This window comes from Burkholderia sp. AU45274 (genome assembly GCF_030482505.1).
Classification (GTDB): Bacteria; Pseudomonadota; Gammaproteobacteria; order Burkholderiales; family Burkholderiaceae; genus Burkholderia.
Genome location: NZ_JAUJQE010000004.1, coordinates 624640 through 682310 on the forward strand (window position 1 = coordinate 624640; position 57671 = coordinate 682310).

At 68.8% G+C, this 57671-nt stretch carries 49 protein-coding genes (1 of these 49 running past the window's edge); 30 read left to right on the forward strand and 19 right to left on the reverse strand.

Annotated features, from left to right (window positions below; translation table 11 throughout):
* Window positions 1–158 precede the first annotated feature (158 nt).
* Window positions 159–2783 (forward strand): alanine--tRNA ligase, encoded by a 2625-nt coding sequence (alaS, locus tag QZM35_RS18730; RefSeq protein WP_301776594.1) that lies wholly within the window; start codon window positions 159–161, stop codon window positions 2781–2783.
* A gap of 125 nt (window positions 2784–2908) precedes the next feature.
* Here alaS and QZM35_RS18735 read toward each other — a convergent pair whose 3' ends face one another.
* Window positions 2909–3823, reverse strand: a complete 915-nt coding sequence (locus QZM35_RS18735) for a LysR family transcriptional regulator (RefSeq protein WP_089430954.1) — start codon at window positions 3821–3823, stop codon at window positions 2909–2911.
* Between the two features lie 123 nt (window positions 3824–3946).
* Between QZM35_RS18735 and QZM35_RS18740 the strand changes: the two genes are divergently transcribed.
* The 8 genes from QZM35_RS18740 (at window position 3947) to QZM35_RS18775 (ending at window position 10987) form a co-directional block, all read left to right on the forward strand.
* Window positions 3947–5191, forward strand: a complete 1245-nt coding sequence (locus QZM35_RS18740) for a YbfB/YjiJ family MFS transporter (protein ID WP_174975606.1) — start codon at window positions 3947–3949, stop codon at window positions 5189–5191.
* A gap of 121 nt (window positions 5192–5312) precedes the next feature.
* Entirely contained in the window at window positions 5313–5849 is a 537-nt protein-coding gene (locus QZM35_RS18745; RefSeq protein WP_089425155.1) for an NUDIX domain-containing protein, read from the forward strand.
* A 139-nt stretch (window positions 5850–5988) separates the two neighbouring features.
* Window positions 5989–6426: a thioesterase family protein gene (locus QZM35_RS18750; protein WP_089425894.1), complete on the forward strand. Its 438-nt coding sequence runs from the start codon at window positions 5989–5991 to the stop codon at window positions 6424–6426.
* Window positions 6427–6433: 7 nt separating this feature from the next.
* Window positions 6434–7369 carry a branched-chain amino acid ABC transporter permease gene (locus QZM35_RS18755; protein ID WP_089425895.1) on the forward strand — a complete coding sequence of 312 codons (936 nt, stop codon included), beginning with the start codon at window positions 6434–6436 and terminating at the stop codon, window positions 7367–7369.
* The gene (locus tag QZM35_RS18760; protein WP_174975605.1) at window positions 7362–8591 is read left to right on the forward strand and encodes a branched-chain amino acid ABC transporter permease; all 1230 of its coding nucleotides are present in this window, start codon (window positions 7362–7364) and stop codon (window positions 8589–8591) included. Before QZM35_RS18755 ends, QZM35_RS18760 begins: the two co-directional genes overlap by 8 nt.
* On the forward strand, window positions 8588–9340 hold the full coding sequence (locus QZM35_RS18765; protein WP_301776595.1) for an ABC transporter ATP-binding protein: 753 nt from the start codon (window positions 8588–8590) through the stop codon (window positions 9338–9340). The genes QZM35_RS18760 and QZM35_RS18765 overlap by 4 nt, the downstream gene beginning before the upstream one ends.
* The gene (locus QZM35_RS18770; protein WP_089425158.1) at window positions 9337–10041 is read left to right on the forward strand and encodes an ABC transporter ATP-binding protein; all 705 of its coding nucleotides are present in this window, start codon (window positions 9337–9339) and stop codon (window positions 10039–10041) included. The genes QZM35_RS18765 and QZM35_RS18770 overlap by 4 nt, the downstream gene beginning before the upstream one ends.
* A gap of 199 nt (window positions 10042–10240) precedes the next feature.
* On the forward strand, window positions 10241–10987 hold the full coding sequence (locus QZM35_RS18775; protein ID WP_089425159.1) for an SDR family NAD(P)-dependent oxidoreductase: 747 nt from the start codon (window positions 10241–10243) through the stop codon (window positions 10985–10987).
* Between the two features lie 53 nt (window positions 10988–11040).
* Here the strand turns inward: QZM35_RS18775 and QZM35_RS18780 are convergent, their stop codons facing one another.
* From QZM35_RS18780 to iolC, 5 genes are all read right to left on the reverse strand, one after another.
* Complete coding sequence (locus tag QZM35_RS18780) at window positions 11041–11535, reverse strand: heme-degrading domain-containing protein (RefSeq protein WP_301776596.1); 495 nt, start codon at window positions 11533–11535, stop codon at window positions 11041–11043.
* Window positions 11536–11617: 82 nt separating this feature from the next.
* Entirely contained in the window at window positions 11618–12433 is an 816-nt protein-coding gene (iolB, locus tag QZM35_RS18785; RefSeq protein WP_301776597.1) for a 5-deoxy-glucuronate isomerase, read from the reverse strand.
* Between the two features lie 44 nt (window positions 12434–12477).
* Window positions 12478–13407: a myo-inosose-2 dehydratase gene (iolE, locus tag QZM35_RS18790; protein WP_301776598.1), complete on the reverse strand. Its 930-nt coding sequence runs from the start codon at window positions 13405–13407 to the stop codon at window positions 12478–12480.
* A 61-nt stretch (window positions 13408–13468) separates the two neighbouring features.
* On the reverse strand, window positions 13469–15352 hold the full coding sequence (gene iolD / locus QZM35_RS18795; RefSeq protein WP_301776599.1) for a 3D-(3,5/4)-trihydroxycyclohexane-1,2-dione acylhydrolase (decyclizing): 1884 nt from the start codon (window positions 15350–15352) through the stop codon (window positions 13469–13471).
* Window positions 15353–15392: 40 nt separating this feature from the next.
* Entirely contained in the window at window positions 15393–17351 is a 1959-nt protein-coding gene (gene iolC, locus QZM35_RS18800; RefSeq protein WP_301776600.1) for a 5-dehydro-2-deoxygluconokinase, read from the reverse strand.
* 317 nt (window positions 17352–17668) lie between these two features.
* Between iolC and QZM35_RS18805 the strand changes: the two genes are divergently transcribed.
* The 8 genes from QZM35_RS18805 to QZM35_RS18840 all read left to right on the forward strand — a co-directional run bounded on the left by QZM35_RS18805 (window position 17669) and on the right by QZM35_RS18840 (window position 26737).
* Window positions 17669–18595 carry a sugar ABC transporter substrate-binding protein gene (locus tag QZM35_RS18805; protein WP_089425165.1) on the forward strand — a complete coding sequence of 309 codons (927 nt, stop codon included), beginning with the start codon at window positions 17669–17671 and terminating at the stop codon, window positions 18593–18595.
* A gap of 68 nt (window positions 18596–18663) precedes the next feature.
* The gene (locus tag QZM35_RS18810) at window positions 18664–20247 is read left to right on the forward strand and encodes a sugar ABC transporter ATP-binding protein (protein ID WP_089430966.1); all 1584 of its coding nucleotides are present in this window, start codon (window positions 18664–18666) and stop codon (window positions 20245–20247) included.
* A 26-nt stretch (window positions 20248–20273) separates the two neighbouring features.
* Window positions 20274–21299 (forward strand): ABC transporter permease, encoded by a 1026-nt coding sequence (locus QZM35_RS18815; RefSeq protein WP_089425167.1) that lies wholly within the window; start codon window positions 20274–20276, stop codon window positions 21297–21299.
* A 76-nt stretch (window positions 21300–21375) separates the two neighbouring features.
* Window positions 21376–22287: a sugar phosphate isomerase/epimerase family protein gene (locus QZM35_RS18820; RefSeq protein ID WP_166894555.1), complete on the forward strand. Its 912-nt coding sequence runs from the start codon at window positions 21376–21378 to the stop codon at window positions 22285–22287.
* A 59-nt stretch (window positions 22288–22346) separates the two neighbouring features.
* A complete protein-coding gene (locus QZM35_RS18825) occupies window positions 22347–23360 on the forward strand; it encodes a Gfo/Idh/MocA family protein (RefSeq protein WP_301776601.1) in 1014 nt (337 codons plus the stop codon).
* A gap of 32 nt (window positions 23361–23392) precedes the next feature.
* Window positions 23393–24319: a TIM barrel protein gene (locus QZM35_RS18830; RefSeq protein WP_301776602.1), complete on the forward strand. Its 927-nt coding sequence runs from the start codon at window positions 23393–23395 to the stop codon at window positions 24317–24319.
* 53 nt (window positions 24320–24372) lie between these two features.
* Entirely contained in the window at window positions 24373–25545 is a 1173-nt protein-coding gene (locus QZM35_RS18835; protein ID WP_301776603.1) for a Gfo/Idh/MocA family protein, read from the forward strand.
* 307 nt (window positions 25546–25852) lie between these two features.
* On the forward strand, window positions 25853–26737 hold the full coding sequence (locus QZM35_RS18840) for a MurR/RpiR family transcriptional regulator (RefSeq protein WP_089425172.1): 885 nt from the start codon (window positions 25853–25855) through the stop codon (window positions 26735–26737).
* 68 nt (window positions 26738–26805) lie between these two features.
* Here the strand turns inward: QZM35_RS18840 and QZM35_RS18845 are convergent, their stop codons facing one another.
* On the reverse strand, window positions 26806–28326 hold the full coding sequence (locus QZM35_RS18845; RefSeq protein ID WP_089425173.1) for a CoA-acylating methylmalonate-semialdehyde dehydrogenase: 1521 nt from the start codon (window positions 28324–28326) through the stop codon (window positions 26806–26808).
* A gap of 114 nt (window positions 28327–28440) precedes the next feature.
* Here QZM35_RS18845 and QZM35_RS18850 point away from each other — a divergent pair, with 114 nt between their 5' ends.
* From QZM35_RS18850 to QZM35_RS18880, 7 genes are all read left to right on the forward strand, one after another.
* Entirely contained in the window at window positions 28441–29376 is a 936-nt protein-coding gene (locus tag QZM35_RS18850; RefSeq protein ID WP_301776604.1) for a LysR family transcriptional regulator, read from the forward strand.
* 117 nt (window positions 29377–29493) lie between these two features.
* Complete coding sequence (locus tag QZM35_RS18855) at window positions 29494–29721, forward strand: sulfurtransferase TusA family protein (RefSeq protein WP_006402122.1); 228 nt, start codon at window positions 29494–29496, stop codon at window positions 29719–29721.
* 195 nt (window positions 29722–29916) lie between these two features.
* Entirely contained in the window at window positions 29917–30339 is a 423-nt protein-coding gene (locus QZM35_RS18860) for a peptidase (RefSeq protein WP_089425175.1), read from the forward strand.
* Window positions 30340–30606: 267 nt separating this feature from the next.
* On the forward strand, window positions 30607–31311 hold the full coding sequence (locus QZM35_RS18865) for a response regulator transcription factor (RefSeq protein ID WP_006490421.1): 705 nt from the start codon (window positions 30607–30609) through the stop codon (window positions 31309–31311).
* Window positions 31308–32669 (forward strand): FecR domain-containing protein, encoded by a 1362-nt coding sequence (locus QZM35_RS18870; protein WP_301776605.1) that lies wholly within the window; start codon window positions 31308–31310, stop codon window positions 32667–32669. Before QZM35_RS18865 ends, QZM35_RS18870 begins: the two co-directional genes overlap by 4 nt.
* Before the next feature lie 10 nt (window positions 32670–32679).
* The gene (locus QZM35_RS18875) at window positions 32680–35067 is read left to right on the forward strand and encodes a CHASE2 domain-containing protein (RefSeq protein WP_301776606.1); all 2388 of its coding nucleotides are present in this window, start codon (window positions 32680–32682) and stop codon (window positions 35065–35067) included.
* A gap of 37 nt (window positions 35068–35104) precedes the next feature.
* Window positions 35105–35719, forward strand: coding sequence for a DUF4136 domain-containing protein (locus QZM35_RS18880; RefSeq protein WP_089425178.1), 615 nt, complete (start codon window positions 35105–35107; stop codon window positions 35717–35719).
* A 58-nt stretch (window positions 35720–35777) separates the two neighbouring features.
* Here QZM35_RS18880 and galU read toward each other — a convergent pair whose 3' ends face one another.
* Both galU and QZM35_RS18890 read right to left on the reverse strand, forming a co-directional pair.
* A complete protein-coding gene (gene galU, locus QZM35_RS18885) occupies window positions 35778–36662 on the reverse strand; it encodes a UTP--glucose-1-phosphate uridylyltransferase GalU (protein WP_089425179.1) in 885 nt (294 codons plus the stop codon).
* An 87-nt stretch (window positions 36663–36749) separates the two neighbouring features.
* Window positions 36750–39617 carry a valine--tRNA ligase gene (locus QZM35_RS18890; protein WP_301776607.1) on the reverse strand — a complete coding sequence of 956 codons (2868 nt, stop codon included), beginning with the start codon at window positions 39615–39617 and terminating at the stop codon, window positions 36750–36752.
* A 213-nt stretch (window positions 39618–39830) separates the two neighbouring features.
* Between QZM35_RS18890 and QZM35_RS18895 the strand changes: the two genes are divergently transcribed.
* Window positions 39831–42194 carry a UvrD-helicase domain-containing protein gene (locus tag QZM35_RS18895; protein WP_089425181.1) on the forward strand — a complete coding sequence of 788 codons (2364 nt, stop codon included), beginning with the start codon at window positions 39831–39833 and terminating at the stop codon, window positions 42192–42194.
* On the forward strand, window positions 42191–42988 hold the full coding sequence (locus tag QZM35_RS18900) for a 5'-methylthioadenosine/adenosylhomocysteine nucleosidase (RefSeq protein ID WP_301776608.1): 798 nt from the start codon (window positions 42191–42193) through the stop codon (window positions 42986–42988). Before QZM35_RS18895 ends, QZM35_RS18900 begins: the two co-directional genes overlap by 4 nt.
* Before the next feature lie 74 nt (window positions 42989–43062).
* Here QZM35_RS18900 and QZM35_RS18905 read toward each other — a convergent pair whose 3' ends face one another.
* Window positions 43063–44301 carry an MFS transporter gene (locus tag QZM35_RS18905; RefSeq protein WP_089425183.1) on the reverse strand — a complete coding sequence of 413 codons (1239 nt, stop codon included), beginning with the start codon at window positions 44299–44301 and terminating at the stop codon, window positions 43063–43065.
* Between the two features lie 408 nt (window positions 44302–44709).
* Between QZM35_RS18905 and QZM35_RS18910 the strand changes: the two genes are divergently transcribed.
* Window positions 44710–46383 carry a methyl-accepting chemotaxis protein gene (locus QZM35_RS18910; protein ID WP_301776609.1) on the forward strand — a complete coding sequence of 558 codons (1674 nt, stop codon included), beginning with the start codon at window positions 44710–44712 and terminating at the stop codon, window positions 46381–46383.
* Window positions 46384–46404: 21 nt separating this feature from the next.
* Here QZM35_RS18910 and QZM35_RS18915 read toward each other — a convergent pair whose 3' ends face one another.
* The 4 genes from QZM35_RS18915 to QZM35_RS18930 are packed head-to-tail and all read right to left on the reverse strand — an operon-like array spanning window position 46405 to window position 51316.
* The gene (locus QZM35_RS18915; RefSeq protein WP_301776610.1) at window positions 46405–47280 is read right to left on the reverse strand and encodes an HlyD family secretion protein; all 876 of its coding nucleotides are present in this window, start codon (window positions 47278–47280) and stop codon (window positions 46405–46407) included.
* Between the two features lie 12 nt (window positions 47281–47292).
* Window positions 47293–47496 (reverse strand): DUF1656 domain-containing protein, encoded by a 204-nt coding sequence (locus QZM35_RS18920; RefSeq protein ID WP_011351756.1) that lies wholly within the window; start codon window positions 47494–47496, stop codon window positions 47293–47295.
* Window positions 47493–49694, reverse strand: a complete 2202-nt coding sequence (locus QZM35_RS18925) for an FUSC family protein (protein ID WP_301776611.1) — start codon at window positions 49692–49694, stop codon at window positions 47493–47495. Before QZM35_RS18925 ends, QZM35_RS18920 begins: the two co-directional genes overlap by 4 nt.
* A 14-nt stretch (window positions 49695–49708) precedes the next feature.
* Window positions 49709–51316: an efflux transporter outer membrane subunit gene (locus tag QZM35_RS18930; protein WP_301776612.1), complete on the reverse strand. Its 1608-nt coding sequence runs from the start codon at window positions 51314–51316 to the stop codon at window positions 49709–49711.
* A gap of 157 nt (window positions 51317–51473) precedes the next feature.
* Between QZM35_RS18930 and QZM35_RS18935 the strand changes: the two genes are divergently transcribed.
* Window positions 51474–52415 (forward strand): LysR family transcriptional regulator, encoded by a 942-nt coding sequence (locus QZM35_RS18935; protein WP_089425187.1) that lies wholly within the window; start codon window positions 51474–51476, stop codon window positions 52413–52415.
* Between the two features lie 117 nt (window positions 52416–52532).
* The gene (locus tag QZM35_RS18940; protein ID WP_163008969.1) at window positions 52533–52685 is read left to right on the forward strand and encodes a hypothetical protein; all 153 of its coding nucleotides are present in this window, start codon (window positions 52533–52535) and stop codon (window positions 52683–52685) included.
* Between the two features lie 59 nt (window positions 52686–52744).
* On the opposite strand, the gene QZM35_RS18945 is transcribed toward QZM35_RS18940, so the two are convergent.
* The 4 genes from QZM35_RS18945 to wrbA are packed head-to-tail and all read right to left on the reverse strand — an operon-like array spanning window position 52745 to window position 56050.
* Window positions 52745–53575, reverse strand: coding sequence for a metallophosphoesterase (locus QZM35_RS18945; RefSeq protein ID WP_301776613.1), 831 nt, complete (start codon window positions 53573–53575; stop codon window positions 52745–52747).
* A gap of 25 nt (window positions 53576–53600) precedes the next feature.
* Window positions 53601–55022 carry an FAD-binding oxidoreductase gene (locus QZM35_RS18950; RefSeq protein WP_027787719.1) on the reverse strand — a complete coding sequence of 474 codons (1422 nt, stop codon included), beginning with the start codon at window positions 55020–55022 and terminating at the stop codon, window positions 53601–53603.
* A gap of 18 nt (window positions 55023–55040) precedes the next feature.
* Window positions 55041–55433 (reverse strand): DUF2069 domain-containing protein, encoded by a 393-nt coding sequence (locus QZM35_RS18955; RefSeq protein WP_089425190.1) that lies wholly within the window; start codon window positions 55431–55433, stop codon window positions 55041–55043.
* Complete coding sequence (wrbA, locus tag QZM35_RS18960) at window positions 55430–56050, reverse strand: NAD(P)H:quinone oxidoreductase (RefSeq protein WP_089425191.1); 621 nt, start codon at window positions 56048–56050, stop codon at window positions 55430–55432. The genes QZM35_RS18955 and wrbA overlap by 4 nt, the downstream gene beginning before the upstream one ends.
* 145 nt (window positions 56051–56195) lie before the next feature.
* On the opposite strand from wrbA, the gene QZM35_RS18965 reads away from it, so the two are divergent.
* The gene (locus tag QZM35_RS18965; RefSeq protein ID WP_089425192.1) at window positions 56196–57527 is read left to right on the forward strand and encodes a YihY family inner membrane protein; all 1332 of its coding nucleotides are present in this window, start codon (window positions 56196–56198) and stop codon (window positions 57525–57527) included.
* Between the two features lie 18 nt (window positions 57528–57545).
* On the opposite strand, the gene QZM35_RS18970 is transcribed toward QZM35_RS18965, so the two are convergent.
* Window positions 57546–57671: the 3' portion of an Mpo1-like protein gene (locus tag QZM35_RS18970; RefSeq protein WP_039347312.1), read on the reverse strand. Its footprint extends 192 nt past the window's final position; only the last 126 of its 318 coding nucleotides appear in the window; its start codon lies off the right edge, out of view — the gene reads right to left on this strand; the stop codon is at window positions 57546–57548.

Consider the following 57671-nt stretch of genomic DNA (forward strand, 5'->3'; position numbering starts at 1 on the left):
CCGGCGCGCTCGTCCGCGGAGGCGGGCCGCCCGTACGGCCGCGCCGGCTGGGGCGCCGGTCTGTATCGTATAATCGATCGTTTACGATAACTGCCGCCGTGCGTCCGCGAGGACGGCCGGCGTTTGAAGCCGTCTCAGCCAGACACTCCCCGCACGCCATGAAAGCTGCCGAAATCCGCGAGAAATTCCTCAAATTCTTCGAATCGAAGGGCCACACGATCGTCCGCTCGTCGAGCCTCGTGCCCGGTAACGACCCCACGCTGATGTTCACGAACTCGGGCATGGTCCAGTTCAAGGACGTGTTCCTCGGCACGGACCCGCGTCCGTACTCGCGCGCCACGACGGCGCAGCGCAGCGTGCGCGCGGGCGGCAAGCACAACGACCTCGAGAACGTCGGCTACACGGCGCGCCACCACACGTTCTTCGAGATGCTCGGCAACTTCTCGTTCGGCGACTACTTCAAGCACGACGCGATCAAGTTCGCGTGGGAACTGCTGACCACGGTCTACCAGCTGCCGAAGGAGAAGCTGTGGGTCACGGTCTACCAGGAAGACGACGAGGCGTACGACATCTGGGCGAAGGAAGTCGGCGTGCCGACCGAGCGCATCATCCGCATCGGCGACAACAAGGGCGCGCGCTACGCGTCGGACAACTTCTGGACGATGGGCGACACCGGCCCGTGCGGCCCGTGCACCGAAATCTTCTACGACCACGGCCCGGACGTGTGGGGCGGCCCGCCGGGGTCGCCTGAGGAAGACGGCGACCGCTACATCGAGATCTGGAACCTCGTGTTCATGCAGTTCAACCGCGACGCGCAGGGCAACATGACGCGCCTGCCGAAGCAGTCGGTCGACACCGGCATGGGCCTCGAGCGTCTCGCCGCGGTGCTGCAGCACGTGCACAGCAACTACGAGATCGACCTGTTCCAGAACCTGATCAAGGCCGCCGCGCGCGTGACCGACATCAGCGACCTCACGAACAACTCGCTGAAGGTGATCGCCGATCACATCCGCGCGTGCTCGTTCCTGATCGTCGACGGCGTGATTCCCGGCAACGAAGGCCGCGGCTACGTGCTGCGCCGGATCGTGCGCCGCGCGATCCGCCACGGCTACAAGCTCGGCCGCAAGGGCTCGTTCTTCCACAAGCTGGTGGCCGACCTCGTCGCCGAGATGGGCACGGCCTATCCGGAGCTGAAGGAAGCCGAACAGCGCGTGACCGACGTGCTGCGCCAGGAGGAAGAGCGCTTCTTCGAGACGATCGAGCACGGCATGTCGATCCTCGAAGCCGCGCTGGCCGACGTCGAGGCGAAGGGCGGCAAGGTGCTCGACGGCGAACTTGCGTTCAAGCTGCACGACACCTACGGCTTCCCGCTCGACCTCACGGCCGACGTGTGCCGCGAGCGCGGGATGACGGTCGACGAGCCGGCATTCGACGACGCGATGGCGCGCCAGCGCGAGCAGGCGCGTGCGGCCGGCAAGTTCAAGGCCGCGCAGGGCCTCGAATACACGGGCGCGAAGACCACCTTCCACGGCTATGAAGAAATCGCGTTCGACGACGCGAAGGTCGTCGCGCTGTACGTCGACGGTTCGTCGGTCAACGAAGTGAAGACGGGCCAGGACGCGGTCGTCGTGCTCGACCACACGCCGTTCTACGCGGAATCGGGCGGCCAGGTCGGCGACCAGGGCGTGCTCGCGAACGCCGCGACGCGCTTCGCGGTAGCCGACACGCTGAAGGTGCAGGCCGACGTGATCGGTCACCACGGCACGCTGGAGCAGGGCACGCTGAAGGTCGGCGACGTGCTGCGCGCGGAAATCGACGCGCATCGCCGCGCCCGCACGCAGCGCAACCACTCGGCCACCCACCTGATGCACAAGGCGCTGCGCGAAGTGCTCGGCGCGCACGTGCAGCAGAAGGGTTCGCTGGTCGACGCGGAAAAGACCCGCTTCGACTTCGCGCACAACGCGCCGATGACCGACGACGAAATCCGTCGCGTCGAGCAGATCGTCAACAACGAGATCCTCGCGAACGCGCCGGGCATCGTGCGCGTGATGCCGTACGACGAAGCGGTGAAGGGCGGCGCGATGGCGCTGTTCGGCGAGAAGTACGGCGATGAAGTGCGCGTGCTCGACCTCGGTTTCTCGCGCGAGCTGTGCGGCGGCACGCACGTGCATCGCACCGGCGACATCGGCTTCTTCAAGATCGTCGTCGAAGGCGGCGTCGCGGCCGGCATCCGCCGCGTCGAGGCGATCACCGGCGACAACGCGGTGCGCTACGTGCAGGAACTCGACGCGCGCGTGAACGAAGCCGCGGCCGCGCTGAAGGCGCAGCCGTCGGAGCTCACGCAGCGTATCGCGCAGATGCAGGACCAGGTGAAGTCGCTCGAGAAGGAGCTGGGTGCGCTGAAGTCGAAGCTGGCGTCGAGCCAGGGCGACGAGCTCGCGCAGCAGGCGGTTGAAATCGGCGGCGTGTTCGTGCTGGCCGCGACGCTCGACGGCGCCGACGCGAAGACGCTGCGCGAAACGGTCGACAAGCTGAAGGACAAGCTCAAGAGCGCGGCGATCGTGCTGGCCGCCGTCGAAGGCGGCAAGGTCAGCCTGATCGCGGGTGTCACGCCCGACGCGAGCAAGAAGGTCAAGGCCGGCGAGCTCGTGAACTTCGTCGCGCAGCAGGTCGGCGGCAAGGGCGGCGGCCGTCCGGACATGGCGCAGGCAGGCGGCACCGAGCCGGCGAACCTGCCGGGCGCGCTGGCCGGCGTGAAGGGCTGGGTCGAAGCGCGGCTCTGATCGTCACGACCGATGTGATGCCGTCTCGTGGCGGCATCGCTTGAAACAAGAAAGACCCGATCGGCATCTGCCGGTCGGGTCTTTTTGTTGGTACGCGGGCACAACGCGTGCCGGCCGCCCGGCGATCAGGCCGGTACGGTGACTGGCGGCTTCGTTGCATCGTCCGGTTGTCGCGCGGCTTCGGTGAGCGCCTCGCGCAACGCGGCCAACGCCGCCGATGCATAACCCTGCCGCCACGCGAGCAGCGTATCGATGCCTTCCAGTTCGGGGATCACGTGCGCGGTGATGTTGCCGGTCTCGGGCTGCAGGTCGAGCACCGAACGCGGCGCGACCGCGATGCCGGCCCCCGCCGCGACGCACGCGACGATCGCGTGATACGACCCGAGTTCGAGCACGCGCGCCGGCTTGACGCCGTGCCCCGCGTACCACTGCTCGACGTACTTGCGATACGTGCAGCCGCGCTCGAACGCGATCAGCGTCGGCAGGATCACGTCGCGCGGCGTGCGCACCGGCGGGTGGCCGCGCGGCGTGAGCAGCACCAGGTCCTCGCGGAAGATCGGCACCGTCTCGAACGTGTCGGGGAGCGTCTCCGGCGCGGGCGGGCGGGCGAACAGCGCGGCGTCGATCTCGAAGTCGCGCACGCGGTCGATCAGCCAGCCCGTCGTGCCCGTCAGCAGCTCCAGCGACACGTCGGGCCACGCATGGTGATAGCGCGCGAGCACGGTCGGCAGGCGGCTCGCGGCCGTGCTTTCCATCGTGCCGAGCCGCAGCCGCCCGCGCGGCGTGTCCTCGCGTATGGCGTCGCGTGCCTCGTCGGCGAGCGCGAGCAGGCGCTCCGCATACGGCAGCAGCGTGTGCCCGGCCGGCGTCAGCACGAGCCGGCGGCCGTCGCGCACGAACAGCGCCGCGCCGAGTTCCTCCTCGAGCTGCTTGATGCGCGTCGTGACGTTCGACTGCACGCGATTGAGCTTGGCCGCCGCGCGCGTCACGCCGTTCTCGCGCACCACGGCCCGGAAAATCGCCAGCGCCGCCAGGTCCATGATTCTCTCCGAGCGATGATTGGATTCTCAATTATTCATTTTTCGAGAACGTTTGGTCAAGCTAGGATGGAAGCATTCCGATTTCCGATCCGGCCGGCGCGTTGAAGGCCGGCCCTTGCCGCCATGTCCCGCTCCGATACCCCGACCGCCGCCGCCGGCGCGCCTTTCGTCGATGATGCCGACCGCCGCGCCCGCACGGCCGCGCTGGCCTGCATGGTCGGCCTCGCGGTCGTGCTCGGCGTCGGCCGCTTTGCGTTCACGCCCTTGTTGCCGCTGATGCTCGCGGACGGCTCGATCGGCCTGAAGGCCGGCGGCTGGCTCGCGTCGGCGAACTACGCGGGCTACTTCGTCGGCGCGGTCAGTTGCGCGGCGCTGCGGGTGGCGCCCGCGCGCATGGTGCGCGTCGGGCTCGTGGCCACCGTGCTGCTTACCGCCGCGATGGGCGTCGGCCACCTGCTGCCGGTGTGGCTCGCGGTGCGTTTCGTCGCGGGCATCGTCAGCGCGTGGACGTTCGTGTTCGTGTCGCAATGGGGGCTGCGGCGGTTGGCCGACCTGCATGCGCCGGAGTGGAGCGGGGTGATCTATGCGGGCCCCGGCGTCGGCATCGTGGTGACGGGGCTGATCGGCAGCGCACTGGCCGGCCAGCGCGCGGCGTCGGGCTGGCTCGGTTTCGCCGCGCTGTCCGCGGTGCTGTCGGTCGTGATCTGGCGCACGTTTGCGGCCACCCCGGCGCACGCCGTCCCGTCGGGCGGCGCCGCGCCGCAGGCGGCCGCCGCAACCGCGTCGCACCACGCGCACAAGCGCCGCCATCGCGCGGACGCCGCTTGCCTCGTCGTGCTGTACGGCATGCCGGGCTTCGGCTACATCATCACCGCGACGTTCCTGCCGGTGATCGCGCGCGCGGCGCTGCCGGCCGGCTCGCCGTGGCCCGACCTGTTCTGGCCGATGTTCGGCGCGGCGCTGATCGTCGGCGCGATCACCGCCGCGCGGCTGCCCGGGCACTGGGACAACCGGCTGCTGCTGGCGGCCGGCTGCGCGACGCAGGCGCTCGGCATTGCCGCCGGGATCGTGTGGCCGAACGCGGCCGGTTTCTCGGTCGGCAGCGCGCTGCTCGGCCTGCCGTTCACCGCGATCACGCTGTTCGCGATGCGCGAGGCGCGGCGTCTGCACGGCGAGCGGGCCGCCGGGCTGATGGGCTATGCGACCGCGTCGTACGGGGTCGGGCAGATTCTCGGCCCGCTCGTCGCCGCGCCGCTGGCCGCGCGCTTCGGGTCGTTTTCCCCCGCGCTGTGGGTCGCGGTGGCCGCGCTGCTGCTGGGCGCCGCCGGTTTCGCGGCGACCGCCGCACGCGGGCGGCGGCAACCCTGACGTCGGCGGGGCCGGATCGTCTGCGGCACGGGCAAACTCGCTAGAATGAAGCCTTTCCCGCGCCGAGCGGGTGCGCGGGCAGCCGGCAGGCGGCCGTCCGGCGCCTGCCAGATTCCCATCGATGACCACCGCCGATTACCGCTTTTGCCCGCGCTGCGCGAGCCCGCTCACCGAGCGCGCCGATCCCGACCATGAAGGCGGCCGCCTTCGCCAGGCGTGCCCCGACGACACCTGCGGCTATGTGCACTGGAACAACCCGCTGCCCGTCGTCGCGGCGATCGTCGAGCTCGACGGCAAGATCCTGCTCGCGCGCAACGCGGCCTGGCCCGAAGGCATGTTCGCGCTGATCACCGGCTTCCTCGAGAACGGCGAGACGCCCGAGGACGGCATCGCGCGCGAGGTGTTCGAGGAAACGGCGCTGAAGGCCGAGCACGTGTCGCTGGTCGGCGTCTACGAATTCATCCGCAAGAACGAGCTGATCATCGCGTACCACGTGCGGGCGTCGGGCACGGTCGCGCTGTCGCCGGAACTGCTCGAATACAAGCTCGTCGATCCGCCGCTGCTGCGACCGTGGCGCGCCGGCACGGGCGTCGCGCTCGCCGACTGGATGCGGGCGCGCGGCCTCGATTTCGAATTCGTCGACCGGCCGGGGCAGTGACGGGCCGGCCCGTCAGCCGCGTTGCATCCGCCGTGCCGCGAGCGATCGCGGCGCGGCGTTCCGCTTCTCGCCGGCGCGCCGTGTCATGCGGCCGCTGCGCTTCGCCCACCTCGCTTCCCTCGTCCTGACCGCCATCGCCATGTCCGACAAGCCGCAACCACGCCCGCGCGACGCCTATCGCCACTTCCTGCCGATCACGACCCGCTGGATGGACAACGACGTCTACGGGCACGTGAACAACGTCGTCTACTACAGCTACTTCGACACGGTCGTGAACGAATACCTGATCCGCGCCGGCGTGCTCGACGTCGAGCACGGGCAGACGATCGGCCTCGTGGTCGAGACGCAGTGCAACTACTTCGCGCCGCTCGTGTTCCCGCAGTCGGTCGACGCCGGCTTGCGGGTCGTGAAGCTCGGCACGTCGAGCGTGCGCTACGAGGTCGGGCTGTTCGCGCAGGGCGACGCCACGCCCGCCGCGCAGGGGCACTTCGTGCACGTGTACGTCGATCGCGGCACGCGCCGGCCGGTGCCGCTGCCCGATGCGCTGCGCGCCGCGCTCGAGCCGCTCGCGGCCTGACGGCGCGGTGCACGCGTTCGCGCTCCAGGCCTTCAACGGCCTCAGCTACGGCTTGCTGCTGTTCATGCTGTCGGCCGGCCTCACGCTGATCTTCAGCGTGCAGGGCGTGCTCAATTTCGCGCATGCGAGCTTCTACATGCTCGGCGCGTACGTCGGCTACAGCATCGCGGCCGGCGCGGGCTTCTGGCCCGCGCTGGTGCTCGCGCCGCTCGCGGTCGGGCTGCTCGGCGCCGGCTGCGAACGCATGCTGCTGCGCCGCGTGCAGGCGCGCGGCCATACGAGCGAACTGCTGCTGACCTTCGGCCTCGCATACCTGATCGGCGAGGGCGCGAAACTCGTGTGGGGCCTCGCGCCGCTGCCGGCGCCCGTGCCGGCGCTGTTCGACGGCGCGCCCGTGACCGTGTTCGGCCTCGCGCTGCCGCGCTACCGGCTGTTCATGATGGGGATGTCCACGGCGATGCTGGTCGCGCTCGGCGCGCTGCTGCGCGCGTCGCGCATCGGGCTCGTCGTGCGCGCGGCGCTCACGCACCGCGCGGCCGTCGAGGCGCTCGGCTACGACGTGCCGCGCGTGATGACGGCGCTGTTCGGCGCGGGCACCGCGCTCGCGGCGCTGGCCGGCGTGATCGGCGCGCCGCTCGCGGTGATCGAACCCGCGCTGGCCGAAACGGTCGGGTCGGTCGTGTTCGCGGTCGTCGTGATCGGCGGGCTCGGCTCGCTCGGCGGCGCGTTCGCGGCGTCGCTCGCGGTCGGCTTCGCGCAGACCTTCGCGGCCGCGAGCGACACGTCGCTGCGCGACCTCACGGAATGGGCGGGCATCGCGCTGCCCGACAGCATGGCCGCGGTGTCGATCGCGCAGCTGGCGCCGCTGGTGCCGTACCTGCTGCTCGTCGCGGTGCTGGTCGCGCGGCCGCGCGGGCTGTTCGGCGAGCGTGCCGATGCGTAACCGCATGCTCGCCGGCGTGATGCGCTGGTCTCTGTTCTCCGCCTGCGTCGTGCTGCCCGCGTGGCTGTGGCCGCATGGCGCGGTGCTCGGCTATCTCGCACAGACGGCCGCGCTCGTCGTGCTCGCCCTGTCGTACAACCTGCAGCTCGGCACGACCGGGCTGCTGTCGTTCGGGCACGCGGCGTTCGCGGGCCTCGGCGCGTTCGCGGCCGCGCACTGGTTCAACCACTTTGGCGGCCCGCTGCCGCTGTTGCCGCTCGTCGGCGGCGTGGCCGGCGCCGGTTTCGGCTTTGCCGCCGGGCTGCTCGCGACGCGCCGCTCGGGCACCGCGTTCGCGATGATCACGCTCGGGCTCGGCGAATGCGTCGCGGCCGCCGCGTGGAGCGTGCCGGCCTGGTTCGGCGGAATCGGCGGCGTGCCGATCGACCGCGCGAGCGGCACGCCGTGGGGCGGCTGGCATTTCGGCGCGCCCGGCCAGGCGTATGCGGTGATCGCCGCGTGGTGCCTCGCGTCGGCGTGGGCGATGCATGCGCTGACGCGCACGCCGCTCGCGCGACTCGCGAATGCGGTGCGCGACAACCCGGTGCGCGTGGCCGCGCTCGGGTCCGATCCGCGCCGCGTGCGGCTCGCGATGGTCACCTGCGCGTCGTTCTTCGCCGGCGTCGCCGGCACGCTGACGCTGATCGACGTCGAGATCGCGACGCCCGACAGCGTATCGATGGCGCGCTCGGCGACCGTGCTGATCGCCGCGGTGATCGGCGGCACCGGCGCGTTCTTCGGGCCGGCGGCCGGTGCGGCCGTGCTCACGGTGCTGAGCATCGTCGTCGCGGGCGTGTCGCGCGCGTGGGCGCTGTATCTCGGCGTGCTGTTCGTCGTGGTCGTCGTGGCCGCGCCGCGCGGGATCGCCGGGATCGTGCAAGCGCTCGCGCAGGCATTGCGGCGCGGCGCGCCGGCGGCCGAGCGGTGGCGCATGCTGTGCGCGGTCGGTGCGTGCGTGTTCTGGGGCGTCGCTGTCGTCTGCGCGGCCGAGCTCGGCTACGCGTGGCGCTTCGCGCAGGACGACGGCGCGGGCTTCGCGTTCGGCGCCTGGAGCGTCGACGCCGATACGCCGGCCGGTTGGGCCGTCGCGTGCTCCGCGTTCGGCATCGGCACGCTGCTGTGGGGCTGGCGCACGCGGCTCGCGCCGGGCGGGCAAGCCGGCAAGCGGGAGGACGGGCGATGAACGGCAACGCGATCGCGCTGCACGGCGTGGTGCAGCGCTTCGGCGCGCAGACGGTGCTCGACGGCGTCGAACTGAGCATCGCGGCCGGCGAGCGTCATGCGCTGATCGGGCCGAACGGCGCGGGCAAGTCGACGCTGTTCGGCGTGATCGCCGGTGCGGTGCGGCCCACGCGCGGGCGCGTCGTGCTGCATGGCGTCGAGCTGCGCGGGCGCGGGCCGGTCGTCGCGAGCCGGCTCGGCATCGGCCGCAGTTTCCAGCAGACGAGCGCGTTCGCGCGGCTGACCGTGTTCGACAACCTGCGCTGCGCGGCGCTGCATGCGCCGGCTGAGCGGCGGCGCTGGTGGAACCGGCTGCGCGAAGCGGCGTCGGTCGATCTCGCGGCCGCTCGCGTGCTGCACGACATCGGCCTCGATGCGCACCGCGACACGCTGGCCGGCGAACTGAGCTATGCGGAACAGCGCGCGCTCGATCTCGGGATCGCACTCGCGAGCGGCGCGCGCACGCTGCTGCTCGACGAGCCGACGGCCGGGATGAGCCGCGCGCAGGCGGCGCGGATGATCGCGCTGATTCGTGCGACGACGCAGGGGCGCACGGTCCTGCTGATCGAACACGACATGGATGCGGTGTTCGGTTTCGCCGAACGCATCACGGTGCTCGTGCGCGGCTCGGTGGTCGCGACCGGCGCGCCCGATGCGATCCGCGCCGATCCGGCCGTGCGCGCCGCCTATCTGGGCGAGGGCGGCCCATGAGCGCGCTGCTCGACATTCGCGACCTGCGCGCATGGTACGGGCTGCAACCCGTGCTCGACGGCGTCGATCTCGCGCTGGCGCCAGGCGAGACGCTCGCGCTGCTCGGCCGCAACGGCTCGGGGCGCTCGACGCTCGCGAAGGCCGTGATGGGGCTCGTGCGCACGGCCGGCTCGGTGCGCATCGGCGGCGCCGAATGCGTGGGGGCGCGCACGTTCGAGATCGCGCGGCGCGGCGTTGCTTACGTCGCCGAAAGCCGCGACGTGTTTCCGCTGCTGACGGTACGCGACAACCTGCGGCTCGGGCTGCGCGGCGTCAGCGGCGTGGCCGAACGCACGGCGCTCGAACGGCTGTTCGACCGCTTTCCGTTGCTGGCCGCGCGCGCGGACGTGAAAGCGGGGCGGCTGTCGGGCGGCGAGCAGCAGGTGCTCGCGCTGGTGCGGGCGCTGGCCGGCCGCCCGCGCGTGCTGATCGTCGACGAACCGGCCGAAGGGCTCGCGCCGCTCGCCGTCGACGAAGTCGGCGCGTGCCTCGCCGCGCTGCAGGCCGACGGGGTCGCGATCGTGCTGATCGAGCAGCGGCTGCAGTTCGCGCCGCGGCTCGCGCGGCGCGTCGCGGTCATGGGGCGCGGGCGGATCGTCTATGACGGCGCGCTCGACGGCCTGGGCGGCGAGGTCGCGAACGCGTGGCTGAGCGCCGGCTGACGGCGCGCGAGCGATTGTTCGGAAAACTCCGCCAGTCAATTCGCGTCGAGCCGCTTTATCGCCGCAGTACCGCACAGTAAATTGCCAGTCATACCGGTTGCATATCGACGCAACGATGCAACGACGCAACGACGCAACGACGCAACAGCGCGGCAGCCGGCACCCTCCATCGAAAGTCTTCTGACTGAGGAATGAAATCATGAGCAAGCTGGCAAACAAGGTCGCGATCGTCACGGGCGGATCGAAGGGCATCGGCGCGGCGATCGCGAAGGCACTGGCAGCGGAAGGCGCGTCGGTGGTCGTCAACTACGCGAGCAGCAAGGCAGGCGCCGATGCGGTCGTGAGCGCGATCGTCGAAGCCGGCGGCCGCGCGGTCGCGGTTGGCGGCGACGTGTCGAAGGCAGCCGACGCGCAGCGCATCGTCGATACGGCGATCGACACGTACGGACGTCTGGACGTGCTCGTCAACAATTCCGGCGTGTACGAATTCGCGCCGATCGAAGCGATCACCGAAGAGCACTACCGCCGGCAGTTCGACACGAACGTGTTCGGCGTGCTGCTGACCACGCAGGCCGCGGTCAAGCACCTCGGCGAAGGCGCGAGCATCATCAACATCAGCTCGGTGGTGACCAGCATCACGCCGCCCGCCAGCGCCGTGTACAGCGGCACCAAGGGCGCGGTCGACGCGATCACCGGCGTGCTCGCGCTCGAACTCGCGCCGCGCAAGATCCGCGTGAACGCGATCAACCCGGGGATGGTCGTGACAGAAGGCACGCACAGCGCGGGCATCATCGGTTCCGATCTCGAAGCGCAGGTGCTCGGCCAGACGCCGCTCGGCCGCCTCGGCGAGCCGGACGACATCGCGTCGGTGGCCGTGTTCCTCGCGTCGGACGATGCACGCTGGATGACCGGCGAGCATCTCGTCGTGAGCGGCGGGTTGAACTGAGCCGGCGAGGGCGGTGCAGCGGCGCGCGTGCGCCGATCGCGCCGCCCGTATCGTTACGCGTGCATCGCGAGCGCGTAACGGCCGACGTGCCACTGCAGGCTCTCGACGACGAGCGCGTGATTGTGCTCGGAGTCGAGTCCCGCGATCGTCATCGCGCCGACGATGCCGGCCCCGGCGATCCGCAACGGCACGCCGCCGCCGTCGAGCGCATAGTCGTCATCCGACAGCCCCTGTGACTGCAGTGACCAGCCGGCGCGGCGAAACCGCTCGCCGACCGCGAGCGAACTCAGGCCGAAGCGCAATACCGTGTTTTGCCGCCGGCGGATCGCGTCGCTGTTGCCGGCATCGCTGCCGTCGAGCGCGCAGTAGAACAGCGGCGCCTGCTCGCCGACGATGCTCACCGCGATCGGCAGCCCGCGGCGCGACGCAAGGTTGACAGCGATTTCACCCATCCGGCGGGCGACCGCTGCGTCGAAGCGCGGCAGCGCCGGGTTCGACGCGTCGTCGTCGAAGGGATGGGGTTCGAGGCGAAAGAGGGTCGTCACCATGGCGGCTCCGTGGCGTCGCCGGCGCTGGGTGCGCGTGCCGGGCGTCGCATCGTCACGGGCCGCGCGCGGGCCCGTCTTTCCATCAGCGCTTCGGGGCGTCGAGCATCCATTCGTGCGCGGGATCGTTCTTGAACGCCCACGCGCGGCTCGGGCCGGCCATCACGTTCAGGTAGTACAGGTTGTAGCCGTGCGGCGCGACCACCGGGTGGTAGCCGCGCGGCACCATCACGACGTCGTGGTCCTCGACCGCGCACGCTTCGTCGAGGCTGCGGTCGTCCGTGTACACGCGCTGGAACGCGAAACCCTGCGGCGGATCGATCCGGTGGTAATAGGTTTCCTCGAGCGACGTTTCGTCAGGCGCCGCGTCGCGGTCGTGCTTGTGCGGCGGATAGCTGCTCGAATGGCTGGCCGGCGTGACGACTTCGACCACGAGCAGCCGGTCGGCCGCCGGGTTGTCGCCCATCAGGATGTCGCACACGTAGCGCGTGTTGGTGCCTTGCCCGCGTACCGAGCGCCGCATCCGCTCGCCGTCGAGGCGTTGCACGCGCTTGTCGCCGCTCGCGTACGGCGCGGTGCACAGCGCGATTTCCGCATCGCGCGTCGCGACCAGCGTGACCGTCTTGCCGCCCGGCACGTACAGCGCGTCCGGCGATACATCCTCGAAGACGCTGTCGCGCTTGCCGAGCTCATCGTAGGTGGCACCGTCGACCTCCGCGCGTACAGTGCCGGTGAGCACGACGACGCACAGCTCGCGCGCGCCGGTGTCGAGCGTTTCGGTGTCGCCGGCCTTCAGGCGCAGCGCACGGAAGCCGACGTGCTTCCAGCCGGCCGATTCGGGCGTGACGTTGCAGATCTCGCGGTCGGCCGAGGCCTTGATCAGCAGGGGAGAAATCGTCATGGGGTGGGGCTCCGCAACAGGGTGGGGCTCATGCGTTCACGCGCTTACGCGCTCAACCGGTCGACGATCGCGCGCAGCGATTCGTAACCCTTCTTCGCATACGCATAGCTTGGCGCGACGGCCGGATCCTGCTCGGCCTCGACGACGAGCCAGCCTTCGTAGCCGGCGTCCTTCAGCGTGTGCAGCGTCGCCTCGTAGTCGAGCGCGCCGTCGCCCGGCACGGTGAAGGTGCCGTTGATCACGCCGTTCAGGAAGCTCCAGCCGTCGTTGCGCGCCTGCGTGACGACCTGCGGTCGCACGTCCTTGCAATGCACGTGAACCACGCGCGACACATGCTTCTTCAGCAGCGTGACCGGGTCGGCCGCGCCGCCGAAATACGCGTGGCCGGTATCGAACAGCAGGAATACCTTCGCCGGGTCGGTCAGCGCCATCAGCCGGTCGACGTCGTCGGGCGACTCGACGTACGCGCCCATGTGGTGATGGTAGGCAAGCTTGATGCCGTACGTGTCGAGCAGGTGCGCGCCGAACGCGTCGAGGCGCGCCGCGTAGCGTCGCCAGGCTGCGTCGTCGACGAAGCGCGGCCGCTTCGCGACCGGCATGTCGATGTTGCCCTGGATCGTGCCCGCGCATTCGCCGTACACGACGACCTTCACGTCGTTGACCCGCAGCTTCGTCAGGTGTGCACGGCAGCGCTCGATCTCGGCGGCGACCGCATCGGCGTCGCTCATGCCCGGCTCGACCTCGGCGAGGAAGCCCGAATACCAGCCCGACACGCACACGAGCCCGAACTCGGCGAGCTTCGCCTTCAGCTCGGGGCCCGTCTTCGGAAACTTGTTGCCGAGCTCGAAGCCCGCGTAGCCGATTTCGGCGCCTTCCTTCAGCGCCGTTTCGAGCGGTGTCTCGCCGCCGAGCGACGGCAGGTCGTCGTTCATCCACGACAGGGGATTGATACCGATGCGGACGTTCCAGCTCATGACGTGCTTCCTTGGTTCGGATGTGTTGTTCGCGGGGAGGGTGCGTGGGCCGTGCGCGCGATCAGCGCCGCTGCCGGGTCTTCGCATCGAGATACGCGCGGTGCGCCGCGTCGACGCCGGCACGCTCGGATACTTGCGGCACCGCGACTTCCCACCATGCGCCGCCGTCGTCGGTTGTGCGCCGGTGCGTGGTGTCGATCACGAGCACCTGGCTCGTCGTCGCCGCGCGGGCGCGTTTCATCTCGCTGCGCAGCTCGCCGATGTCGCGCACGTGCACGGCTTCGGCGCCCATCGCGCGCGCATGCATCGCGAAATCGATCGTCGAGCGCTCACCGCCTTCCGGCACGCAGTCGTCGAGCATGTTGTTGAAGCTCGCGCCGCCGCAATTCAGTTGCAGCCGCTCGATGCAGCCGTAGCCGCGGTTGTCGAGGATCACGACGATGAGCTTGCGGCCGAGCATCACCGACGTCGCGAGTTCCGCGTTGAGCATCATGTACGAGCCGTCGCCGACGATCACGATCACTTCGCGTTCGGGCCGCGCGAGTTTCGCGCCGAGGCCGCCCGCGACCTCGTAGCCCATGCACGAGTACGCATAGTCCATGTGGTAGTTGCCCGCCACGCCGCTGCGCCACAGTTTGTGCAGTTCGGCCGGCAGCGTGCCGGCCGCGCACACGACGAGGTCGTCGCGCGCGCTGTCGCGTCCCGCGTCGGCCGCGGAGTCGCGCACCGCGCCGATCACTTCGGCGTCGTACGGCAGCGTGTCGGTCGGCACGCGCGTCGTGAGTTCGGTCACGCGCGCGTTCCACGCGGCCGCCTGATCGCGGTTGCTTGCGGTCCACGCCGGATCGGCGCGCCAGCCGGCCAGTGCGGCCGACAACTGGCCGAGGCCCGTGCGCGCATCGGCCACCAGTTGCCGGCCGCGCTTCTTGCCCGCGTCGAACGGCTGCACGTTCAGGCTCAATAGCGTCGCATTGCCGTAGAGCGCATGCGAGCCGGTCGTGAAGTCCTGCAGCCGCGTGCCGACCGCGAACACCACGTCGGCCTGCGCGGCCGCACGGTTCGCGGCCGGCGAGCCCGTCACGCCGATCGACCCGAGATTCAACGGATGGTCCCACGCGAGGCTGCCCTTGCCGGCCTGCGATTCGGCGACCGGCACGCCATGCGTATCGGCGAACGCGCGCAGCGCATCCCATGCCTGGCTGTACAGCACGCCGCCGCCCGCGACGATCAGCGGCTTCTTCGCGGCCTTCAGCACGTCGAGCGCATCGGCGAGTTCGAGCGCGTCGGCCGGCGGCCGGCGCATCCGGATCACCGGCGGCGCGAAGAAATCCTCGGGCCAGTCGTATGCGAAGGTCTGCACGTCCTGCGGCAGCGCGAGGCACACGGGGCCGCACTGCGCGGGGTCGGTCATCACCTGGATCGCGCGCGGCAACGCGACGAGCAGCTGCTCGGGCGACGTGATGCGGTCGAAGTAGCGCGTCACCGGCCGGAAGCAGTCATTCGCGCTGACGTCGCCCTGTTCGAAATCCTCGACCTGCTGCAGCACCGGGTCGGGCAGCCGCGACACGAACACGTCGCCGGGAAGCAGCAACAGCGGCAGCCGGCCGACGTGCGCGAGCGCGGCCGACGTCAGCATGTTGGTCGCGCCGGGGCCGATGCTCGACGTCGCGGCCATCATCCGCTGGCGGAAATTCGCTTTCGCGAATGCGACGGCCGCATTGGCCATCCCTTGCTCGTTGTGGGCGCGGAAGGTCGGCAGGCGGTCCTTTTCCGCGTGCAGCGCCTCGCCGAGCCCGGCCACGTTGCCGTGGCCGAAGATCGCGAACACGCCGCCGCAGTACGGCAGGATCTCGGTGCGGCCGTCGGGCTGGACGACTTCGGCGCGCAGGGCGGCCAGGTAGCGCACGAGCGCCTGGCTGACGGTCAGTCTCACGGTAGAGGTCATGTCGGTCGGTGAAGAGGAAAGGGTCATCGCAGGCGCCGCGTCAGGCCGCGGCGGCGCGGGCGGCCGCGGCACGGCGGCCGAGCCACGCGTCGACCAGCTGCGCGAAGTTGCCGGCGACTTCGTCGATCAGCGCCTGGTCGTCGATCCGGCCGGCGAACCAGTTCAGCGACGCGTCGGCCCACAGCGTGCGCCCGACCATGAAGCCCTTGACGATCGGGTTGGTCGCCGAGCGGAAGCTGTCGACGAGGTATTGCAGCGGCTGGTTCAGCCCGAGGATCACGGCGCCCCGGCAATACGGGTCGCGCTCGGCGATCAGCGCGGCGAGCCGCGTCCAGCCGTCGGCGGTGAGCGGCGTGAGCTTCCACCATTCGGGCTTCACGCCGAGGTTGTAGAAGCGCGCGATCGTGCGCAGCACCGCATCGTCCTCGGTGCCGGCCGGCGTGACCGCGCGCGGCGGAATCATTTCCAGCAGCAGTTCGTTGCCGCTGGCGCGCGTGGCTTCCCACAGCTCCAGCACGCGCTGCTCCTGTTCGACGCGCAGGTCGACCGGGTCGTCCGGGTGATAGTGCACGAGGCACTTCACGACCTGTTCGGTCGGCCAGTGCGTGAGCGACGAGCCGACCGAGCGCGTTTCGTCGAAGCGCAGCGGCCGCGAGCCCGGCAGCTCGACCGGGCGGCCGACCCACCAGCCGCGTCCGGTCGCCGACGCCAGCGCGTCGCTGCCGTAGCCGCCGCCGTCGATCAGCACGCCCACATGGCCTTCGATGTGGCGATCGCGCTCGACCTGTTCGACCGCGCGCACGAGCAGGCGCTTCAGCGTCTTGATCCGCGCTTCGTCCGCGCCGGCCTGCACCGCGAGTTCATAGAACTGGCTGCGATGGTCGAACGCCATCACGCACAGGTCGTCCCATTCGCGGCGCGGCACCGTCACGCGATGCAGGTGCGCGAGCGTGTGGTCGGCGTCGACCACCGGATTGCGGCTGCCGTCGAACCAGTGGGCCAGCTCGGCCGGCGTCGGCATCGCGGCGGAGCATGCATGGCGCGACACGACGATCGCGCCGCACGCGTTCGCGATGCGCGTCGACTCGGCCCAGTCGCGCCCGCGCAGCAGCCCCGACAGCAGGCCCGACAGGAACGCATCGCCCGCGCCGAGCACGTTGAGCACCTCGACGCGCTCGCCGAGACAGGTCGGCGCATCGTCGATGCGGGCGGGAATGTCGCCCTCGATCACGCAGCAGCCGAGCGCGCCGCGCTTGACGACCAGCGTCGCGTTCGTGATCTTGCGCACCGCCTGCAACGAGCCGATCACGTCGTGCGGCACGCCGCCCGCGATCAGGAATTCCTCCTCGGTGCCGACCAGCAGGTCGAATTCGCCGAGCACCTGCTGCAGCTGCCGCGTCACCTGCGCGTCCGGCACGTAGCGGTTTTCGCCCGCGCCGCGCGCGGTCAGCCCCCACAGCACCGGCCGGTAGTCGATGTCGAGGATCCGCACGACACCATGGCGGCGCGCATAGCCGAGCGCGGTCAGCGACGCCTCGCGCGTGCCCGGCGTCGACAGGTGCGTGCCGGTGATCGCGAGCGCGCGGCAGCCGGCGATGAAGTCCTCGCTGATCTCGTCGGCGCGCACGGCCATGTCCGCGCAGTTCTCGCGCACGAACAGCAGCGGGAACGTGTCGCGGTCCTTCAGCCCGAGCAGCACCAGCGCGGTGAGGCGCTCGCGGTCGGTCTGCAGCTGGCTCGTGTCGCAGCCTTCGCGCTCGAGCGTCTCGCGCAGGAAGCGGCCCATCTGTTCGTCGCCGACGCGCGAGATCATCGCGGTCTTCAGCCCGAGCCGGGCCACGCCGAACGCGACGTTGCCGGACGAGCCGCCGAGATACATCTGGAAACTGCGCGCGTCTTCCAGGCGGCTGCCGTACTGCTGCGCATAGAGATCCACGGCCACGCGGCCGAGGCAGGCGAGATCGATGGGGCGGTCACTCGGAAAGGTCAGCAGGCTCATATCACGTGTCACGCTCGCGGCCGGCGTTCGGCGATGCCGGCAGATTAGGGGACCGAACCTCGGGCGACGCTTCGCATCGTGTGCTGCACGACGCGGGACTGCCTGCCGCAAGGAATCGGGCTACGGAACGGAGTCTAGACTTTTTGGAAATCCAGTTCCCTAGGTGAAATCACGTAGAAATAAATTTCCAAATTTTCGAGGAAGTGATCTACAGTTTCATCCGGATGCTTCAGTCCGTATCGGCTTCGATCGGACTCGGCCCGGCGGCGCGCAACGCGCCGTCTTCCGCCCCCCGGAGATGAGGAGACAGATTGATCATGAAGACCAAGCTGATGGCCGTCGCGGCCGCCGCGATCCTGGCAGCGCCGCTCGCGCATGCCGAGAAGATCGGCGTGACGATGGCGTCGTTCGACGACACGTTCCTGACCATCCTGCGCAACAGCATCGCCGATTCGGCGAAGAAGGACGGCGCGACGGTGCAGATCGAGGACGGCGGCAACGACGTCGGCAAGCAGTTGAGCCAGGTCCAGAACATGATCGCGCAGAAGGTCGACGCGATCATCGTGAACGCGGTCGATACCGACGCGACGCCGAAGATCACCAAGATGGTGACGGCGGCCAAGATTCCGCTCGTCTACGTGAACCGCAAGCCGGTCGATTTCGACAAGCTGCCGGCCGGCGTCGCGGTGGTCGCGTCCGACGAGAAGCAGTCGGGCACGCTGCAGGCGCGCCAGGTGTGCAAGCTGCTCGGCGGCAAGGGCGACCTCCTCGTGCTGATGGGCGAGCTGTCCAACGAATCGGCGCGCGCCCGCACCAAGGACATCGAGGACGTGATCGCGACGAAGGATTGCGCGGGCATGAAGATCGTCGACAAGCGCGAGGGCAAGTGGAGCCGCACGCAGGGCCAGGACATCACGATGAACTGGCTGAGCTCCGGCACGAAGTACGACGCGATCATCTCCAACAACGACGAGATGGCGATCGGCGCGATCAACGCGCTGAAGGCCGCGCGCAAGTGGACGCCGAAGACGATCGTCGCCGGCATCGACGCGACGCCGGACGGCCTGGCGTCGATGAAGAGCGGCGAGCTGAAGGTGTCGGTGTACCAGAACGCATCCGGGCAGGGGCAGCAGGCCGTCGCGGCCGCGCTCAAGCTCGCGAAGAAGCAGTCTGTCGACCGCTACGTGAACGTGCCGTTCGAGCTCGTGACGCCCGAGAACATGAACCAGTACGCGAAGCATTGACCGGTGATCCGTTGAATGGCGCGGGCCCGGCACGACCGGGTTCGCGCACGACTTGTCGAGGAACGTCCATGTTTACAGCCAGAGTCGCGCGCCCGATGGCCGGCGACGATGCGCGGGCCGCTTCGTCCGGCTCGACCGGCGCGTCGGCCCCGCCGGCTTCTTCCGCGGCCGACTGCGTGCTCGAGGTGCGCGGTGTCGGCAAGTCCTTTCCGGGCGTCGTCGCGCTCGACGGCGTGCAGTTCCGCGTGCGCCGCGGCACCGTCCACGCGCTGATGGGCGAGAACGGCGCGGGCAAGTCGACGCTGATGAAGATCATTGCCGGCGTCTACACGCCCGACCAGGGCGAGATCCTGATCAACGGCGAGCCGGTCGTGCTGAACGGCCCGCTCGATGCGCTCGACCGCGGCATCGCGATGATCCACCAGGAACTCAACCTGATGCCGTACATGACGGTCGCGGAGAACATCTGGATCCGCCGCGAACCGAAGAACCGTTTCGGCCTGATCGATCACGCCGCGCTGCGCCGCCAGACGGCCGAGCTGTTCGAACGGCTGTCGATCGACATCGATCCGGAAACCGACGTGCGCACGCTGACCGTCGCGAGCCGCCAGATGGTCGAGATCGCGAAGGCCGTGTCGTTCGACTCCGACGTGCTGATCATGGACGAGCCGACTTCCGCGCTGACCGACAAGGAAGTCACGCACCTGTTCCGGATCATTCGCCAGCTGCGCGAGCAGGGCAAGGGCATCGTCTACATCACACACAAGATGAACGAGCTGTTCGAGATCGCCGACGAGTTCTCGGTGTTCCGCGACGGCAAGTACATCGGCACGCATGCATCGAGCGACGTCACGCGCGACGACATCATCCGCATGATGGTCGGGCGCGAGATCACGCAGATGTTCCCGAAGGAAGAGGTGCCGATCGGCGACGTCGTGCTGTCGGTGCGGAACCTCGGCGTCGACGGCGTGTTCCGCGACGTGAGCTTCGAGCTGCGCGCGGGCGAGATCCTCGGCGTGGCCGGCCTCGTCGGCTCGGGGCGCTCGAACGTCGCGGAGGCGCTGTTCGGCGTCGTGCCGGCCACGTCGGGCGAGATCCGGATCGACGGCAAGCCGGTGCGCATCACGACGCCCGCGCAGGCGATGAAGCACGGGATGGCCTTTCTCACCGAAGACCGCAAGGACACCGGCTGCTTCCTGAATCTCGACCTGCTCGCGAACATGGAAGCGGCGGTGCTCAGCCACCGCTACGTGAAGTTCAATTTCGTGCAGCAGGCGCAACTGAAGCGCGACTGCGAGGAAATGAGCCGGATGCTGCGCGTGAAGTCGCCCGGGTTGCACGAGGAAATCCAGAACCTGTCGGGCGGCAACCAGCAGAAGGTGCTGATCGGCCGGTGGCTGCTCACGCAGCCGCGCATCCTGATCCTCGACGAACCGACGCGCGGCATCGACGTCGGCGCGAAGGCCGAGATCCACCGGCTCGTCAGCGCGCTCGCCGGCAAGGGCGTCGCGGTGCTGATGATCTCGTCGGAGATGCCGGAAGTGCTGGGAATGAGCGATCGCGTGATGGTGATGCACGAAGGGCGCATGACCGGCATCGTCGATCGCAAGGACGCCGACCAGGTCCGCATCATGGATCTCGCGTCGCGCTGAGCCGAACCAAGATTGGAGACAAAGCAATGGGCAACCTGAACCCGGTCGCGGATGCGCAGACCATGACCCTCAAGACGCGGCACACGAAGTGGCCGCCCGAGCTGAGCATCTTCCTCGTGCTCGTCGGCATCAGCCTGTTCTTCGAGATCGTCGGCTGGATCGTCGTCGGCCAGAGCTTCCTGTTCAACACCGAGCGGCTCGAGATCATCGTGCTGCAGATGGCCGTGATCGGCATCATCGCGGTCGGCGTGAACCTCGTGATCATCACCAGCGGGATCGACCTGTCGTCGGGCTCGGTCGTGGCCGCCGCGGCGGTCGTCTCGGCGAGTCTCGCGCAGGTGTCCGACTTCCCGCGCGCGGTGTTTCCGCACCTGACCGACCTGCCGATCATCTGGCCCGTGCTGGCCGGCGTGTGCGTCGGGCTGCTGGTCGGCCTGCTGAACGGCTCGCTGATCGCGATGACGGGCATCCCGCCGTTCATCGCGACGCTCGGCACGATGGTGGCCGCGCGCGGCTTCGCGAAGTGGTTCACCAACGGGATGCCGGTGTCGATGCTGACCGACCAGTTCGCGGCCATCGGCGCGGGCGCCAACCCGGTGATCATCTTTCTCGTGATCGCCGCGATCTTCCACGTCGTGCTGCGCTACACGCGCTTCGGCAAGTACACCTATGCGATCGGTGCGAACCGGCACGCGGCCGTCGTGTCGGGCATCAACGTCACGCGCCACCTGATCTTCGTCTACGCGATCGCGGGCCTGCTGAGCGGGATCGCCGGCACCGTGACGGCCGCGCGCGCGATCTCCGGCCAGTCGGGCATGGGCGTGATGTACGAGCTCGATGCGATCGCGGCGGTCGTGATCGGCGGCACGTCGCTGTCGGGCGGCCTCGGCCGCGTGACGGGCACCGTGATCGGCGTGCTGATCCTCGGCGTGATGACGTCGGGCTTCACATTCATCCGCATCGACGCGTATTACCAGGAGATGGTCAAGGGCGCGATCATCGTCGCGGCCGTGATCGCCGACCAGTACCGCAACAAGAAGAAGCGCCGCTGACCCTTCGTGCATCGCAGATCGAGGGTGGCACGTGCCGCCGCCTTCGCCTGGAACCCGCCACCGTCGAGGATATTCGATGAAGATCGCGCTGGACCCCTACATGATTCGCCACCTGCCGCTCGACCGCCTGCCGCACGCGGTGGCCGAGCTCGGCTACGACCAGATCGAGCTGTCGCCGCGCAGCGACTTTCTCGACTGGTGGGTGATGCCCCGCGCCACGCGCGAGCGGATGGCCGCGTTCCGGCAGGCGATGCGCGCGAGCGGCGTCGGCCTCGCGTCGCTGCAGCCGATGTACCGCTGGGCGAGCCCGTTCGAGGACGAGCGGCAATGGGCGGTGCGCTGCTGGAAGAAGGCGATCGAGGTGGCGGTCGAGATGGAGTGCGCGCTGATGGTGTCGGAATTCGGGCGCGGCGCGTCGCCCGAGCGCTCGGTCGGCGAACGGCCGGGGGCGAACCCGAAGGAGCTGTGCGAAGCCGCGTGGTTCCGGTCGATGGACGAGCTGTTGCCGATCCTCGAGCGCGAACGCATCGTGCTGTCGGTCGAGCCGCATCCTGAGGACTGGATCGAGCAGCTGCAGCCGGCGATCGACATCGTCACGAACATCGGCTCGCCGTCGCTGAAGCTGTCGTACATCGCGCCGCACACGTTCTACTACGGCGACGACATGGCCGCGATGATCGCGCAGGCCGCGCCGATCCTCGCGCACGTGCGCGTGGCCGACACCTTCGACCATCGCAAGAGCAGCCAGCTGCGCTACATCGTGAACCCGCCGGGTTCGAACCAGATCCGCGTGCACCAGCATCTCGACATCGGGCAAGGCGAGATCGACTGGGACGTGTTCTTTCGCGCGCTCGGCGCGGCAGGCTTCGACGGCGTGATGTCGTCGTGCGTGTTCGCGTGGGAGGACCGTGCGGAAGCGTCGTCGCGCTACATGCGCGACACGATCCAGCGCTATGTCGATCGTCATTTCGATCGCACCGCGCGCTGACGGATGACTGACCGGTGCGGCGCGTGCCGCGCCGCCAATGAACGAGTGGAGACTTTTAGATGACCTTGCAAATCGGCGTGATCGGCTGCGGTGCGATCGGCCAGGACCATATTCGCAGACTGACCCGCACGCTGTCCGGCGCGCGCGTCGTGGCCGTCAACGACATCGATCCGCAGCAGGCGCGCGACGCGGTGACGAAGTATGGGCTCGACGCGGAGATCTACGGCGACGGCCAGGAGGTGGTCGCCGCCGCCGACGTGCAGGCCGTGCTCGTCACGTCGTGGGGGCCGACGCATGAAGCGTTCGTGCTCGACGCGATCGCACACGGCAAGCCGGTGTTCTGCGAGAAGCCGCTCGCCGTGACGGCCGAAGGCTGCATGCGGATCGTCGAAGCCGAAGTCGCGCACGGCAAGCGGCTCGTGCAGGTCGGCTTCATGCGGCCGTACGACGAAGGCTATCGCGCGCTGAAGCGGGTGATCGACAGCGGCGAGATCGGCGCACCGCTGATGCTGCATTGCGCGCACCGCAACCAGTCGGTCGGCGAGCGCTACACGACCGACATGGCGATCACCGACACGCTGATCCACGAGCTCGACGTGCTGCGCTGGCTGCTCGGCGAGGACTACGTGAGCACGCAGGTCGTCTATCCGAGGAAGACGCGCCATGCGTCCGCGCATCTCGCCGATCCGCAGATCGTGCTGCTGGAAACCGCGAGCGGCGTGCGCATCGACGTCGAGATCTTCGTGAACTGCCAGTACGGCTACGACATCCAGTGCGAGGTGGTCGGCGAGCAGGGCATCGCGAAGCTGCCCGATCCGCCGACCGTGGGGCTCAAGCATTCGGCGCGGCAGTCGGTCGAGATCATGACCGACTGGAAGGAGCGCTTCATCGCGTCGTACGACGTCGAGCTGCAGGCGTTCATCGACGGCGTGCGCGCGCAGGCGCTCACCGGGCCGTCGGCCTGGGACGGCTACGCGGCGGCGGTCGCGGCCGACGCCTGCGTGCGTGCGCAAAAGAGCGGGGCGGTCGAGCCGATAGCGATGGCCGAACGCCCTGCGTTCTATCGCGGCTGAACCGCAGCCGCCTACTTGCCGGACTGACCGACATGACGATGAAGATGGGTTGCGCACCGTGCTGCTGGGGTGTCGACGACGTGAAGAACCCGCACCTGCCGCCGTGGCGGCAGGTGCTTGCCGAAGCCGCCGAGGCCGGCTACTCGGGCATCGAGCTCGGGCCGTACGGCTACATCCCGCTCGAACTCGACGTGGTGAGCGCCGAGCTCGAGCGGCAACGCCTGAGCATCACCGCCGGCACGATCTTCGACGATCTCGTGTCGCCTGAGAACCTGCCGAACCTGTTGCGCCAGACGCGCGAGATCTGCGCGCTGATCACGCGGCTGCCGAAGCTGCCGACGCAGGACGGCCAGCGCTACGCGGCGCCGTACCTCGTCGTGATGGACTGGGGCCACGACGAACGCGACTACGCGGCCGGCCACGGCGATCGCGCGCCGCGGCTGTCGGACGACAGCTGGGCGGCGATGGTCGACCACATCCGGCAGATCGCGACGATCGCGCGCGACGAATTCGGCGTGCGCACGGTGATTCATCCGCATGCGGGCGGCTACATCGAGTTCGCGGACGAGATCGACCGGATCGTCGCCGACATTCCGGCCGGCATGGCCGGCCTCTGTCTCGACACGGGCCACCTGTACTACTCGGGCATGGATCCGGAAGCCTGGCTGCGCCGCCACGCGGCGCGCCTCGACTACGTGCATTTCAAGGACATCGACGCGGCCGTGTACGACGCGGTGATGGGCGAGCACATCGCGTTCTTCGCCGCGTGCGCGCGCGGCGTGATGTGCCCGATCGGCACCGGCGTGCTCGACTACCGGTCGATCCGGCACGCGCTCGACGACATCGGCTACGCGGGATACATCACGATCGAGCAGGAGCGCGACCCGCGCAATGCCGGCACGAGCCTGCGCGACGTCGCCGCGAGCCGCGCGTTTCTCGCATCGGCCGGCTTCGCGTGATCCACCGCATCACGCCCACCCTGAACTGAACACGGACCAGGAACACACTCATCATGATTGACGGACAGATTCTGCTTGGACATTCGATTCGCTGGGGCATGGTCGGCGGCGGGCTCGGCAGCCAGATCGGCTACAGCCACCGGTCGGCCGCGCTGCGCGACGGCAGCTTCCAGCTGGTCGCCGGCGCGTTCGACATCGATCCCGAACGCGGCCGCCAGTTCGGCGTGAAGCTCGGCATCGCGGCCGAGCGCTGCTATCCCGACTACGCGACGATGTTCGACGCCGAGGCGCGCCGCCCGGACGGCATTCGCGCGGTCTCGATCGCGACGCCGAACAACACGCACTTCGAGATCTGCCGCGCCGCGCTGAACGCGGGGCTGCACGTGGTCTGCGAGAAGCCGCTGTGCTTCACGACCGAGGAGGCCGAGGCGCTGCAGCGGCTGTCGGTCGAGAAGAACCGGATCGTCGGCGTCGCGTACGGTTATTCCGGACACCAGATGATCGAGCAGGCGCGCGAGATGATCGCGCGCGGCGATCTCGGCGAAATTCGCATCGTGCAGATGCAGTTCGCGCACGGGTTCCACAGCGAGGGTGTCGAGGCCGCGAGCGCGGCCGCGCGCTGGCGCGTCGACCCGAAGTTCGCGGGCCCGAGCTACGTGCTCGGCGACATCGGCACGCATCCGCTGTACATCTCCGAGGTGATGGCGCCCGAGCTTAAGATCCGGCGCCTGATGTGTTCGCGGCAGAGCTTCGTGAAGAGCCGCGCGCCGCTGGAAGACAACGCGTTCACGATCATGGAATACGACACGGGTGCGGTCGGCTACGTGTGGTCGAGCGCGGTGAACGCGGGCTCGATGCACAGCCAGAAGGTGCGCGTGATCGGCTCGAAGGCGAGCGTCGAGTGGTGGGACGAGCATCCGAACCAGCTGCGCTACGAAGTGCAGGGGCAGCCGGCGCAGGTGCTCGATCGCGGGATGGGTTATCTGCATCCGCATGCATTGCGCGAGGATCGCATCGGCGCCGGGCATCCGGAAGGGCTGTTCGAGGCCTGGTCGAATCTGTATGCGCGCTTCGCGCTCGCGATGGATGCGGCCGACCGCGGCGACGTCGCGGCACTGAAGAGCATCCGCTATCCGGACGTCCATGCGGGCGTGGAAGGCGTGCGCTGGGTCGAGAACTGCGTGCGCTCCGCCGATGCGGGCGGCGTGTGGGTCGACTATCGTTGAACCGGTCGAACCGCGCGCGACGGGCCGGCTGCAGTGCGCCGCGCGCCCGTCGCGCAAGGCTTCGCGCCGTCGGCCGGCGTTGGTAGACACCCTAATCTTTACGACGCCGCGTGAGCGTTGGACAATCGCTTCCAGTGTTGCCGTGGAGCGTAGGCAAGTGATGATCGAGCGCGTGGGAGCGAGCACGCGGCGCGGGCCGCGTCGCAAACGTGATTAAATTCGCCCTTCATGCATGGTTCCAGTCGAGTCCCGGGCCGCGCCCGCCAGTATCGCGCGCACATCGGGGCCGTCAACTTCGCGCTATCCGATGAGTTCATCCGAGAAACCTCCCGCCACCGTCGAGCAGTTCCTGCAGCACCTGACGCAGGAGTACGACGGCCTCAGCAATCGCCTGAAGGTGATTGCGCGCCACGTGGAAACGCATCGGGACCAGCTTGGCCTGGAAGGCATCCAGACGCTCGCGCAGGCGTGCGGCGTCCAGCCGTCGGCCGTCGTGCGCTTCGCGAAGCATTTCGGCTTTTCCGGCTTCTCCGAGATGCAGAAGCTGTTCCGCGAAGGGCTCGCGCAGCAGATCGCGCCGGGGCGCGCGTACAACCTGCGGCTGCGCGACGTGATCGAATCGGGCTCGTCGAGCCTGCAGCCCGAGCAGATCGCCGACGAATTCATCAAGGGCAGCATTGCCGGGATGCAGCAGCTGCGGCAGACGCTCGACTCGCAGGCGCTCGCGCAGGCCGTCGACCTGCTCGCCGATACGCAGGCGATCTGGATCGCGGGCTCGCGGCGCGCGTTTCCGATTGCCGTGTATCTCGATTACGCGCTGCAGCACACCGACAAGCGCATCGGGCTGTTCAGCGCGCTCGGCAGCATGCATCTCGGGCAGATCCGCTCGGTGCGCGAGGGCGACGTGATGATCGTCATCTCGTTCATGCCGTATGCGGAGGAAACCGTGCAGGTCGCGCAGCAGGCCGTGCAGCGCGGCGCACGGCTGATCGCGATCACCGACAGCCGGATGAGCCCGCTGGCGCGGGAGGCCGAGGTGACGCTGATGGTGCAGGACAGCGCGACGTTCGGCTTCCGCGCGCTGACGGCCACGATGGGTCTTGCGCAGAGCCTGTTCGTCGCGCTCGCGTACCGGCTCGAACTGTCGTACCTGCCGACCGCCGACGGCGCGCACGGCACGCAGGCCGGCTGACGCCTCCTGCCGGTGTTGCTGGTGTGCCGCCCGCGCGACGGCGCAGCGGGCGGTGTACCGTCAGGCGGTTACTTCGCGGTCGGCATCGCGAATTCGGCACCCTTGCCGATGCTCGACGACCAGCGCTGCATCACCGACTTCTGGCGCGTGTAGAAGCGCACGCCTTCCTCGCCGTACGCGTGCATGTCGCCGAACAGGCTCTTCTTCCAGCCGCCGAAGCCATGCCATGCCATCGGCACCGGAATCGGCACGTTGATGCCGACCATGCCGACCTGGATGCGCCGCGCGAACTCGCGCGCGATGCCGCCGTCGCTCGTGAAGCACGACACGCCGTTGCCGAATTCATGCGCGTTGATCAGGTCGACCGCTTCGCCGAAATCCTTCACGCGCACGCAGCCGAGCACGGGCCCGAAGATTTCTTCCTGGTAGATGCGCATGTCGGGCGTCACGTGATCGAACAGCGTGCCGCCGGTGAAGAAGCCGGCCTCGCGGCCCGGCACGCGCAGCCCGCGGCCGTCGACCACCAGTTGCGCGCCTTCGTTCACGCCTTGCTCGATATAGCCTTCGATGCGCTTCAGCGCGTCGCCGGTGACGATCGGGCCCATCTCGACTTCCGGCGACATGCCGTCGCCGATCACCAGCTTGCGCGCGCGCTCGGCCACCAGCGGCACGATCTGGTCCGCGATGTCGCCCACCAGCACCGCGACGCTGATCGCCATGCAGCGTTCGCCGGCCGAGCCGTACGCGGCGCCGATCAGCGCATCGACGGCCTGCTCGAGGTTCGCGTCGGGCATGACGACGAGGTGGTTCTTCGCGCCGCCGAGTGCCTGCACGCGCTTGCCCGATTGCACGGCACGCTGCTGCACGTACGCCGCGATCGGCGTCGAGCCGACGAAGCTGACGGCCTGCACGTCGGGGTGGTCGAGCAGCGCGTCGACCGCGCCCTTGTCGCCCTGCACGACGTTGAACACGCCGGCCGGGAGACCGGCCTGCGTGAGCAGGTCGGCGATGAACAGGGCCGCCGACGGGTCGCGCTCGCTCGGCTTCAGCACGAACGTGTTGCCCGTCGCGATCGCGACCGGGAACATCCAGCACGGCACCATGCACGGGAAGTTGAACGGCGTGATGCCCGCGACGACGCCGAGCGGCTGGCGCATCGTCCAGTTGTCGATGCCGGTGCTGACCTGGTCGGTGAAGTCGCCCTTCAGCAGCTGCGGCACGCCGCACGCGAATTCGATGATGTCGATGCCGCGCGCGACTTCGCCCTGCGCATCGGAGAACACCTTGCCGTGCTCGGCCGTGATGATCGCCGCGAGGGTGTCGCGGTGCTCGTTCATCAGTTGCAGGAAGCGGTGCAGCACGCGCGCGCGGCGGATCGGCGGCGTCGCGGCCCAGGCCGGGAACGCGGCGTGGGCCGACGCGACGGCCTGCTGCACTTCGCTGTCGTCGGCGAGCGCCACGCGGCGCACCGCGCGGCCGAGCGCCGGGTTGAGGACGTCCTGGAAGCGGCCGCTGCGGCCGGCGATGGGCGCGCCGTCGACATAGTGGCCGACGTCGGCGTCGGAGGTGTACGCGGGAACCGGATTCATCGTGTCTCCTGGGGGATCGGGTGAGGGTGGACAGCGCCCAGTCTAGGCAAACGGGCGGGGCGGGAGAAGGCCGCGCAGCTTGATTCACTGTTCAGAATTCTGAATAATCACCGGATGAATCAGCAAAATGTCCAGGCGCTCTGGCCGCATATCCATTCGCTGACGGTGCTGGCCGCGGCCGGCAGTTTCACGGCCGCCGCGCAGCGGCTCGGCATCAGCAAGGCCGCGATGAGCCAGCGTATCGCCGATCTCGAAAAGGCCGCCGGCGTGCCGCTCGTGCGGCGCACGACGCGCAGCGTGCGGCTCACCGACGCTGGCCAGACGCTCGTCGACAGCACGCGCGACGCGTTCGAGTCGATCGGGCAGCACTTCGCGCGCGTGAAGGACCTGGCCGGCGAGCCGCGCGGCCTGCTGCGCCTGACGGTGCCGGTCGCGCTCGGGCGCCAGCAGGTCGTGCCGCACCTGCCCGATTTCCTGCGGCAGCATCCGGGCGTGCAGATCGAGCTCGACCTGTCGGACCGGCTGCATTCGCTGACGCAGGAGGGTTTCGACCTCGCGATCCGCCATACGACCACCGCGCCGCAGACCCACGTCGCGTGGAAGCTGTGCGACACGCGCTCGCTGCTCGTCGCGAGCCGCGACTATCTCGACGCGCGTGGCGTTCCGCGCCACCCGAGCGAGCTCGTCGAGCACAGTTGCCTGTGCTATCTGCGCGACAACGAGCCGGCCGCATGGAGCTTCGAGCCGCACGGCAGGCGGCGCGAGCGCGTGAGCGTGCCGGTGCGCGGCAGCTTCGCGGCGAACAACAGCGAGGCGATGCGCGAGGCCGCGCTCGGCGGGCTCGGCATCGCGCTGCTGCCGGATTTCAGCGCGCAGCGCGATCTCGACGCCGGCCGGCTGGTCGCGCTGCTCGACGGCTGGCGGCCGTCGGGCGCGTTCGGCGACCACATCTTCGCGATCCGTCCGTACAGCCCGGTCGTGCCGAGCGCGGTGCGCGCGCTCGTGCGGCACCTGCGCGAACGGCTCGCGGGCGGCTTTTCGGGCAACTGAGCTGGGTGTCCGCGAGCGCCGGGCCGCGGGCGGCCCGGGCAGGCACGGCGGCGCTGCGGTAAAATCGCGGCTTCTCTCCGCGCCTTGAACGGCGCGTCATTCGAAGGTCGACAGCCGATGCAGATTCACAAGGAAGTGGACGCGCGCGGGCTCAATTGCCCGTTGCCGATCCTGCGTGCCAAGAAAGCGCTCGCCGATATGGAAAGCGGGCAAATCCTCAAGGTGCTCGCGACCGATCCCGGCTCGCAGCGCGATTTCGCGGCGTTCGCGAAGCAGACGGGCAACGAGATCGTCGAATCGACGACGCAGGACAAGACCTTCGTGTTCCTGATGCGCCGTCGCTGACGGCCCGTATCACGGTGCCGGCAGCGCCTGGCGCCGGTCACACTTTTCTGACAATTCTTAAACCTCGCTGCGTGATCGGCTGCGTATACTGACCCGGCCGGTCGTCCGCTCCCAGCGGATGCGCCGGCCACGGTACGTCGTACGGCGGGCACGGGGGCCATGCCTGATGCTACCGTCGTACAACGGGGAGAGGACATGTCCTTCAGACCAGGGACCATTCGAAGTCCGTCCGGAGCGGAACGCAGCGTATCGGGACTGAGCCGTATCGAGCTCGACCCGCAACAGGATCGCCACGCGCGTGCCGCGCTGGAAGCCTACGCGGATTCCGCCGCGGCCGAGATGCCGTGGCTGGCCGAGTGGCTCGACGAACGGCTGCGCGATGCCGCGCAGGACGACGGCTCGGGCCTGACCTACTGCGGTGCGACGATCGAGCGTGTGTTCGATCTGGCGCAGGCGTGGGCAGCGAGCCAGCCGGACTACGCGGCCACCGCGTGGGAGCGCGTGCGCGGCCAGCTGCAGCGGATGCTTGCCCAGCCGGCGCGTCCGGAGCCGCTGGCGCATTGCGTGCCGTCCGACGATGCTGTCGAGCCGGTGGCGGGCATCACGGGCGCCGATTAGGCGCTCGATTGCGCGGTGGGTAGGATTATTCGAAGAAAAGACGGTAGTCCGCGCAATTTATTGGCGAATTTCATACTACTATGATGAAATCGCCGGTTCGTCCGTACCCCGTTTTTGAGATATTTGGCTGGGGTCGCCGGTTTGCGCAGGTGGCGCGAGCGGCGAACGACGGCTCGCCGGCCGGTGTCCGGAAGCCGCGCACGTGCTGCGCGGCCGGGTGGGGCGGGGAGCTGAACAGGACGAATCGATTTCGATTTGCGGGGTGCTATGAGAATTGCTGTACTGGATGACGATCCGGCCCAGACGGATTTCGTCAGTCAAACGCTGACGGCCGTTGGCCATACGTGCTACGCGTTCAAGGAAGGCAAGGCCCTGAAGAAGCGCCTGCAGCGCGAGACGTTCGATCTGCTGGTGCTCGACTGGAACGTGCCCGACATGTCCGGCGAGGAAGTGCTGAAGTGGGTGCGCGCCAATCAGACCGAGCACAGCCTGCCGATCATCTTCATGACGAGCCGTGACGACGAGGCGGGGATCACGCAGATCCTCAACGCCGGCGCCGACGACTACGTGGTCAAGCCGGTGTCGGGCCCGATCCTGCGCGCGCGCATCGGCTCGCTGCTGCGGCGCGCGTATCCGGTCAACGCCGAGGCCACCGTTCGCGAATTCGATCAATTCCGTTTCGACGTGAACCTGAAGCAGGCCTACGTCGGCGACAAGGCCGTGAGCCTCACGCAGAAGGAATTCGAACTCGCGCTGCTGCTGTTCCAGCACCTCGACCGGCCGCTGTCGCGCGCGCACATTCTCGATCTCGTGTGGAAGCAGGCGACCGACATCCCGTCGCGCACGATGGATACGCACATCTCGATGCTGCGCACCAAGCTCGGCCTGCGGCCCGAAAACGGTTATCGCCTCGCGCCGATCTACGGCTACGGCTACCGGCTCGAACGGGTCGGGCAGGGAGAACCGGAGTGACCACGGGAATCACGCAGCGCACGGCGAACCTGCGCACGGTCGCGCTGCGCGCGGCCGGCGCGGTCGCGTTTGCGTTCGCCGCGCAGCAGGCGGCGGCCCAGCCGCCCGCGGCGGCGGGCAAGATGGTCGTCTACCGCACGCAGGCGGGCGACACGCTGTACGACGTCGCCGCGCGCTACCTGCAGGGCGCGGACGACTGGCAACTGCTGCAACAGATCAACGGCGTGCCCGCGCCGAAGCATCTGCAGCCCGGCATCGCGCTGAAGCTGCCGGTGGCGCGCCTGCGCAAGGAAAAGCTGACCGCTCGCGTCGTCGCGGTGCAGGGCACGGCCGAACGCGCGTCCGGCGATGCTTTCGCGCCGCTCGCGAACGACGCGACGCTCGCCGAGGGCGACCGCGTGCGCACGGGCCCGAACGGCTTCGTGACGCTCGAGCTCGCCGACGGCACGCACATGAGCCTGCCGCCCGACAGCCAGCTCGACCTGAAGGCGCTGCGCCGCACGGTGCTGACCGGCACGCTCGATCGTGAGTTCGAACTCACGCGCGGCTCGGTCGACAGCGAGGTCACCCATCTGAAGAAACGCGACGACCGCTTCCAGATCCGGTCGCCGTCGGTCGTGGCCGGCGTGCGCGGCACGCACTTTCGCGTGAACTACGACGCGGCCGGCAGTGCGTCGACGCGTGTCGAAGTGCTCGACGGCACCGTCGGCGTCGCGGGCGGCCGGAAGCCCGCCGATCCGACGCTCGTGCATGCGAATTTCGGCAGCGTCGCGACATCGTCCGGCGCGGTCGGCGCGCCTGTCGAGCTGCTGCCCCCACCGGCGCTCGCGCATCCCGACAAGGTGCAGGACGAGCCCGAGGTCGCCTTCGACGTCGCGCCGCTCGCCGACGCGCATGCGTACCGCGTGCAACTCGCGCACGACGCCGGGCTGCTCGACCTGTTCCGTGAAACGCGCACCGATTCGCCGCGCGCGGTCTTCCGCGACGTGCCGAACGGGAACTACTTCGTGCGGGTCGCCGCGATCGATGCGAACGGCCTCGAGGGCCGGCCGCGGACGTACGCGTTCGAACGCCGCGTGATGGGGCTCGACGCGAGCGCGTCGCCCGGCGCCGGCGGCTACGAGTTCCGCTGGTCGCCGAACGGTTCGGGCGAGGGTGCGCGCTACCGGTTCGTGCTGTCGCGCTCGAAGGACCTGAGCGCGCCGGTCGTCGACCAGGTCGGCCTGCATACGCGCCAGATCACCGTCGCGCACCTGCCGCCGGGCGAGTATTTCTGGGCCGTGACCGTCGAGGAGTTCGAAGGCGGCAAGTTCTACGAGAAGACCAGTCCGGTCAGCGCGTTCACGCTGTCGCGCTGACCCGCGGCGCATGAAACCCGATTCCGTTTCTCCGCGGCGGCGCCTCGGCCGCCGCTTCCTGATCGAATGGATCGCGATCGGCTGCCTCGGGATCGCGGTGATCCTCGCGTGCGCGCTCGGCCGGCTGTCGGCGAGCGTCGACGGCCTGATCTACGACCGGCTGCTGATGCTGCGCAGCCTGCCGCTGTCACCCGACGTGGTCGTCGTCGACATCGACAACCAGAGCGTGTCCGCGCTCGGCCGCTGGCCGTGGTCGCGCGACGTGCATGCACGGCTGCTCGACACGCTGGCGCGCGCGCAGCCGGCCGCCGTCGTCTACGACGTCCTGTTTACCGAACCGTCGCCGGAAGATCGCGCGTTCGCGGACGCCATGACCCACGTGCCGACCTTCCTGCCCGTGCTGCTGAGCCCCGAGCAGGCGGACGGCACGCGCGCGGTCGATCCGCCGGTGGCCGCGCTCGCGGCGCGCGCGGTCGGGCTCGGCCACATCAACCTCGAAGTCGACCGCGACGGCATCGTACGCAGCGTGGCGCTGTACGAAAGCGACGGCCGCGTGCGCTGGCCGCAGCTGATGGTGCCCGTCTACCGCGCGATCCAGGCCGGCCGGCTGCACCCGGTCGGCGGCGTGCCTGGCGCGGATGCGCACGACCTGTCGCGCGATGCGGCGGGCGAGGGCCGCTACCTGATCCCGTTCAGCCGCAACACGCCCGCGTATCCGACGCTGTCGTTCGACGACGTCCTCGAAGGGCGCGTGAAACCCGACGCGCTGCGCGGCAAGATCGTCGTCGTCGGCGTGACGGCGTCGGGGCTGTACGACCGCTTCGCCACGCCCGTGTCCGGCGAGTTCGGGCCGCTCGCCGGCGTGTATATCCATGCCAACGTGCTCGACATGCTGGCGACCGGCAGCGCGATCTCGCCGGCGTCGCCCGCCGGGCTGTTCATCGCGTCGCTGCTGCCGCTCGCCGCGCTGCTGGGCGGCTTCCTGATGCTGTCGCCGTGGCGCGCGCTGCTGCTGACGCTCAGCCTGGCCGCGCTGGCCGTCGTCGCGAGCATGGCGCTGCTGTTCGAGGCGCGCATCTGGCTGTCGCCGGCGCCCGCGATCTTCGGGCTGGTCGCCGTCTACCCGATCTGGAACTGGCGGCGCCTGGAAATGACGATGTCGTATCTGCGCCGCGAGCTGCAGCGGCTCGCCGACGAGCCGCACCTGCTGCCCGAGGCGCCGCGCACGCGCAGCGTCGGCGGCGACGTGCTGGAGCGACAGATGGCGCTGATGGCGCAAGCCGCGCAGCGCGTGCAGGACATGAAGCGCTTCGTGTGGGACAGCCTCGACAGCATGCCCGAGCCGATTTTCGTGACCGACCTGGCCGGCACCGTGCTGATCGCGAACCATGCGGCCAAGCGCTACGGGTCGCGCCTGTCGCTGCCGCTGCCGGAAGGCCGGCCGCTGCGCACCGCGCTCGGCGAGCTGACCTTCATGAAGACCGTCGACGGCAACGCCGAACACGACGCGGTGATCCGCGAACACTGGCCGGCGGCACTCGACCCGACGCTCGAGGCCGAGCACGACGCGATGGCGCGCGGCATCGAGGTGCGCGATCGTGACGGGCTCGACCATCTGCTACGCTACGCGGCGTGCACGAACGCGCAGGGCCGCGTGACGGGCTGGATCGCCGGCCTCGTCGACGTAACCGAACTGCACGCGGCCGAGCGGCAGCGCGAGGAAGCGCTGCACCTGTTGTCGCATGACATGCGCTCGCCGCAGTCGTCGATTCTCGCGCTCGTCGAGATCGAGCGCGACCGCGCCGAGACCGACGCGATGCGCGGGCTGCTCGCGCGGATCGAGCGCTATGCGCACCGCGCGCTGTCGCTGGCCGACGAGTTCGTGCAGCTGGCGCGCGCGGAGTCGCAGGTGTACCAGCTCGAGGTGACGAGCCTCGTCGACGTGCTGATCGATGCGAGCGACGAGGTGTGGCCGCAGGCGCAGGCGAAGCACATTCGCGTCGACACCGACGTCGGCACCGACATGTGCTGGGTGCGCGCGGACCGCTCGCTGATCACGCGCGCGTTCGTGAACCTGCTGAACAACGCAGTCAAATACAGTCCGTCCGATACCGTGATCACGTGTACGCTGGCGGTCGAGCACGCGTCGAAACGGATGTTCTGTACGATTCGCGATCAGGGATACGGCATTGCGCCGGAAGATCAGCGGCATCTGTTCGAGCGTTTCAAGCGATTCCATGCCGGCGAGCGGCCCGAAATCTCGGGCTCCGGGCTCGGCATGGCATTCGTGAAGACGGTCGTCACGCGCCATGGGGGCAGCGTGTCGGTCGACAGCGAGGTGGGTGTCGGCACCGCGGTGACGGTGTCGCTGCCCGCGATCGACGAGCCGTCCGCCTGACAGGGCCGGGCGCGACGGCAGGCATTTGGGGAAAGCCATGAGAAAGGAATGGGCAGCGACCGCGCTGGCGGCGTCGCTGTTGACGGGTTGCGCCGGCGTGACGAGCGGCGTCAGTGCGGTCGGGCAGCCGAACGCGTTCGCATCCGGCGCGCACGGCTACGATTTCGTGCGGACGGCCGCGCAGGCCGATGATGCCGAATACCGGCAGATCGAGACGCTCGTGCGCGACGAACTCGCGCACCGCGGCTTCGATGCGAAGCCGCTCGCGGCCGCGCGCTACCGGCTGTCGATCGCGTATGCGACGCAGCCGGCCTCGGTCGCGGCGATCGCCGACGGGTGCGGGGCCGCGAGCAGCGCATGCGTGACGGTCGACGGGCCGGCGCCGTTCGCGCTGCCGTTCATGGGCCGCGTGTATCGCCATGTGCTGACGCTGCGCTTCGTCGACGCGAAATCGGGCGCCGACGTCTACCGCGTATCGGCCGCGCTGCGCGATCGCGATCCCGGCACGCAGCAGGCCGCGCCTGCGCTCGTGAAGAGCGCGCTCGCGAAGGTGCCGTTCGGCGACGGCGGCGGCTGGCTCGTCAAGACGAAAAAAGACGACGCGGGCGGGATGCCGGGCGTCGTCTCGGTAAAGCCGGTCGAAGCGCGCTGAGCGTCGGCCGGTGAGGTGAGGGCGGGCCCGCCGGAGCGGGGCCTTGCCCTTGCCGCGTTCAGGCGGCCGGATGTGCGCCGTCGCGCGTGCGCAGGTACGCGTCGAACTCCGCGCCGACTTCCGCGTGGCGCAGCGCGAATTCGACCGTCGCCTTCAGGTAGCCGAGCTTGCTGCCGCAGTCGTAGCGCGTGCCCTGGTACTTGTAGGCCAGCACTTGCTCGTCGGCGAGCAGCGCCTGGATCGCGTCGGTGAGCTGCAGCTCGCCGCCCGCGCCGGGCTTCAGCGCGCGCAGGTGCTCGAAGATCCGCGGCTTCAGGATGTAGCGGCCGACCACGCCGAGGTTCGACGGCGCGACTTCCGGCGCCGGCTTCTCGACGATCGCCGACATCTTGACGATCGACTCTTCCCACTCCTTGCCGTCGACGATCCCGTACGACTTCGTCTCCGACGGCGGGATCTCTTCGACGCCGATCACCGAGCTGTGATAGTGGTCGAACACGTCGACCATCTGCTTCATCACGGGCGGGTTGCCGTCGAGCAGGTCGTCCGCGAGGATCACCGCGAACGGGTTGTCGGCCACCAGCTTTTCCGCGCACAGCACCGCATGGCCGAGGCCGAGCGCTTCCGGCTGGCGCACGTAGAAGCAGTCGACATGGCTCGGCTTGATGCTGCGCACCAGTTCGAGCAGCTTTTCCTTGCCGCGCGCCTCGAGTTCGGCCTCGACCTCGTACGACTTGTCGAAGTGGTCCTCGATCGCGCGCTTGCTGCGCCCGGTGACGAAGATCATCTCGGTGATGCCGGCGGCGATCGCTTCTTCAACCGCGTACTGGATCAGCGGCTTGTCGACGACCGGCAGCATTTCCTTGGGGCTCGCTTTCGTTGCCGGGAGGAACCGCGTGCCGAGACCAGCAACGGGGAACACTGCCTTGGTAACTTTCAACATGATCGAACCTTTATTCCTGTAATCGACTTGTCAGATGGTCTATGTTCACGTCCCCATTATAGTGAACGCAAACGACCTTACCCTTTGTTACGCAGGCAACCGATCGAGCTGAGCGCGCAGTTTGTCGAGCGTGCTCTGGAATTCCGCGACGCGCTTCTGCTCCTGTTCGACCACGGCCGGCGGCGCTTTCGCGACGAATGCCTCGTTGCCGAGCTTCGCATTGCACTTCGTGATCTCGTTCGTCAGGCGCGTGATTTCCTTCGACAGGCGCTCGCGTTCGGCCGCGACGTCGATCTCGACCTTCAGCACCAGCTTGTTCGGCCCGACGATCGCGATCGGCGCGCCGTGCGCTTCCTTGTCGAGCGTCGCTTCGTCCGCGAGGATCTGCACGTCCGACAGGCGCGCGAGGGCCTGAACGTACGGCGCGAACGAGCGCAGGCGCTCGGCATCGCCGGCTGCGAGCAGCGGCACCTTGGTGGCCGGCGACAGGCTCATCTCGCCGCGCAGGTTGCGGCATGCGTCGACGATCGCCTTCAGGTCGGCCGCCCACTGTTCGGACACCTCGTCGATCTTCTGCAGGTTCGCGACCGGGTATGCCTGCGTCATCAGCGACGCTTCGCCTTCGGCCTTGCCCTGCGGATAACGGCCCGCCAGCGGCGCGACCTTCTGCCAGAGCGCTTCGGTGATGAACGGGATGATCGGATGCGCGAGGCGCAGCACCGTCTCGAGCACGCGCAGCAGCGTGCGGCGCGTCGCGCGCTGCTGTTCCGGCGTGCCGTTCTGGATCTGCACTTTCGCGAGTTCGAGATACCAGTCGCAGTACTCGTCCCACACGAACTTGTAAATGCCGCTGGCGATGTTGTCGAAGCGGTAATCGGCGAAACCCTTCGCGATGTCGGCCTCCGTGCGCTGCAGCAGCGACACGATCCAGCGGTCGGCCGCCGAGAAGTCGAGGTAGCCGCCCGGGCCGCAATCGCCCGCGCCGCAGACTTCCGGCTTGTCGCTGCCGCAGTCGTGGCCTTCGCAGTTCATCAGCACGAAGCGCGTGGCGTTCCACAGCTTGTTGCAGAAGTTGCGATAGCCTTCGCAGCGCGCGAGGTCGAAGTTCACGTTGCGGCCGAGCGTCGCCATCGACGCCATCGTGAAGCGCAGCGCGTCGGTGCCGAACGCGGCGATGCCGTCCGGGAATTCCTTGCGCGTCTTCTTCTCGATCGTCGCGGCCTGCTTCGGGTTCATCAGGCCCGTCGTGCGCTTCGCGACCAGCGTGTCGAGGTCGATGCCGTCGACGATGTCGATCGGGTCGAGCGTGTTGCCCTTGCTCTTCGACATCTTCTGGCCTTCCGCGTCGCGCACGAGGCCGTGCACGTAGACGGTGTGGAACGGCACCTTGCCCGTGAAGTGCGTGGTCATCATCACCATCCGGGCGACCCAGAAGAAGATGATGTCGAAGCCCGTGACGAGCACCGACGACGGCAGGAAGTGCTTCAGTTCAGGCGTTTCGTTCGGCCAGCCGAGCGACGAGAACGGCACGAGCGCCGACGAGAACCACGTGTCGAGCACGTCTTCGTCGCGCTTCAGCGCACCCGTGTAACCCTTCGCGGCAGCCTGCGCGCGCGCTTCTTCCTCGTTGCGCGCGACGAACACCTCGCCGTTCTCGCCGTACCACGCGGGAATCTGGTGGCCCCACCACAGCTGGCGCGAGATGCACCAGTCCTGGATGTTCTCGAGCCACTGGTAGTAGGTGGTCGTCCAGTTTTCCGGGACGAATTTGATCTGGCCGCTGCGCACGACGTCGAGCGACGTTTCCGTGATCGACTTGCCCGGATTGAACGTGCCTTCCGGCGCCGGCTTCGTCATCGCGACGAACCACTGGTCGGTCAGCATCGGCTCGATCACGACGCCCGTGCGGTCGCCGCGCGGCACCATCAGCTTGTGCGGTTTCACCGAGTCGAGGAAGCCTTCCGCGTCGAGGTCGGCGACGATCGCCTTGCGCGCGTCGAAGCGGTCGAGGCCGCGATACTGCTCGGGGCCGTTGTCGTTGATCTTCGCGTCGAGCGTCAGGATCTCGATCGGCGCGAGCTTGTGGCGCTGGCCGACCTGGTAGTCGTTGAAGTCGTGCGCGGGCGTGACCTTCACGACGCCCGTGCCGAACTCGCGGTCGACGTAGTCGTCGGCGATCACCGGGATCTCGCGGCCCGTCAGCGGCAGCGTGACGAGCTTGCCGATCAGGTGCGCGTAGCGCTCGTCTTCCGGGTGGACCATCAGCGCGACGTCGCCGAGCATCGTTTCCGGGCGCGTCGTGGCGACGGTGAGCGAGCCCGAGCCGTCGACGAGCGGGTAGCGGATGTGCCACAGGTGGCCGTTTTCCTCTTCGCTCACGACTTCGAGGTCCGACACGGCGGTCAGCAGCACCGGATCCCAGTTGACGAGGCGCTTGCCGCGGTAGATCAGGCCCTGTTCGAAGAGCGTGACGAACACGTCGCGCACGGCGGCCGACATCTTGTCGTCCATCGTGAAGTATTCGCGCGACCAGTCGGGCGATGCGCCGAGGCGGCGCACCTGGCCGGTGATCGTCGAACCCGATTTTTCCTTCCATTCCCACACGCGCTCGACGAACTTCTCGCGGCCGAGGTCGTGGCGCGACACACCCTGCGCGTCGAGCTGGCGCTCGACGACGATCTGGGTTGCGATCCCCGCGTGGTCGGTGCCGGGCACCCACAGCGTGTTCTCGCCGAGCATCCGGTGGTAGCGGGTGAGGCCGTCCATGATCGTCTGGTTGAACGCGTGGCCCATGTGCAGCGTGCCCGTCACGTTCGGCGGCGGCAACTGGATCGAGAAATCGGGGCGGGCCGGATCGAAGGCCGGGGCCGCGTAGCCGCGTTTTTCCCACTCCGGCCCCCATTGGGACTCGATGGTGTGGGGCTCGAAGCTCTTCGCAAGCGTGTTGTCGCTCATGTTGGAAATCTGCCGAAAAATGCGTGAATTGGATGCCGAATCTGACAATTATAAATGGATGCACATCGACCAGCCATCGCCTTGCCGGCGCAGGCCTCTCGGGACGCCGCCGCAGCGCGCCCGTGACGTGCCGCCGAACGGATCGGGAACGGCATCGCGCGGCCGACTTATAATGTCGGGTCCGCATTTTTCTCGCCCGTTCGCTGCCGCTCCATGCCCGACCTGCTCGCCAATCTGAACCCCGAACAACTCGCCGCCGTCACGTTGCCGAACGAACCGGCGCTGATCCTCGCAGGGGCGGGCAGCGGCAAGACCCGCGTGCTGATCACCCGCATCGCGTGGCTGATCCAGCAGGGCTACGCGTCGCCGCCCACCGTGCTCGCCGTGACCTTCACGAACAAGGCCGCGCGCGAAATGATGGCGCGCCTGTCGGCGATGATGCCGATCGACACGCGCGGGATGTGGATCGGCACGTTCCACGGCCTGTGCAACCGGATGCTGCGCACGCACTGGCGTGACGCCGGCCTGCCGCAGACCTTCCAGATCCTCGATACGGCCGACCAGCTGTCCGCGATCAAGCGGCTGATGAAGGCGGCGAACGTCGATGATGAAAAGTACCCGCCGAAGAACGTGCAGTACTTCATCAACAACGCGAAGGAGCAGGGGCTGCGTCCCGACAAGGTCGATGCGTCCGACAACTTCAACCGCAAGTTCGTCGAGCTGTACCAGGCGTACGACCAGCAGTGCCAGCGCGAGGGCGTCGTCGATTTCCCCGAGCTGCTGCTGCGCTGCTACGAACTGCTCGCGTACAACGCGCCGCTGCGCGCGCACTACCAGGCGCGCTTCCGGCACATCCTCGTCGACGAGTTCCAGGACACCAACAAGCTGCAGTACGCGTGGCTCAAGATGCTCGCGGGCGGCGAAAACGCGATCTTCGCGGTCGGCGACGACGACCAGTCGATCTACGCGTTCCGCGGCGCGAACGTCGGCAACATGCGCGACTTCGAAGACGAATTCCGCGTGCGCAACCTGATCAAGCTCGAGCAGAACTACCGGTCGCACGGCAACATCCTCGACGCGGCGAACCAGCTGATCTCGAACAACGCGCACCGCCTCGGCAAGAACCTGCGCACCGATGCGGGCCACGGCGAGCCCGTGCGCGTGTACGAAGCGAGCACCGATTCGCAGGAAGCCGGCTGGATCGTCGAGGAGATCCGCTCGCTGATCAACACCGGGATGGCGCGCAGCGAAGTGGCCGTCCTGTACCGCAGCAACGCGCAGTCGCGCTCGATCGAGCACACGCTGATGTCGTCGGGCATCCCGTACCGCGTGTACGGCGGCCTGCGCTTCTTCGAGCGCCAGGAAGTGAAGCATGCGCTCGCGTACCTGCGCCTGATCGACAACCCGAACGACGACACCGCGTTCGTGCGCGTCGTGAACTTCCCGACCCGCGGCATCGGCGCGCGCTCGATCGAGCAGCTGGCCGACGCCGCGCGCCTGTACGGCTGCTCGATGGCCGCCGCGATCCCGTACGTGACGGGCAAGGCCGGCACGAGCCTCGGCGGGTTCGCGAACCTGGTCGCGAAGATGCGCGCCGACACGCAGCACATGAACCTGCCCGACACCGTCGAGCACATCGTGCGCGCCAGCGGCCTCGCCGATTTCTACCAGGGCGAGCGCGAAGGCCAGGACCGTCTCGAGAACTTGCAGGAACTCGTGAACGCGGCCACCGCGTTCATCGCCGAGGAAGGCTACGGGCTCGACACGCCGGCCCGTTCGATCCCGCTGCGCGCGGGCGCGATCGCGGCGCCCGAGCTCGGCACCGCGACGGACGATCCGGCGCTCGACGTGCTCGACCCGGTATCGCCCGCCGACCCGGCACAGAATCCCGACACGATGACGCCGCTCGCCGGCTTCCTGTCGCATGCGTCGCTGGAGGCCGGCGACAACCAGGCGCAGGCCGGGCAGGACGCCGTGCAGCTGATGACGGTGCACGCGGCGAAGGGGCTCGAATTCTCGGCCGTGTTCATCACGGGCCTCGAGGAAGGGCTGTTCCCGCACGAGAACAGCGTGCTCGAATCCGACGGCCTCGAGGAAGAGCGCCGGCTGATGTACGTCGCGATCACGCGTGCGAAGGAGCGGCTCTACCTGTCGTTCGCGCAGAGCCGGATGCTGCACGGCCAGACGCGCTACAACGTGCGCTCGCGCTTCTTCGACGAACTGCCCGAGCACGTGTTGAAGTGGCTGACGCCGAAGGTCGAGGCCGGTTCGCGCTGGGGCGGCCGGTCGGACAACGCCGGATACGGGCGCGACTGGTTCGCGCGGCCGGGCGGCGGCAGTCGCGAGCAGATCGTCGACCCGGCCGTATCCGCGCCGCTGCCCGCGTTCGCGGACAAGCAGCGCGCCGCCGATGCCGGCTTCCGGGTCGGTCAGCAGGTGTTCCACACCAAGTTCGGCGAAGGCACGGTCACCGCGCTCGAGGGCAACGGCACCGATGCGAAGGCGCAGGTGAAATTCAAGCGGCACGGCGAGAAGTGGCTCGCGCTCGCGGTCGCGAAACTGCAGGCGGTGGAATGATGGGCATCGACCTGGATGTGACGCCTGCGGCCCGCCCGCTCGGCATTCTGGCCGCGCTGCCCGAGGAACTCGGCGACCTGATCGCCGCGATGCGCGCCGACGGCGCGATGAAGACGGTCACGCTCGGCCGTCGCGATTATCACGTCGGCACCGTGCACGGCGCGGCCTGCGTCGTGACGCTCGCACGGGTCGGCAAGGTCGCGGCCGCCGCGACGGTCAGCGCGCTGATCCACGTGTTCGGCGTGGCGGGCGTCGTGTTCACCGGCGTGGCGGGCGGCGTGTCGCGCACGGTGCGCGTGGGCGATGTCGTCGTGGCCGACACGCTGCTGCAGCACGATCTCGATGCGTCGCCGCTCTTTCCGCGCTACGAGGTGCCGCTGCTCGGCATCACGCGTTTCGCGACCGACGCGGCGCTGAGCGCCAGCCTGCGGGCGGCGTGCACGCAGTTCGTCGAGGAAGAGGGCGCGCAGTTCGCCGCGCGCTTCGGCCTGGCCGGTGCGACGCTGCATGCGGGGCTCATCATCAGCGGCGATCGTTTCGTGTCGAGCGAGCGCGAGGTCGTCGCGCTGCGCGACGCGCTGCCGGATGCGCTCGCGGTCGAGATGGAAGGCGCCGCGATCGCGCAGGTGTGCGCGGAGCACGACGTGCCGTTCGCGCTCGTGCGCACGATCTCCGATACGGCCGATGATCATGCGACGCAGTTGTTCTCGCACTTCCTGTCGGCGATCGCGAGCAGCTATTCGTCGGGCATCCTCAAGCGTTTCCTGACGCTGCATGCGACGACGGCGGCCTGAAGCCGCCGCCGTTTTCTTCATTCCTTCCTTCGAGCCGTTCCACCGGCCGCGGCGCGCACGCCGCGGCCGGTGCGTCACGCCTGCTTGCGCCGGCTGCTTTCGAGGTTCGGCAGGAACACGGTGAGCACGCCGATCAGCGGCAGGAACGAGCACACCTTGTAGACGAACGGGATGCTCGTCGCGTCCGCGAGCTGGCCGAGCACGGCCGCGCCGACCCCGCCGAGACCGAACGCGAAGCCGAAGAACAGGCCCGCGACCATCCCGACCTTGCCGGGCATCAGCTCCGTCGCATAGACGAGGATCGCGGCGAACGCCGACGCGAGCACGACGCCGATGATCACGGTCAGTACGCTGGTCCAGAACAGGTTTGCGTACGGCAGCAGCATCGTGAACGGCGCGACGCCGAGGATCGACACCCAGATCACGTACTTGCGGCCGATCCGGTCGCCCACCGGCCCGCCGATCAGCGTGCCGGCCGCCACGGCCGCGAGGAACACGAACAGGTGGATCTGCGCGGCCTGCACCGACAGGTGGAACTTGTCGATCAGGTAGAACGTGAAATAGCTGTTGATGCTCGCGAGGTAGAAGTACTTCGAGAACACGAGCAGCACCAGCACGCCGATCGCGCCCAGCACGCGGCCGCGCGACAGCGTCGGGTGGCCGGCCGCCGCGGCCTTCTTCTTCATCGACGGATGCTTCTTGTACCAGTGGCCGATCTGCGTGAGCACGATCATCGCGACGAGCGCGGCCGCCGAGAACCACGCGATGCTGTGCTGGCCGTGAGGAATGATCACGAGCGCGGCCAGCAGCGGCCCGAGCGCGGAACCCGCATTGCCGCCGACCTGGAACACCGACTGCGCGAGCCCGTGCTGGCCGCCCGACGCCATCCGCGCGACACGCGACGATTCGGGATGGAATACCGACGAGCCGCAGCCGACGAGCGCGGCGGCCACCAGCAGCATCGGGAAATTCGGCGCGACCGACATCAGCAGCAGCCCCGCGAGCGTGAAGCCCATGCCGACCGGCAGTGAATATGGCTTCGGACGCTTGTCGGTATAGAGGCCGATGAGCGGCTGCAGCAGCGACGCGGTGATCTGGTAGGTGAGCGTGATCAGGCCGATCTGCGCGAACGACAGCGCGAACTGGCTCTTGAGCATCGGATAGATCGCGAGGATCAACGACTGGATCATGTCGTTGAGCATGTGCGAGAAGCTGATCGCGCCGAGCACCGGGTACACGGTGCGGGCGACGGGGGGCGTGGATGGCTGGGCGGCGGCTGCGCCGGCGGAGCCGGTGTCGAGGCTGGTTTCCATGTGAGAGCTGAACGAGTTGAGGTGGCGGGCGCGCTCTGCTGGGGATTGGCGCGTCTTGATTCGTTGCTGCGTCAAAGAAGTGTAATGTGGCGTATCGAGAATGTCCGGACAACTTTTATCGTGAATCGGACATTCATCTGATGGATCGTCAGGTGCGCGTTTTTTTGACCGGGTATAACGCTGGCGGCGCGCCTGCCCGTCATGGGAGGGCGCGCCCGGGGCCGGTGCGTGGTTTCCCGGACTCAAGAAACGGCGGTGGCGGCCGTAGAACGACCCAATGACAACAGGCGCGCCGCGCCCGGCACCGGCTATCCGCCGGTGCGGGCGCAGGACGCGCGGCAAGGCCAGCCATCGCGGGAATGCCGGGACCGACCTTTCCGGCCGCGTGATCAATACGGGGATAGTTCGATGAAAGCAGCATCTTTGCATCCACAGCCGGGTGCGGCCGCCGCCGCCCCCGACGTTGCCGCCGGCCGCGCCGCACGGCGCCTGCGCGTGGCGCGTCGCGAGCGCCGGCCGTGGACCGTCAAGGCGACGTTGCGCGCCGCCTTCGCGATCCTGCTCGCCGGCACGCTGGCGATCGGCATGTTTTCGCTCTGGCAGATCAGCCGGCTGAATGCGTCGATCGCGTCGGTCTACGAGCAGGGCCACGTCGCGAGCCGCGCGGCCGCGGAGGTTCGGGCCGAAGTGCTGCGCGCGAGCCGTGCCCAGAAGATGCTGCTGACCGCGACCACCGCGAAGGAGCGCGACGAACTGGGCGCCGACGTGGGTGCGGGGCTCGCGTCGATCGGCCAGGCGCTCGGCACGCTGCAGCGCTACGCGGATCCGGCCGACGCCGACGATTCGGCGCGGCTGCACGCGTTCTCGACGGCGGTCGGCACCTGGAGCGCGCATCTGCGCGATTTCGTCGAACTCGTGCGTGCGCAGCCGCTCGACCTGTCGCAGATGAACTGGCAGGTCGGCACGCAGGACGTGTCGCTGCTGGTCGAAACCGGCAAGCTCGAGAAACTCGTCGCCGAACTCGTGAAGATGCGCGGCGCGAAGTCGAAGGCGACGCTCGATGCGTCCGCCACCATTTTCTCGTCGTCGTTCGCGATGATCGCGGCGATGACGGTTGCGCTGATCGTGCTCGCGATCGTGATCGCCGAGCGCGTCGTGCGCCGTCTCGCGTCGCAGCTCGGCGGCGAGCCCGCGCACGCGAAGGCAATCGCCGCGGACATCGCGCGCGGCGACCTGACGCGCCCGATCACGCTGGGCCGGCACGACCGCGACAGCATGGTGCGTGCGCTGGCCGAGATGCAGACCGGGCTCGCGGCGACCGTCGGCGAGATCGCCGTCAGCGCCGAGGCGATCGCGGCGGCGTCGGGCGAGATCTCCACCGGCAACCTCGACCTGTCGAAGCGTACCGAGCAGCAGGCCGTCGCGCTCGAACGCACCGCGGCCAGCATGGAGCAGCTCACGTCGACCGTACGCCAGAACGCCGAGAACGCGCGGCAGGCGAGCGCGCTCGCGGCCAATGCGTCGGCGGTCGCGGAGACGGGCGGGGAAGTCGTCGGGCGTGTGGTGGCGACGATGAGCGAGATCGACGACAGCGCGAAGAACATCCGCGACATCATCGGCACGATCGAGGGGATCGCGTTCCAGACCAACATTCTCGCGTTGAATGCGGCGGTCGAGGCTGCACGCGCGGGCGAACAGGGGCGTGGTTTTTCGGTGGTCGCGGGCGAGGTGCGGTTGCTCGCGCAGCGCTCGGCGACCGCGGCGAAGGAGATCCGCGAGCTGATCGGTGCATCGGTCGAACGCGTCGCGAACGGCGCGACGCTCGCGCACGATGCGGGCCGCACGATGGGCGATGTCGTGCGCGCGGTGAAGCGCGTGACCGACATCATCGGCGAGATTTCGGCGGCATCCGACGAGCAGAGCGCCGGCATCGAGGAGATCGGCCGTGCGGTCACGCAGATGGATGCCGGCACGCAGCAGAACGCGGCGCTCGTCGAACAGGCGGCCGCGGCCGCGAATGCGCTCGACGAGCAGGCGCAGGCGCTGAAGTCGCTGGTCGGGCGTTTCCGCATCGCCGCGTAAGCGCCGCCGGCCATCCGGCGCTTACGTCTTCTTCTGCTTGTCCGGATCGATGATGACCGTGCAGGTCGTGCCCGCCGACAGCACCACGTCGGCCGGCACGTCGTCGATCTTGATGCGCACCGGCACGCGCTGCGCGAGCCGCACCCAGTTGAAGGTCGGGTTCACGTCCGCGACGAGATCGCGGCTCTGCGGGTTGTCGCGATCGTAGATGCCGCGCGAGATGCTTTCGACGTGGCCTTTCATCACGCCGCCGCTCATCAACCGCATCTCGGCCGGCGCGCCGATCTTCACGCGCGGCAGCTTGGTTTCCTCGAAGTAGCCGTAGACCCAGAACGAATGGCTGTCGACGATCGCGAGCTTCGCCTGGCCGGCCACCGCATAGTTGCCCTTGAAGGTCTGCAGGTTCGTGATGTAGCCGTCGACCGGCGCGACGACGCGCGTGCGCTCGAGGTTGAGTTTCGCGGCATCGAGTGCGGCGATCGCCTGCTGGTACTGCGCATCGGCGCTCGACGCGCTGTGCGCGGCGTTCTCGCGGTTTTCCTTCGACACGACGAGCGCATCGAGATCCGCGCGGCGCGCCGCGTCGTCGCGGCGCATCTGCAGTTCCGCGCGGCGGGCGGCGACGGCCGCCTGCGCCTGCTCGACCGCGATCTGGTAGTGCGACGGGTCGATCTGCATGATCAGGTCGCCTTTCTTGACGAGCTGGTTGTCATGCACGGGCAGCTCGACGATCGCGCCCGACACGTCCGGCGCGACGTTGACGATCTCGGCGCGCACGCGCCCGTCGCGCGTCCACGGATCGTCCATGTAGTGCACCCACAGCGAGCGCCCGATCAGGATCGCGACGAGAAGGATGACGGCGGTCGCGACGAAGCCGAAGAGTTTTCTGAGAATCATGATGGTTCGGAATCAACGGTAAACGGCAAGACTCAGTCCGCCGCAAATGCAGACGAGAAGGCAGGCCCGGAACAGCGACGGGTGCCAGACGAGTCGGTAGAGGCCCGTGTAGGCGAGCAGGCGGTCGACGGCCCAGGTCGCGAGCGCGCCGAGGACGAACATCAGCACCACCGTGGGCATGTAGGCATCGAGAATGGCGATTTCACGCGGCATCATGACGAGGCTCCTGGTTGGGGACGCACGGGGCGGTTGCGGTTGAGCGCGGCGAGCGGCGATTCGGGATCGAGCAGCGCCGTGCGCACGAAATGCAGGTGGCTCAGGATCCGCTGCAGCCGGTGGCGTTCCTCACGCGTCGGCGTGAACGCGTCGAGCGTTTGCCGGGTCGCATCGATCGCATCGTTGACCGCGGCGAGCGTGGCGTCGAAGCGTTCGGCGTCCGGCCGGGCGAACAGCGACGACAGCGCGGTGCGCATCGTCTCGATCGCGCGTCGCCACGGCGTCGTCGGCGCATAGCGCGGATCGGACGGCAGCGTGGCCAGCTCGTGGCGCAGGTCGATGGCCGCGTTGCCGGTTTCGAGCACCGCGAACATCCAGCGCAGCGCGTCACGCTGCACGTCGGGCTGGTCGGCCGACAGCGTGTGCGCCTGGTACATCAGGTCGCGCGCGCCGCTCTCGAAGCGCGTGCGCAAACCGGCGAGCCGCGCATGGCAGGCCGCGACGGCCTGGTGACGCAGGTCGGCGAGCAGGCGCTTCTTGAGCCACGGCGCGGTCGGCGGGAACAGCACGGCGAACGCGATCGCCGATACCAGCATCGACAGCAGCAGCGCGAGCGCGTCGTTCATGAAGCTCATCGGATCGTAGTGCGTGATGCTGTCGGGGCCGGCGAGGAAGCAGAAGAAGATCAGGTAACCCATCCCGTAGCCCGCGAGCTTCGGCTTCAGCGTCATGTAGATGCCGATCGCGAGCAACGGCGCGAGCGCCGCGCACAGCAGCCAGAAGCCGTCGATCCGCGGGTAGATGCCGAACATCAGCAGGAAGCCGGTGCAAACGGCCAGCGCCGTGCCCATCCCCATCTGCGCGGCCATCGCGGTCGGGCGCGGTGCCGACGACGCGAGCGCGCAGGTCGCCGCGGCGTTCAGCACCAGCATCACGCCGCTCGGCCACGCGGTCTCGATCCAGAACCAGCCCAGCGCGAGAATCACCGTCGCGGTGCGGATTCCCGCGATCGTGGCGGCCGTCCGGTTGGTGCGCGGCTCGTAGCGCTCGATCCAGCGTTCGCGCTCGTGCGTCGCGGTCGCGAGCGACGCATAGGTCGCCGCGTATTCCTGCAGGTCGGTGATGAAGCGGTACAGCAGCTCGGCGGCCGTGTCGAAGTCGAGCAGCGGGAAGCCGGGCTGCGTTTCGAGCTCCGCGCGCGTCGCGCGGATGCGGCGCGGCAGCGCGTCGCGCCACGCGAGCAGTTGCTCGGCCGAGTGCGCGGCGTCGATCGACGTGCGCACGGGTTCGCCATGGCGCGTGAGCAGCGGCGCGATTTCGCGGAAATACGGCTCGATCGCATCGATCGCGGCCTGCGCACCGGCCGCGTGCAGCCGGTTCATCAACTGATGCAGCGCGTGAAAGCGGCTCGATGCGCTCATGAACTCGCTGTTCAGCCGCGCGAGCCGGCCGCTGCGCATGCGCGTGTCCGGATTCTCGAACACGGCCATGCTGCGCGCGGCCTCGAAGCCGACCACGTCGGCGACGAAGCGCGTGTGGATCGTCTCGATGTGCGCGCGGTCGAGCTGGCCCGACAGTGCCGACGCGACGTAGTCGACGAAGCTGCCGAAGCGCTTGCGCACCGTCGTGCGCATCTGCTCGCCGGTGTATTGCGGAAACACGAGCGCGCTGACCACGCCGGCCGACACGATCCCGATGATGACTTCCGAGACGCGCGTCATCGCGCTCATGAATGCGCCGTCCGGGTGCTGCGACGCGGGCAGGCCGATCAGCGCGGTCGTATAGCCGGCGAGCAGGAAGCCGTAGCTGCGGAAGTTGCGGTTGCGTGCCGCGCCGGCGGTGCACAGCGCGATCCAGATGGCGATCGCCAGCAGGAACAGCTGCGGCTGCTGCGGGAACAGCCCGACGAACGTGAGCGTCGCGATGAGCCCGAAGATCGTGCCGGCGACCCGGTAGAAGCTCTTCGCGAGCACGGCGCCGCTTTGCGGCTGCATCACGATGAAGACGGTCGTCATCGCCGTCTTCGGTGCCGGCAGGTCGAGCCGCATCGACACACCGAGCGCGATGAAGGTCGCGAGCAGCGCCTTGAACAGGTAGAGCCACGCGGCGCCGTCGGTGCGGGCCCAGTCGCCGAACGCGGCGGTCCAGGCCGCGAACGGGCCGCCGGCGGGTGTGGAAGCGGGGGAGGAGGCTGACATGGCGTCGCTCCGCGTTACCGTGCGGCCGGCACGCCGGACGCACCGGCGGCGGCCACCTGCTCGGGCCGGGCGACGGCTGCCACGGGCTTCGCGCCCGACGCGGCGGCAGGCGCGGCTGCGCCCGCGGCGGATTCGTCGTGCGACGGATGGCCGCCCTGCGGATGGCCGCCCCGAACGTCCGTACCCGTCTCGACCCCACCGCCGAGCGCGGCCATCAACTGCGCGTGCGCGGCGAGGCGTTCCGCATCGATGCGGGCGGCCGTTTCCTGCGCACGCAGCAACTGCTGCTGCGCGACCAGCACGTTCACGTAGTCGGTCAGCCCGCGGCGGAAGCCTTCGCGCGACAGCTGGTAGCTGCGGTCGTTGGCGGCCACCGAGCGTGCGGCGTCCTTCTTCTGCGTATCGAGCGAACGAATCCGCACGACCTGGTCGGCGATGTCCTTGAGCGCGCCGACGATCGTCTGGTTGTAGCGCTCGACCGCCTGGTCGTAGCCGGCATTCGCGGCGCCGAGCTGCGCCCGCAGCCTGCCGCCTTCGAAGATCGGCAGCGACAGCGCGGGGCCGGCCGTCCAGCCGCCGTTCATCGCGCGCAGGAAGTCGGTGAACGGCGCGGTCACGCCGAAGCCGCCGACCGTCGCGAGCAGGTCGATGTTCGGGTAGAACGACGCCTTCGCGACATCGATGCCGCGCGCCTGCGCGTCGACCGTCCAGCGCGCCGCGACGACGTCGGGGCGGCGGCCGAGCAGGTCGGCCGGCATCGCCGACGGCAGGCCGGCCGGTGCGTCGAGCGACAGCTGCGGCCGCTTGATCGCATCGCCCGCGCCGGGGCCCTTGCCGGCCAGCGCGGCGAGCTGATGCCGTGCGAGCTGGATCGCTTCCTCATAGCTGTCGATCTGGCGCTCATAATCGGGCAGCGTCGATTCCGCCTGGCTCACTTCGAGCTGAGTGCCGAGGCCGGCCTGCAGCCGCTTGCGCGCCAGATCGGCGAGCGAGCGCTGGCGTTCGAACGTTTCGTGCGCGAGGTCGAGCAACGCGTAGTTCATCGACATGCCGACGTACGCGCGCACGACGTTGACTTCGAGCTCGAGCTTGGCCGCCCGCGCGTCGGCGGCGGTTGCATGCGCGGTGTCGAGCGCGCGCTCGGTCGCGTTCTTGTCCTTGCCCCACAGGTCGAGGTGGTACGACAGGCCGAGCGTGCCGGTGTTGTTCCAGGTATCGGTGTTCGCGAGCGGGCCGGGGCCGTAGTACACGTTGTCCGGCCAGTGCTGGCGCATCAGCGACAGGTTGCCGTTGATCTGCGGCAGCTCGGCCGAGCGGGCCACGCGCGCCATCGCCTGCGCTTCGCGTACCCGTGCCTCGGCGGCCGCGAGCGTCGGGTTGCCGGCCTGGGCGTTGGCGATCCAGGCGTCGAGTTGCGGATCGCGGTAGGCGCGCCACCAGTCGGCCGCGGGCCAGCCCGCGTCACGGTCGGCCGCGCGGATCGCAGCGCCGGCATCGAGCGCGTTCGCCTCGATGCGGGCCGACTGCGGCTTGTTGTCGCCCATGCTCGCGCATCCGGCCATTATTAATGAGACTGCAAGAACCGCCAGTGCGAGCGTCCCTTTTGTCGCCGGAGACTGCACGATTTTCTCCCTTTCGGATATAGATGAGTCGGATGCGATTATATTTTTCAGTGATTCCTGAATAAATGGACAAGGGTGCAAGTCATTTTTACGAATCCTGAGACAATACTTGTTCGCCTCTGTGCAACAATCCGTCCGGATTCAAACGGGTAATGGGATGGATACGTTACAAAACATGCGGGTGTTCGTCCGCGTGGTCGACGCGGGAAGTTTTACCGCGGCCGCCCAGCAGATGAATTCGACTACCGCCTACGCGTCGCGCGCGGTCTCGGACCTCGAGGCGCACCTGCGCACGCGTCTCCTGAACCGCACGACGCGCCGGATCGCGCTGACCGAAGCCGGCGAGCGCTACCTGCAGCGCTGCGAAGAGATCCTCGCGTATGTCGACCAGGCCGAAGCCGAGGCGGGCGACGCGCATGCGCGCCCGTCGGGCAAGCTGAAGGTGCATTGCTTCACGAGCCTCGGCCAGCACTACCTGGTGCCGGCCATCGCGCGCTATCGCGAGCGCTACCCGGACGTGCACGTCGAGCTGACCCTTGCGCAGCGGATGCCCGATTTGCTCGACGAGGGGTATGACGTCGCGATCGTCGTCGGCCGCGACCTGCCCGATTCGGGGCTCGTGTCGCAGCGGCTCGGTGTGAGCTACAGCGTCGTGTGCGCATCGCCCGGGTATGTCGAGTCGCACGGCGTGCCGCAGCGGCCGGCCGACCTCGCGCAGCATGTGTGCCTCGGGATGATCGCGCCGGGCTTTCACTTCGACGAATGGGCGCTATCGGGGCCGAACGGCGACGAGGTCGTGCCGGTCACGGCGCCGCCGTTTCGCGTGAACGTCGCCGAGGCGCTCGCGGTGGCCGTGCGGGAAGGGATGGGGATCGGCGGTCTGCCGCTCTATTCGGCGATCGGCTGGCTGCGCAGCGGGCACATCGTGCGCGTGATGCCTGAGTACCGGTCGCACGTGATGAACATCTACGCGCTGTATCCGTCGCGCCAGTACCTCGACGCGAAAATTCGCACCTGGGTCGATTTCCTGCGCGACGAACTGCCGGCCACGCTCGCCGCCGACGAAGCCGCGCTCGAGCAGTACACGCGTGCGACATGACAGCGCGGTTGACCGCGATCTGACGAGATTTGTCCTTCACGCAACATTTTTTTACGAACGCGTGTCAGACAGTTTGATACTGTGGGAATTAACGAGATACGCAACCCCGGAGTAGCAATGGATACGCACCTGATGATCGGCCTTGGAGTCCTGCTGGGCGCGGCCGCGGCCGCCGCGGCGACCCGCGACCTGCTGCGCGCGATGAAGGCGAAGGCGCAGATGAAGCCGGTGCCGGTGCGGGTGCGCGAGCAACGTCGCCCCGGCCGCTGATCCGGCCGTCACGCTCCGGGTTGAAAAAGGCCGCGCAACGCGGCCGCGCGGGCCGGCGTTCAGCCGAGCTCGACGACCTTGTCCCATGCGAACGCGGTATTTTCCAGTTCGCCGGTGCGCCTGTGGATGTAGCCGCGCGGATTGCACACCACGCGCGTGCCGCCGTCCGCCACATAGTCGAATGACGTATGCGTGTGGCCGTGGAGCCACAGATTGACCGGCGGCTGCACGAGCTCCGCCATGTCCGTTACGAATCCCGCCGACGCAAGATCTTCCGCATAGCGCTCCGCCAGCGAGCGCCGGTGCGGCGCATGGTGGGTCACGACGATCGTCTGGCCCGCGAACGGTGTGGCGAGCTGCGCTTCGAGCCACGCGCGGCTGCGTCGATGCAGCGCGATCGCGTCCGCCGGCGAGAAATCCCGCTCCGGCGTGCCCGGCGTCGCATGCAGCGCCGCATCGTGCGGCCAGGTCACCTGGATCAATCCCTTGAAATCGAGCATCACGCGCTGCCCGGCCTCGATCGAACCGGCAAGGCTGGCTTCGTCGGCGCCGAACAGCGAAAAATCGGCCCAGAGCGTCGTGCCGAGCACGCGGTAGCGCTGCCCGGGATCGACGTAGACGTCGTTGTTCAGGTAATGCACGTTGTCGAGCGCCTGCGCCGCATCGCGCATTGCCGACTCCAGCGCGCCGAATTCTCCGTCGTAGTACTCGTGGTTGCCCGGCACGTAGATCACCGGCACCGCGGAATCGAACGTTTCGGCGGCCCAGCGCAGGCCTTCCGCGTGATTGTGGATGTCGCCGGCGAGCACGACGAGATCCGCGTCGGCATGCGGGATCGCGTCGGGCAGGTTGCTTTCGAGATGCAGGTCGGACAGGACGCGGACTTTCACGGGTGGGGCTCCGGAGTGGACGGCTTCAGCGCAGGACCTTGCCGGGATTCATCAGGCCGCGCGGATCGAGCGCGGTCTTCAGCGTGCGCATCAGCGTCGTTTCGACCGGCGACTTGTAACGCTGCGCGTCGTCGATCTTCAACTGGCCGATGCCGTGCTCCGCGCTGATCGTGCCGTGGTGGCGATGCACGTTGTCGTAGACGATCCGGTTGATCGGCGCCTGGAACGCGGCCAGGAACGCTTTCGGGTCGCCGCCTTCGGGCATCTGCACGTTGTAGTGGAGATTGCCGTCGCCGAGGTGACCGAACGTGACCATCCGCGCGCCCGGCGCGGCTTGCTGGATCGCCGCGTCGGTCTCGTCGATGAAGCGCGCGATCGACGAAATCGGCACCGCGATGTCGTGCTTGATGTTGAGCCCCTCGTCGGCCTGCGCGAGCGGGATGTGTTCACGCAGATCCCAGAACGCGCGCGACTGCGCGAGATTCTCCGCGACCACCGCGTCGACCACGAGCCCGGCCTCGAACGCTTCTTCCATCAGTTTCTCGAACAGCGCGCGCGCATGCGCTTCGCTTTCGTTGTCGGACAGTTCGAGCAGCACCGTCTGCGCATGCGTCTGCGCGAACGGGTAGCGCAGCTGCGGGTAGTGCTTGCCGACGAGCTGCATGCAGAAGTCCGACATCAGCTCGAAGCCGGTCAGCAGCGGCCCGGCCGCGCGCTGCGCGAGGGCGAGGAAATCGAGCGCCGCGTGCGGCGATTCGAGCGCGGCGAGGGCGGTGACCTGCGCGGCCGGCAGCGGATGCAGCTTCATCACGGCCGCCGTGATGATCCCGAGCGTGCCTTCCGCGCCGATGAACAGGTCGCGCAGGTCGTAGCCCGTATTGTCCTTGCGCAGCCCGCGCAGGCCGTCCCAGATTTCACCTTGCGGCGTCACGACCTCGAGCCCGAGACACAGCTCGCGCGCGTTGCCGTAGCGCAGCACCGCGGTGCCGCCCGCGTTGGTCGACAGGTTGCCGCCGATCGTGCAGCTGCCTTCCGCCGCGAGGCTCAGCGCGAACAGCCGGCCGCCTTCGCGGGCGCGCGCCTGCACGTCGGCGAGGATCACACCGGCTTCGACGGTGATCGTGTTGTTGTGCGGGTCGAGCGCGCGCACGCGGTTCAGGCGCGCGACGCTCAGCACGGCCTGGCTGCCGCTCGCGTCGGGCGTGGCGCCGCCGGCCAGGCCCGTGTTGCCGCCTTGCGGCACGAGCGCGATGCCGTGTGCGTTGGCCAGCTTGACGAGCGCGGCGACTTCGGCGGTGTTCGCGGGCTTCAGCACCGCGCATGCGGCACCCTTGTAGCGGCGGCGCCAGTCGGTCAGGAACGGTTCGGTATCGTGCGGGTCGGTCAGCACATGATCGGCGCCGATCGCGTCACGGCACGCGGAAACGAAAGCTTCGGAGGACATCATCACCTTGTCGCGTAAGGGTCAGGACGCGGCGCGCGACTTTTTCGCCGCGCGCTTGAACGGCGCGACGTACGCCAGCGCCGCCACGAAGAAGACGACGGCGAGCGCGGTCTCGCACCAGCCGAGCGTCGCGGACAGCCCGCGATCGGACATGCCGCGCACGACGCCTTCGGCGAAATAGACGAGTATCAGCATGCTCGCCCACTGCATCGTATAGATGTTACGCCGCCAGACGCCGGGCAGCGCGAGCGCGAGCGGGATCGCCTTGAGCATCAGCGCGGAGCCGCCCGGGCGCAGCGGCGCGAGCCACAGCTCCCACGCGAGCGACAGCGCGATCAGTGCGACGAGGCACGCGGTGGCGACCAGCGCGTGGCGCGGCCGGGCCGCGACGGCGGGGCGGGCGGGGGCGTTCATGCGGTCTCGGCGGCCTGGGCGCTGGACAGGGCGGCCGCCGCGCGCGCGAGCCGCACGCCGAGCGCGGCCGCGAGCGCCTTTTCGTCTGCCGACAGCCCGGCGGCTGCCGAGCGATCGTGCTGCGCGACGTGCGATGCGCCGTACGGCGTACCACCGGTGCGCGTCGTGGTGAGCGCGGATTCCGTGTACGGGATCCCGACGATCATCATCCCGTGATGGAGCAGCGGCAGCATCATCGACAGCAACGTCGATTCCTGGCCGCCGTGCAGGCTGCCCGTCGACGTGAACACGCAGGCCGGCTTGCCGGTCAGTGCGCCCGACAGCCATTGCGGTGTGGTGCCGTCGAGGAAATACTTGAGCGAGGCGGCCATGTTGCCGAAGCGGGTCGGCGAGCCGAGCGCGAGGCCCGCGCACTCCTCGAGATCCCGCAGTTCCGCGTACGGCGGGCCGTCGGCGGGGATGTCGGGGGCGGTGGCTTCGCAGACGGCCGACACGGGCGGCACGGTGCGGATGCGGGCCTGCATGCCCGGCACGCTGTCGATGCCGTTCGCGATCGCGAGCGCGAGATCGCGCGTGGCGCCGTGGCGGCTGTAATAGAGGACGAGGATGTCTTTCATGGGCGACGGAGCCGCGTGCGGCCGCGCGCGTGCCCGGTGCAGTCGGCCCCTGCTGGAATCGAGCGGCTATTATAGGGGCTGAAGCCGTCGCGCAGCGCGACGGCGGCGCGCCGTCGGGCGCGCGGCATCAAGAAGGAGAAGTCGTTTGCCGAAGTTGAGCGTCGATCTCGACACCATCAAGCGCCTCGCGCAGTTCGCGGCCCGGCGCAGCGCCGAGGATCGCATCCCGCAAGTGGCGGGCAGCCTCACGTTCACGACGATGCTGGCGCTCGTGCCGCTCGTGACGGTCGCGTTCGCGCTGTTCACCGCGTTCCCGATGTTCGCGTCGTTCCAGATCTCGCTGCAGGGGTTCCTCGCGGATCACCTGATGCCCGCGCAGTTCAACGTCCAGATCTTCAAGTACCTGAACCAGTTCGCGTCGAAGGCGAAAGGGCTGACGACGGCCGGCCTGATCGTGCTCGTCGTCACGTCGGTGATGACGATGATGACGATCGAATCGGCGTTCAACCTGATCTGGCGGGTGCGCAAGCCGCGGCCGTTCGCGCAGCGCGTGCTCGCGTACTGGGCGCTGATCACGCTCGGCCCGTTGCTGTTCGGCGTGAGCCTGTCGATCTCGTCGTACCTGTTCACGCAGTCGCTGGCGTTTACGGGCGCCGCGCCGTCCACGTCGATCGTCGAGTGGCTGCTCGCGCTCGTCTCGCTGCCGTTGACGGTGCTCGCGTTCACGCTGCTGTACGTGTACCTGCCGAACTGCACGGTTGCATGGCGCGACGCGGTGATCGGCGGGCTGTTCGCGGCCGTCGCGTTCGAGCTCGCGAAGCGCGGCTTCGGCTATTACGTGCGGCGCATTCCGACCTACACGGCCGTCTATGGCGCGTTCGCGGCGCTGCCCGTGTTCCTGTTGTGGGTGTACCTGAGCTGGTTCATCGCGTTGCTCGGCGCGATGGTGGCGTCCGCGCTGCCGGCGATCCGCGTCGGCCAGTTCCACCGCATCCACTACCCGGGCAGCGACCTGCTCGACGCGCTGGAAATGCTCGCGCGGCTGGCCGAGGCGCGCACGGCCGGCAAGCGCGGCTACACGGCGCTGCGGCTCGCGACCATGTTGCGCTGCGACATGGAAACCGCGCAGCGCCTGCTGACGACGATGGAGGAGCGGGAATGGATTGCGCGGCTCGACGGCGGCGGCGAGACCACGCCGCGCTACATCCTGCTCGCGAACCCGGAGCAGCTGACGCTTGCGCAGCTGTTCGACGTGCTGGTGATCGACCGCACGGAACTCACCTACCAGCTGCAGCGGCGCCGCAGCCACGTGGATGGCGCTGCGTTGCTCGCGGTGCTGTCGAGCGACCGCTTCGACGTGTCGCTCGCGACGCTGATCGCCGCGCACCGGCTCGCGGGTGCGCAGCCGACGGCGATGCCGGGGCAGGCGCCGGGCGCCGTGCCCGATCCGCACGCGCGGCCGCCGCGCCCCGCGTAAGCGCGGCGCCCGGCCGCGTCATAACGGAATCTTGCCCGTACAGATATCCTTGAACATCACCCAGTCGCCCATCAGGCTGTAGATCGGGTGCCGGAACGTGGCCGGGCGGTTCTTCTCGAAGAAGAAGTGTCCGACCCACGCGAA

Coding starts and splice junctions, on each gene's coding strand:
- alaS (WP_301776594.1), top strand. CDS start 159: ATGAAAGCTGCCGAAATCCGCGAGAAATTCCTCAAATTCTTCGAATCG.
- QZM35_RS18735 (WP_089430954.1), bottom strand. CDS start 3,823: ATGGACCTGGCGGCGCTGGCGATTTTCCGGGCCGTGGTGCGCGAGAAC.
- QZM35_RS18740 (WP_174975606.1), top strand. CDS start 3,947: ATGTCCCGCTCCGATACCCCGACCGCCGCCGCCGGCGCGCCTTTCGTC.
- QZM35_RS18745 (WP_089425155.1), top strand. CDS start 5,313: ATGACCACCGCCGATTACCGCTTTTGCCCGCGCTGCGCGAGCCCGCTC.
- QZM35_RS18750 (WP_089425894.1), top strand. CDS start 5,989: ATGTCCGACAAGCCGCAACCACGCCCGCGCGACGCCTATCGCCACTTC.
- QZM35_RS18760 (WP_174975605.1), top strand. CDS start 7,362: ATGCGTAACCGCATGCTCGCCGGCGTGATGCGCTGGTCTCTGTTCTCC.
- QZM35_RS18765 (WP_301776595.1), top strand. CDS start 8,588: ATGAACGGCAACGCGATCGCGCTGCACGGCGTGGTGCAGCGCTTCGGC.
- QZM35_RS18770 (WP_089425158.1), top strand. CDS start 9,337: ATGAGCGCGCTGCTCGACATTCGCGACCTGCGCGCATGGTACGGGCTG.
- QZM35_RS18775 (WP_089425159.1), top strand. CDS start 10,241: ATGAGCAAGCTGGCAAACAAGGTCGCGATCGTCACGGGCGGATCGAAG.
- QZM35_RS18780 (WP_301776596.1), bottom strand. CDS start 11,535: ATGGTGACGACCCTCTTTCGCCTCGAACCCCATCCCTTCGACGACGAC.
- iolB (WP_301776597.1), bottom strand. CDS start 12,433: ATGACGATTTCTCCCCTGCTGATCAAGGCCTCGGCCGACCGCGAGATC.
- iolE (WP_301776598.1), bottom strand. CDS start 13,407: ATGAGCTGGAACGTCCGCATCGGTATCAATCCCCTGTCGTGGATGAAC.
- iolD (WP_301776599.1), bottom strand. CDS start 15,352: ATGACCTCTACCGTGAGACTGACCGTCAGCCAGGCGCTCGTGCGCTAC.
- iolC (WP_301776600.1), bottom strand. CDS start 17,351: ATGAGCCTGCTGACCTTTCCGAGTGACCGCCCCATCGATCTCGCCTGC.
- QZM35_RS18805 (WP_089425165.1), top strand. CDS start 17,669: ATGAAGACCAAGCTGATGGCCGTCGCGGCCGCCGCGATCCTGGCAGCG.
- QZM35_RS18810 (WP_089430966.1), top strand. CDS start 18,664: ATGTTTACAGCCAGAGTCGCGCGCCCGATGGCCGGCGACGATGCGCGG.
- QZM35_RS18815 (WP_089425167.1), top strand. CDS start 20,274: ATGGGCAACCTGAACCCGGTCGCGGATGCGCAGACCATGACCCTCAAG.
- QZM35_RS18820 (WP_166894555.1), top strand. CDS start 21,376: ATGAAGATCGCGCTGGACCCCTACATGATTCGCCACCTGCCGCTCGAC.
- QZM35_RS18825 (WP_301776601.1), top strand. CDS start 22,347: ATGACCTTGCAAATCGGCGTGATCGGCTGCGGTGCGATCGGCCAGGAC.
- QZM35_RS18830 (WP_301776602.1), top strand. CDS start 23,393: ATGACGATGAAGATGGGTTGCGCACCGTGCTGCTGGGGTGTCGACGAC.
- QZM35_RS18835 (WP_301776603.1), top strand. CDS start 24,373: ATGATTGACGGACAGATTCTGCTTGGACATTCGATTCGCTGGGGCATG.
- QZM35_RS18840 (WP_089425172.1), top strand. CDS start 25,853: ATGAGTTCATCCGAGAAACCTCCCGCCACCGTCGAGCAGTTCCTGCAG.
- QZM35_RS18845 (WP_089425173.1), bottom strand. CDS start 28,326: ATGAATCCGGTTCCCGCGTACACCTCCGACGCCGACGTCGGCCACTAT.
- QZM35_RS18850 (WP_301776604.1), top strand. CDS start 28,441: ATGAATCAGCAAAATGTCCAGGCGCTCTGGCCGCATATCCATTCGCTG.
- QZM35_RS18855 (WP_006402122.1), top strand. CDS start 29,494: ATGCAGATTCACAAGGAAGTGGACGCGCGCGGGCTCAATTGCCCGTTG.
- QZM35_RS18860 (WP_089425175.1), top strand. CDS start 29,917: ATGTCCTTCAGACCAGGGACCATTCGAAGTCCGTCCGGAGCGGAACGC.
- QZM35_RS18865 (WP_006490421.1), top strand. CDS start 30,607: ATGAGAATTGCTGTACTGGATGACGATCCGGCCCAGACGGATTTCGTC.
- QZM35_RS18875 (WP_301776606.1), top strand. CDS start 32,680: ATGAAACCCGATTCCGTTTCTCCGCGGCGGCGCCTCGGCCGCCGCTTC.
- QZM35_RS18880 (WP_089425178.1), top strand. CDS start 35,105: ATGAGAAAGGAATGGGCAGCGACCGCGCTGGCGGCGTCGCTGTTGACG.
- galU (WP_089425179.1), bottom strand. CDS start 36,662: ATGTTGAAAGTTACCAAGGCAGTGTTCCCCGTTGCTGGTCTCGGCACG.
- QZM35_RS18890 (WP_301776607.1), bottom strand. CDS start 39,617: ATGAGCGACAACACGCTTGCGAAGAGCTTCGAGCCCCACACCATCGAG.
- QZM35_RS18895 (WP_089425181.1), top strand. CDS start 39,831: ATGCCCGACCTGCTCGCCAATCTGAACCCCGAACAACTCGCCGCCGTC.
- QZM35_RS18900 (WP_301776608.1), top strand. CDS start 42,191: ATGATGGGCATCGACCTGGATGTGACGCCTGCGGCCCGCCCGCTCGGC.
- QZM35_RS18905 (WP_089425183.1), bottom strand. CDS start 44,301: ATGGAAACCAGCCTCGACACCGGCTCCGCCGGCGCAGCCGCCGCCCAG.
- QZM35_RS18910 (WP_301776609.1), top strand. CDS start 44,710: ATGAAAGCAGCATCTTTGCATCCACAGCCGGGTGCGGCCGCCGCCGCC.
- QZM35_RS18915 (WP_301776610.1), bottom strand. CDS start 47,280: ATGATTCTCAGAAAACTCTTCGGCTTCGTCGCGACCGCCGTCATCCTT.
- QZM35_RS18920 (WP_011351756.1), bottom strand. CDS start 47,496: ATGATGCCGCGTGAAATCGCCATTCTCGATGCCTACATGCCCACGGTG.
- QZM35_RS18925 (WP_301776611.1), bottom strand. CDS start 49,694: ATGTCAGCCTCCTCCCCCGCTTCCACACCCGCCGGCGGCCCGTTCGCG.
- QZM35_RS18935 (WP_089425187.1), top strand. CDS start 51,474: ATGGATACGTTACAAAACATGCGGGTGTTCGTCCGCGTGGTCGACGCG.
- QZM35_RS18940 (WP_163008969.1), top strand. CDS start 52,533: ATGGATACGCACCTGATGATCGGCCTTGGAGTCCTGCTGGGCGCGGCC.
- QZM35_RS18950 (WP_027787719.1), bottom strand. CDS start 55,022: ATGATGTCCTCCGAAGCTTTCGTTTCCGCGTGCCGTGACGCGATCGGC.
- QZM35_RS18955 (WP_089425190.1), bottom strand. CDS start 55,433: ATGAACGCCCCCGCCCGCCCCGCCGTCGCGGCCCGGCCGCGCCACGCG.
- wrbA (WP_089425191.1), bottom strand. CDS start 56,050: ATGAAAGACATCCTCGTCCTCTATTACAGCCGCCACGGCGCCACGCGC.